Raw genomic sequence first — 55,360 nt, 5'->3', positions numbered from 1 at the left:
GGGAGAAGCAGATCGGGCGGTGGAGGTTCTGCGGGCGGATGAGCGAGCGGTCCACAGGGCGTCCGAACATGTCGTCCGTCTTGAAGTCCCCGATCTGCACGGGGCAGACGAGAGCCGTCACCCCGTTCTGGAAGAGCTGCCTGAGCAGTTTCTTCAGGTTGGCGACCACCGAGGTCAGCACCTGGTCGATGGGCCGGTCGGCCGTCACGGCCAGCAGGTCCATCTTGGTGATCAGCACCACGAAGGAGGGCGGCGGATCGCCCAGGCGCCTCCGGCCGTCCACCGCTTCGCGGATCACCCAGTTGTACGTGGCCAGGTCCATGCCGCCGCTGTCGAAGTTCGCGGACTCGGGCGTGCCCTCCTTGACCCACTTGCCGAGCTCGCCGCCGTCCATCACCAGATAGACGCTGTCGGACCGGGGCAGGTGTTCCCGCCACTGGAGGATGTCCTTGGGGGCGTTCGGCCCGGAGTCCTCCAGAGCGGCCCCGCCCCGGAAGTCGGTCCAGACCATCTGGAGCAGCGGGGTGAAGTTCTTGGCGAACTGGAAGGTGTAGGTCTGGGGTTCCGTGCCGGTGGCCCTCGGCATCTCGCCCTTGTCCTGCAGCATTTTCCAGGTCCGGAGCAGGCGTATCTCCTCGTCCCGGTCGACGCTGTAGAGGAAGTAGTCGCGCAGGCCGGCCGAGAGCCGGTGATACATGCCGTGCATGAACACGGTCTTTCCCGTGTTGTTTCCGCCGGCCAGGGTGACCGTGATCCGCGGGGTTGCCACCGGTGTGCCTCCAGGGAAGACGAGGGTGCGGCGGGCTCGCCGGATGCGCGGCGGGCCCCTTGGTCAGAAGGAGTCGACGTCCTTGAGCAGTCCGTCCAGGCGGTCGGCCGGGGCGAGCAGGGGCAGGAGCCGGGCGCGCTCGCCCCAGGGGTCGGTGAACAGCCCCTCACTGAAGGTCCGCCGGCCCCACGCGTGGAGGATCCTGCTCAGGGCCCAGCTCCACGCCGGGTACCCGACCACCGGCCACGGGTCGGGCGGCGGCGGCGTGGGGGGCGGGTCCGCCGGGCCCCGGAGCCGGCTCGCCTGGCCGACCAGTCCGCTGTGCAGGACCCAGAGGGCGGGTATCTGGACGTTGACCGGCCGGGGGCCGCAGACCAGGGGCACCACGGCGCCCCGGATGTGGGGTTCCGTCGCTGCCGCGCGGATGAGGGGGCCGAAGGGTTCCTTGAGGCGGCGGATGGCCGAAGGCCCCTCCCGCGCGACGAGATCGAACTTGGTGAGGACGATGACCAGCGGGGTGATCCGCTTGTCCCGCTCCGCGAAGGCGCGCAGGACGGAGGTGACCATGTGGCGGATCTCCAGGCCCTGTTCCGGTCCCGGCGCGTGCAGCAGGCGCCAGGAGTCGGCGAACAGCAGGATGCCGTCCGCCTCCGTGAGGTCGCCGCGCAGCTCCCGCGCCTGGGCGCTGGTGGCGCCCTCCTGGGTGAGGACCTCACCCCGGTAGTCCCGCCACCGGAACGGCAGCACGTCGGCGCCCTGGTAGCGGAGGACGAGGTCGTGCACCTCGCGCTGGTGGGTGTTGCGCGGGTAGACCCCGGAGAGCACGCCGCCCCCGGCGGCGTGCAGCGCCTCGTGGACGCGCTGGTCGGCGGCGCGGCAGGAGAAGCCCGCGATCCCGTCACCGAGCCGCCGGTACATCAGCGATACGTACGTCGTCTTGCCCGCGTCGCTGCCGCCGAGCATCACCACGTCCATCCGCGCGTCCTCCCTCCGTGATCACCGGAACAGGTCCTCGTCCTCGGGAAAGGCGTACGGCGCTTCCCCGCCCTCAGCAGCCGGTGCCGGGGGCGCGTCGCGGGCCCGGACCGCGCCGAGGACCGCCGCGTTGACGGGGTCGGGGAGGAGGTCGGGCAGTCGGCCGCCCGCCGCCCGGGCCAGCAGCTCCACGAGCCGAGGCGTCCGCGCCGCACCGCCCGCCAGCAGCACCGCTTCCGGTGGTACGCCGGTGGCGAGCAGCTCCACCAGGGCATCGCCCGCCCAGGTCAGCGGCTCGTCGGCCGCCTCCTCGAACTCCGCTCTCCGCAGCAGGAGTTCGGTACCGAGACCGGGTACGACGAAGGGGACGCCGGTCGTCGCCGCCAGGGCCTCGCGCGCACCCGTCACGTCCTCGCGCAGCTGCGCCCGGGCCCGCAGGCCTTCCGGCCCCTCGGCGTTCAGCAGCCGCTCCCACCCCTCGGGCCCGGCCGTCCGGGCGCGGCCCTCCACCAGCCGGAAGAGCGCCTCGTCGAGATCCGCGCCGCCGCACGCCACCTCGTCCCCGGCTTCGTACGCGAACCGGTCCAGGTCGACCAGGGCGCATCGCAGCCCGGTGGCGCCCGCGTCGCAGACGGCCACCCGTGCACCCTCAGCCGTCCGACGGCGCGCGGCCCAGCCCGCCGCGACGGCCACCGGGGCCGGCAGCCAGGCGGGCTCCGGCAGCCCCGCGGCGACGGCGGCGCGCGCGAGCATGGCGCGTTCCGTCCCGCCCCAGCCGCTCGGCACGATCAGCGTCAGCGCGTCCGGCCGCGCCCGGCCGGACCCCGGTCCGGCGTCCCGGACCACCCGGGTGAGCAGGGCCGTCACCAGCTCCGCCGGGGCGGCCGGCTCTCCGCCCAGCAGCAGGCCGTCCTGGCCGGCCAGGGCGCGGGCGGGCATCGCCTCGGCCCGGTCGGGAGCGGTCCGGGCGAGCCGGACGGCCTCCGGTCCCGTCAGCAGCCGCCCGTCCAGATCCCGGTGGACCGTCGCCGGAAGCACCGGCAGCGTGCCGACCTCGCCGTGCCCGTCCCAGTAGGCCGCCTTGACGAAGGCCCCGCCGATGTCCACGGCCAGCCCCCACCCGTCCGTACGCCGCATCGCCCCCGCCTCCTTCGCCGCCGGCTGCCCGTGGCGGACGTCCCGCGACCCCCGCACGTTCTTGGACGACGCCGGTGAGGCATTCGTGTCGGCGCCACTCCCGCGCGTTCCGGACGGCCACCCCGCCGCATGGTGGGAAACGTTTGATTATTGGTTGTTCCTGAGCGATTCCGTTTGAGTATGCCTCGTGTTACGTTCCCCGTGCCCCAGCCCCAACTCCCCTCCGAGGGACCGGACATGGGCGTCCTCTTCCCCGCGTTTCCCCGCTCGTCCGACCCCTCACGTCCAACCCCGCACGGAATGCCGCACGCTGTCACGGCTCACTCCGCCGGGGCGTCGCGCCTCACTCCGCGCGCCGTCCTGCCTGGAGGAGATCGATGCGATGCATCGTGGCTTGTCTGGTGGCCCTGCTGGTGATGGCGGGAGGCCCGCTGTTCACCGGGACCGCCGCTGCCGCCGTCGTACCCAAACCGCCCCCGCTGACCACGCCGTGGACCGGTCAGGTGTCCCCCACCAACCCGCTGCCGGACTATCCGAGACCGCAGTTGACGCGGCAGGCCTGGCAGTCGCTCAACGGTGAGTGGGAGTTCCTCAACCCGCCGGTCGACGGCGCCGGGAACGTCAACCGGAACGCCGGGCCGGCTCCAACGAGCTGATCGTGCGCGTCTACGACCCGACCGACGGGCGCGGTGAGAAGCAGCCGGTCGGCAAGCAGACCAACAACCCGACCGGGATCTTCTATACGCCCAACTCCGGTATCTGGCAGACCGTCTGGCTGGAGCCGACCCCCTCCTCCTCCCTCTACTCCGTCGACATCCGGCCCGACCTGGCGACCAGCACCGCCCGGGTGCGGGTCTTCACCCGCGGCAACGTCAGCGGCCACACCGTCCGCGCCGAGGCGCTGTCCGGTGCCACCGTGGTCGGCGAGGCCACCGGCGGCTTCACCGAGTTCTCCGTACCCGTGCCGAACGCCCGGCACTGGTCGCCCGACGACCCGTTCCTGTACGACCTGCGGGTGACGCTGCGCAACGCCTCCGGCGCCGCCGTCGACAGCGTGACCAGCTACTTCGGGATGCGCGAGGTCGGCAAGAAGATGGTCGACGGGGTCCTGCGGCCCACGCTGAACGGCGAGTTCGTCTTCCAGATCGGCACGCTCGACCAGGGCTACTGGCCCGACGGCCTGTACACCGCGCCCACCGATGCGGCCCTCGCCTTCGACCTCCAGAAGCACAAGGAGCTCGGCTTCAACATGGTGCGCAAGCACATCAAGGTGGAGCCGGCCCGCTGGTACTACCACGCCGACCGACTCGGGCTGCTGGTGTGGCAGGACATCCCCTCCACTCCCGCCTTCGACCAGAACCGCACCCCGGCCCAGATCTCCCAACTGGAGACCGAGGCCCGCGAGATCATCGACGAGCACCGGTTCTCCCCGGCGGTCATCTCCTACGTCCCGTTCAACGAGGGCTGGGGCGAGTGGGACCTGAACGCCACCCGGCGCATCGCCGACGAGCTGAAGGCCTACGACCCGTCCCGGCTGATGAACGCCCACAGCGGCTACAACTGCTGTGTCTCCAAGGGCGATCCGGGCAACGGCGACATGCTCGACTGGCACGTCTACACCGGCCCGGACGCACCGCGCCCCACCGCCACCCGCTTCTCCGTACTCGGCGAGTTCGGCGGCGTCGGACTCCGTACGCCGGGTCATGAGTACAGCCCCGACAACAGGTTCTTCGCCTACGAACAGGTCTTCAGCAACGCCCAGCTCAACGACCGCTACACCGGCATGGTCCGCGATGTGCAGCAGCTGATGACCACCAAGGGCGTCTCGGCGTACGTCTACACGGAGATCACCGACGTCGAAGGCGAGTACAACGGGCTGCTCACCTACGACCGGCGCGTCCAGAAGGTCGACACCAACCAACTACGGGCGGCGCACGGGGCGTTGATCGGCGCCTCCCGCAACCTCAACGCCACGCCGCAGCACACCCTCGGCCACGTCCGTTCCTTCCGGGTCACCACACCCGGCTTCACCGACCGCTATCTGCGGCACGCCGACTCGGCGGCCCGTACCGACGTCCTCTCGCCCGCCTCCTCCGACACCGCCCGCCAGGACGCCTCGTACCGCACTGTTGCCGGTCTCGCCGACGCGCGCTGCGTCTCCTTCGAGTCGGTCAACCAGCCCGGTCGCTACCTGCGCCACGCGGGCAGCCGGGTGCGGGTCGACGCCGACACCGGCGGCCCGTTCGCAGCCGACGCCACGTGGTGCGCACGGGCCGGCCTCGCCGCCGGCGGCACCTCGTACGAGTCGTACAACTTCCGCGGCTCCTATCTGCGGCACCTTGCCGACAACGTGTACCTGGCCCGCAGCGGCGGCCCCAACTCCTGGGACAGCGCTGCCGGTTTCGCTGCCGACGCCACCTGGAACACCACCGAGCCGGCCCTGTGGCGCAGCTCCGTCGTGCTCCCGACCGACGTACGCCGCTCGCTGCGGGTCACCACGTGGGGCCACACCGACCGGTATCTGCGGCACGCCGACAGCCTCGCGTACACCGAGGTCGTGAGCGCGGGCAGCAGCGCCACACTCAAGCAGGACGCGACGTACACCGTGCGGCGCGGACTGGCCGACTCCTCCTGCTACTCGTTCGAGTCGGTGAACTTCCCCGGCCGGTTCCTGCGCCACGCCGCCGGCCGGGTACGCAACGCGCCGAACGAGAACACGGCGCTCTACCGCCAGGACGCCACCTTCTGCGCCCGGCCCGGGGTCGGCGGGACCGGCGTCACCTTCGAGTCGATCAACCTTCCGGGCTCGTACCTCCGCCACTTCGACTCGGCGGTGTACATCGCCTCCGGTACGGCGGGCGACGGCTTCAACCGGCCGCAGACCCTGACGGCGGACAGCAGCTGGACGCTCGCCGCTCCCTGGGCGCCCTGACCCGGTGACGATATGAGCCCCGCTGCCGCCGACACCGCTCCGCTCCCCGGGCCACTCGCGCGCGAGCGCCGTCCGCAGCACACTTGAGTCCGGCGCCGGTCCTCTGACGACCGGTGCCGGACGCCGCTGACGGAGGGGAACACACATGCGGGACAGCCATCGGGCGGAAGCGAAAAGGCTGTTGGTGCGGGCCGTGGAGGAGGAGGCGCGGCGCACGGGTGGCCGGACCGATTCCGGGGTGCTGATGGCGCGGGCCACGGCGGCGCTCGACACCATCGCGGCGGGAGCGCGCGAGGAGTACGCGGCGTACACGCAGGCGCTCGACGCGACGGCGGCCGGTGAGCGGCCGCTGGCGGAGCGGCTGACGAAGGAGACGCTCGGAACGCCGTTGCTGGTGACGGGAGTTGCCGCCGTCGCCGCGTTCGGCGCGGACCTGGCGTTCGGTACGGCCGCCGGTCCCGCGCTCGGCGCCGGCGCGGTCGTCGCGGTGGCCGGTGCCGCGACGACGGTGGCGAGGGCGACCGCCTCGCACTGGCCCGCCGCCCACCGCCGCGCCGGAGCGGCCGGACAGCCGGGCGGGGCCGAGCAGTTGCGGCTCCAGTGGCTGACGGCCCTGGAGGTACGGGGCATCCGCCCGTACCTCGACCAGCAGCGGATGCTGACCCCCGCCACCCGCGCCGCCAAGGCCCGGAAGGCCCCGGTGGTACGGCAGTTGCGTGGCGGAGACCGCAGCGCCGCCGCCCGTACCCGGGTCGTGCTGGAGCAGTCCTTCGGCCATCTGCCCAGTGCCGACGGGCCGTTCACCGGCCGCCGGGCCGAACTCGCGCAGATCGCCCAGTGGGTGCACGCCGCCCGCGCCTCCACCCGGACCCGGCCCACCGTCGTCGTGCTGCACGGCGATCCGGGCTCCGGCCGCACCGCGCTCGCGGTGCGGGCGGCGCACGCGCTCAAGGACCAGTTCCGCGGCGCCTGCGTGGTCGATCTGCGGGGCCAGGTCGACGGCGAGAGCCCGCTGCCGACCCGGGACGCGCTGCTCCACCTGCTCAACCGGCTCGGCGCACCGCGTGAGCAGCTCCTGTTCCGGGACGGCACCACACCGGGAGCCTCCGGCGCCACGCAGCCGTACGGGAGGTCCGCCGCCGAGCAGCACGTACGGCGCCTCGGCGAGCTGTACCACCAGCACCTGACCGGCACGCCGGTCACCATCGTGCTCGACGACGCGACCGACGCCGGACAGGTCCGCACCCTGATCCCGGAGCGCTCCGACAGCCTCGTCATCGTCACGGCCCGCGAGCCGCTGGAACTGCCGGAGGACCTTCCGGCCTGGGTCCACCACCTGCCGGTCGGCCCGCTGGACGCGGGAGGCGCCGAGGAGCTGCTGCGCGAGGTGGCCGGCGGCGAGGAGGCGGGGCCGTACGACTATCCGGCCACCGAGGCCGTCGTGGAGCTGTGCGGGGGGCTGCCGCTGGCGCTGCGGGTGGCCGCATCCGCGCTCGGAGCCCGTACCCGCAGCGCGCTCGCGGAGGACCTGCGCGCGTACGGTCCGGTCTCGCCGGTGGATCGGGCCCTCTGGCTGCGCTACACCGACCAGCGCGAGGCGGCCCGCCGGCTGCTGCGGCGGCTCGCGCTGGCGGGCCGGGCCAGCCTCGGCGCCGCTGCCGCCGCCGCACTGCTGGCCGCCGACGAGCAGGAGGCCGAGCGGCGGCTGGCCGAGCTGACCCGGGCCGGGCTGCTCACCCACGTACGCGGATCGCGCTACCGGCTCCACGACCTCGTCCGCAGCTTCGCGCTGGCCCGGCTGCTCGACGAGGAGGAGCCCGCCGAGCGCGCCGCCGCGCACGAGCGGCTGCTGACCAACTACGCGGAGCTGGCGAACGCCGTGATCCGCATGGTCGACGGGAAGATGTCGACGCGGGCCGGACAGTTCGGCGCGCACGGCTTCGGCTCGCTGGACTCGGCGCTGCGCTGGCTGGACGACGAGTCGAGCTTCATCACCTCCGCGCTGCGCCACAGTGAGGGCGTCGACCAGTCCACCGTGCTGAACCTGCTGGGCGCGCTCTGCGACTACTGCCTGCTGCGCGGCGACCTCTACCGCCTGGGCGAGATCAGCGAGCTGACCCGCTCCGTCGACCACGGGCTGCTGGAGCGGTCGGTGCAGTGGCGTACGGGCATCGCGGCCCGGCAGCTCGGTGAGCTGGACAAGGCCCGCACCACGCTCTCCTCGGTGGTCGGCCTCTACCGCGAGGCGCACAACGACGCGGGCGAGGCCCTCGCACTCTGCTCGCTCGGCATCACCCTGCACCACCAGGGCAACCTCACCGAGGCCGCCGCCCGGCTCGGCGAGGCGCTGGAGCTCCAGGCCTCCGACGCGCAGGCCGAGGACCGCGCCTGGACCCTGCACGCCCTGGCGGCGGTCGAGCGCGACCGGGGCAACCTGGCCCGCGCGCTGACGCTGCTGGACACCGCGCTCACGCTGCACCGCGAAGGCGAGTCGCTGCACGGGGAGGCGTGGACGCGCTTCCAGCTCGGCCAGGTCCGGCTGCGTACGGGAGAGGTCGCGGCCGCCGAGGAGGCCCTGTCCACCGCCCTGGAGCTGTACGGCCGCACCCGCGACGGCCGCGGCGAGGCCTGGGCCATCACCCAGCTCGCCCGCGCCCGGCTGCTGGACGGCGACCCGGGCGCAGCCCTGGAGCAGCTCCGCGACGCGCTGGCCCGCCACCGGGACAACGAGGACGCGCGCGGCGAGGCGTGGACGCTGTACTACCTGGGCCAGGCGCTGGAGGAGGACGGCGACGCGGTGGAGGCCGTACGGGAGCTGGAGCGGGCCCGGACGATGTTCTCCCGGATGCGGGACGTGTACGGGCTCGCCTGCGCCCGCCACCACTCGGGCCGGGTCACCCGCGACCAGCGGGCCGCGCAGACCGGGAACCTGCGCAACTCCGGCTTCGCCCGGCAGCTCCTGATGGACGCGCGGGCCGACTTCCGGCGGATCGGGGTCGCGCACGGCGAGGCGTGGGCGTGCCTAGAGCTGGCGCTGATCGACGCGGGCAACGGCCGGGCACCGCAGGCGCTGGAGCTGTGCGGCGAGGCGGTGGAGCTGTTCGCGTCGTACGGGGACGAGCGCGGGCGCGACTGGGCCCGGTTCCTGCGGTGCACGCTGCTGCCGTACGCCTCGCCGGGCGGCAGCGAGGTGGGCACGGTGGTGGCGCAGCAGGAGCTGGCGGAGCTGGCCGCCGAGCACCACCCGGCCCGGGACAGCGGGCTGGAGCGGTGCACGGAGGCCTTCGCGGTGGCCCTGGCGCGCGGCGTGGACCTGGAGGACGGCTGGCAGGCCTGGCGCCTGGGCCTGACCCCGACCCGCCACTCCCGAGAGGTGATGGGCGTCCCGGCCCCGACCAGCCCGTGACCGGTCACCCCAGCCCGCCCGGCGACCGACCCAGCCCGTCCGGCGTTTGAGGACGGAAGCCCGCGCCCCGGGGCCCCGGGCTACTTCTTGGCCGGAGCCCCGGGGGCGCCTTCGGCGGCCTCGGAGGCGGCCGGGTCCGGCGCCTCCTCGAAGTTCACCCGCCCCATGTGCCGGTTCATCGACTTCATCAGCTGCCACACGCCGACGGCGAGGGCCGCGAAGACGAGGAAGCCGAGAACGCCGGGGGTGACCTTGTTCTTGTCGAGCTCGGCGGCGAGCGGGACGACGTGCGTCAGTGCCTGGGTCGCGTACATATCAGGCATTGTCGCGGATGCCCGCGAAGAGGTCGCTCTCGGGGAGGGAAGTATCGACCAGAGACTTCGCCAGCTCGTACTCCTCGGTCGGCCAGACCTCCCGCTGGACCTCCATCGGAACCCGGAACCAGCCGCCCTCCGGATCGATCTGCGTGGCGTGCGCGATCAGCGCCTTGTCACGGATCTCGAAGAACTCGTCGCAGGGAACGTGCGTGGTCAGCGTGCGCTCGACCCGCTCGAACTCCTTCCACCGCTCCAGCCACTCCCCGTACGGCGACTCCAGGCCGCGCGCGAGCAGCGCCTCGTGCAGCGCGACGGTGCGCGGCCGGTTGAAGCCCTGGTTGTAGTAGAGCTTCTTCGGCTCCCAGACCGGCCCGAACTCGTCCTCCGGGAAGGCCTCCGCGTCGGCGGCGCCGTCGAACGCGATCATCGAGATCGTGTGCGTCATGATGTGGTCGGGGTGCGGGTAGCCGCCGTTCTCGTCGTACGTGGTGATGACCTGCGGCCGGAACGCGCGGATCTTCGCCACCAGCCGCCCGGCCGCGACCGTGGGGTCCTCCAGCGCGAAGCAGCCCTCGGGCAGCGGCGGCAGCGGGTCGCCCTCGGGGAGGCCGGAGTCGACGAAGCCGAGCCACTCCTGCTGGACGCCCAGGATCTCCCGGGCCTCGTCCATCTCCTTCTTGCGCACCTCGTGGATGTTCTTCTCGATGTACGCGTCACCCTGGAGCTTCGGGTTGAGGATGGAGCCGCGCTCGCCTCCCGTGCAGGTCACGACCAGCACGTCCACCCCCTCGGACACGTACTTGGCCATGGTGGCCGCGCCCTTGCTCGACTCGTCGTCGGGGTGGGCGTGAACGGCCATCAGTCGCAGCTGCTCAGTCAAAGCTCGATCCTCGGTGTCGTAGATCCTGCTGTGTCGGTGTCGGGGCGCGGTCGGGTGACGAACGGGCGACTTCTATAGTGACCGAACGGGAAGGTGGAAAATTCCTCGTTGCCCGGACCGGAGGGAAAGATCATGACGGCGGTTCGCGAAGCCACGCCCCAGGGGCGGTACGGCCGGAGCGACGATCAGCGCGCGGACCGCAAGCTGAAGATCATCGGTTCGGTGCTGGGCGTCGCGCTGCTCGGCCTGGTCGGCTGGATCGGCTGGGGATACATCACCGGCCAGGGCATCAACGCCGAGCTGATCAAGTTCGACATCGTCTCCGACACGCGGACCGAGGCCCACCTCGAAGTGCGCAAGGGCAGCGAGACCGACGGCTACTGCACCGTACGGGCGCTGAGCAAGGACGGCAGCGAGGTCGGCCGCAAGGAGACCCGCTTCGCCCCGGGCGCGAGCCGGATCGACGAGCTGGTGGTGATGAAGACCCGGGCCCGGGCCACCGCCGTCGAGCTCACGGGCTGCACGGCCGGCGACTCTCCCACCGGCTGACGTCTTTCCGCGTCTCTCCGCCTCCGCACCCACTCCGACCTGCGCTCCTACGGCGCCGACGCGGCCCACCCGGACGTGTGACGGTTTACCTTCTCCCCCTTTTCCTGGGGAATTGTTAGGCTCGTGGTTTCGCCCACCCGAAGAAGCACATGCTTCCGGGTAGGGCGATGCTTTGTATTCCCAGTACCGACGAGGAGCACCTGTGACCCAGACCAGCGAAAACGTCACCTGGCTCACGCAGGAGGCGTACAACCAGCTCAAGGCCGAGCTGGAGCACCTGTCTGGTCCCGCGCGCACGGAGATCGCCGTCAAGATCGCGGCGGCCCGTGAGGAGGGTGACCTCCGGGAGAACGGCGGGTACCACGCGGCCAAGGAGGAGCAGGGCAAGATGGAGCTGCGCGTGCGCCAGCTCACCCAGCTCCTGGAGCACGCGAAGGTCGGCGAGGCGCCGGCCGACGACGGCGTGGTCGAGCCCGGCATGGTCGTGACGATCGCCTTCGACGGCGACGAGGACGACACGACGACGTTCCTGCTCGCCTCCCGCGAGTACGCCAGCGGGGACATCGAGACGTACTCCCCGCAGTCCCCGCTCGGTATCGGCGTGAACGGCAAGCGGACCGGCGACGACGCGGAGTACGAGCTGCCGAACGGCAGGACGGCCACGGTGAAGATCCTGGCGGCGAAGCCGTACACGGGCTGACGCCCGGCCCACCACGACGGAGCGACATACAAGAGCCCCGGCCTTCTCGATGAAGGCCGGGGCTCTTGTGGTGTCGTCGGTGCCTCAGGCGGTCGCCGAGCGGTACTTGCGGACCGCGAGCGTCCGGAAGACCACGATGATCAGGATCGACCAGATGACCGAGGCGAGGATGGGATGCTCCATCGGCCAGGCGCCGGTGACGGACTTCGGCATGCCCGGCATCGTGTTGCCGAAGAGCTCGCGGGCGCCCGCCACCGTGGCGCTGAACGGGTTCCACTCGGCGACGTGCTGGAGGAACGTCGGCATGCCGGTGACCGGCACGAAGGCGTTCGAGATGAACGTCAGCGGGAAGAGCCAGATCAGCCCGCCCGAGGTGGCCGCCTCCGGAGTACGTACGGAGAGCCCGATCAGCGCGCCGATCCAGGAGAACGCGTAGCCGAGCAGGAGCAGCAGCAGGAAGCCGCAGAGCACCTTGCCGAGGTTCTCGTGGGTCCGCCAGCCGACGAGCAGCGCGACGCCCGCGAGGACGACGAGCGTGAGCGTGGTCTGGACGAGGTCGGCGAGGGTCCGTCCGGTGAGGACGGCGCCCCGGGCCATCGGCAGCGACCGGAAGCGGTCGATGAGCCCCTTGTGCATGTCGTCGGCGATACCAGCTCCAGCGCCCGCGGTGGCGAAGGTGACGGTCTGGGCGAAGATGCCCGCCATCAGGAATTCCTTGTAGAGCTGCGGGTCGGTGGAGCCGCCGATGCTGATGGAGCCGCCGAAGACGTAGGTGAACAGCACCACGAACATAACGGGCTGAATAAGCCCGAAAATGACCATTTCCGGAATCCTGGTCATCCTGATCAGGTTCCGCTTGGCGACGACGAGTGAGTCCTTGACCGACTGGACCATGCCGCCGGAGGGTCGGGGGGTCAGGGCGGGGGCGTCCTTGGTGGTGGTGGTGCTCACCGGGTCTCCTCCTTCTCATCGTGCTCGTCCGCCTCGGCCGCGTGGCCGGTGAGCGAGAGGAAGACGTCGTCCAGGGTCGGGCGGCGCAGCGCGATGTCGTCGATCTCCACGCCGCCGGCGTCCAGCTCGCGGATGATCTCGGCGAGCAGCTTGGCCCCGCCGCTCACCGGGACGGTCAGCTTGCGGGAGAGCCGTACGACGGTGACCTCTCCCTTGCCGAGGGTGGCCAGCACGGACCGGGCGCGATCGATCTCGTCCGGGCGGTGCACGACGACCTCGACGCGCTCGCCGCCGGTGCGGGCCTTGAGCTCGTCGGAGGTGCCGCGGGCGATGACCTTGCCGTGGTCGATGACGCAGATGTCGTTGGCGAGGCGGTCGGCCTCCTCCAGGTACTGCGTGGTCAGCAGCAGCGTCGTACCGCCGGCCACCAGGTCCTCGATGACGTCCCACAGCTGCTGCCGGTTGCGCGGGTCGAGCCCGGTCGTCGGCTCGTCCATGAACATCACGGGCGGCGAGACGACCAGGGCGGCCGCGAGGTCGAGGCGGCGGCGCATCCCGCCGGAGTACGTCTTGGCCGTACGGTCCGCGGCGTCGGCGAGGTTGAACCGGTCCAGCAGGACACCGGCCCGGGCCTTCGCGTCGCGGGCGCTCATCTGGTAGAGCTGCCCGACCATCTGGAGGTTCTCGCGGCCGGTCAGATACTCGTCGACCGCGGCGAACTGCCCGGAGAGCCCGATCGAGCGGCGTACCTCGTTGGGCTTCTTCAGTACGTCGATCCCGGCCACGAAAGCGCTGCCGCTGTCGGGCTGCAGGAGGGTGGTGAGGACCCGGACGGCGGTCGTCTTGCCCGCGCCGTTGGGTCCGAGCAGCCCGAGGACGGTGCCCTCGGGCACATTGAGGTCGACTCCGTCCAAGGCTCGTACGTCGCCGAAGGTCTTGACCAGACCTTCGGCATGGATGGCTCCTGGCATAGAGGGACTCCCCCGTCGCTCGCTCGCGGTATGTGCTCGGTACGTGTGTTTCCGGTACGTGCGTTCTCGGTACGCCGTTCCGGGAGCGATCCTAGGATTCGCGGGGCCTCACCGCGCGGTGAATAACGCGTTTCGGCCATCCGGCAGGAACCGGACGGTCAGCCGATGACCCGGTATCCCTCCGCGCGCAGCGCCGCCTCGACCTCTTCGCAGTGGCGGGGGCCCTTGGTCTCCAGGTGGAGGTCGACCTCCACCTCGGTCAGGCCGAGGCGCGGGTCGGTGCGCACATGGCCGATATCGAGCACATTGGCGTCGGCGACGGTCAGGGTGGCCAGCAGGGTGGCCAGCGCGCCGGGCCGGTCGGTGAGCCGCAGCCGCAGGCTGAGGTAGCGGCCGGCGGCGGACATGCCGTGGCGCAGGACGCGCTGCATCAGCAGCGGGTCCACGTTGCCGCCGGAGAGCACCGCCACCACCGGGCCGCGGAACGCCTCCGGGTCGCTGAGCAGCGCGGCCACCGGGCTCGCCCCGGCCGGCTCCACCACCAGCTTGGCCCGCTCCAGGCAGAGCAGCAGCGCGCTGGAGAGCTCGTCCTCGGTGACGGTGCGGACCTCGTCGACCAGCTCCTCGATGAACGTGAACGGGACGTCGCCGGGGCGGCCGACCTTGATGCCGTCGGCCATGGTGGCCGGGTTGTCCAGGGAGACCGGGTGGCCGGCGGCGAGCGAGGGCGGATAGGCGGCGGCGCCCTCGGCCTGCACGCCGACGATCCGGATGTCCGGGCGCAGCGCCTTCACCGCGACGGCGATCCCGGCCGCGAGGCCTCCGCCGCCGATGCCGACGACGATGGTGCGGACCTCCGGGCACTGCTCCAGGATCTCCAGGCCGACCGTGCCCTGGCCCGCGATGATGTCCGGGTGGTCGAAGGGGTGGATGAAGACCGCGCCGGTCTCTTCCGCGTACCGCTGCGCGGCGGCCAGCGTCTCGTCGACGACCTGGCCGTGCAGCCGCACCTCGGCGCCGTAACTCTGGGTGGCGGCGACCTTCGGGAGCGGTGCGCCGACGGGCATGAAGACGGTGGAGCGGACGCCGAGGAGCGAGGAGGCGAGCGCGACGCCCTGGGCGTGGTTCCCGGCGCTGGCGGCGACGACCCCGGCGGCCCGCTCCACCGGGGTGAGGCCGGAGATGCGGACGTACGCGCCGCGCAGTTTGAAGGATCCGGTGCGCTGGAGGTTCTCGCACTTGAGGTGGACCGGGGCGCCGACCAGCTCGCTCAGGTGCCGGCTGCCCTCCAGGGCGGTCACTCTGGCCACCCCGGACAGCATTTTCTGCGCGCCCCGGACATCGTCGAGGATCAGGGCCGGGTGCCGGGAGGTCGCGCGGAACATCATGTCCGCAAGTCTTGCAGCTCCGGGCGGTCGCGGCAGACTTGTCTCATGGCGGCCTGCGGTGGTGTCCGCAGGTTTGTGCGGCACTGGTACGCGTTGCCCCGGGGCCGCGTACTCTGTCCCCCACCCATCCGACACCGCACGAAGAGAGCTTCCAGCCATGCCCCCTCAGGACATGACGACTGCTGCGTCTCCTTCCGGGGGCGCCGCCCCCGAACACCCGGGTCCCGACCGCCTGCTGGACTCCCTCCAGCACCAGGTGGCGGTCTTCGCCCGCCGTGCCGAGCAGACCCGCCTCGGCGGTGTCGGCCAGGTCCGCAACTCGATGGACCGGGCGGCGTACCTGCTGCTCAACCGCCTGGACAAGGAAGGCCCGATGGGCGTCAAGGCGTTGGCGGCCGGGATGGGGATCGACTCCTCGACCGTGACCCGGCAGGTCGCGCCGCTCGTCGACACCGGGCTGGTCAAGCGCACGTCGCACCCGGAGGACGGCCGGGCCGTCGTCCTCCAGCTCTCGCCGCGCGGCCAGGCCCGCCTGGAGGAGGTCCGCGCCTCACGGCGTGAGCTGATGTCCCAGGTGACGGACGGCTGGACGCAGGAGGAGCGGGACACCTTCTGTGCGCTGCTCACCCGGTTCAACGGTTCGCTGGCCGCCCGCCAGGCCGCGCACCAGCCGCCGCAGAGCGACTGAGCCCTCATCCGTACGCCTCTCCTCGGGCCCCTGTCCCCCGCCGGGCGGCAGGGGCCTTGCCGTACGCTTCGCAAAGACTTGCCAGAGGGATACTTTTTATCTTTGAGGGGCGTGGACGATGGCCAAGCAGGACAGCAGGAGCGATCTGGCGGGACTCCTGTCCGCCGACCGCGAGCGGGTCGAGAGAGAGTGGATCGACGGCGTCGCGGGTTCGCTCAAGGGCCGCATCAGCAAGGCCGAGGTCGACCGGGAGCTGCGTGAGCTGTACGCGGCGCTCGCGGACGCGTTCGCCACGGGCGGCGAGGACGCGCGCGGCGACAACTTCTCCGAGCCCCGGGCGCTGCTGACCGAACTGTCGCGCAACCGGGCCCGGCAGGGTTTCACACCCAGCGAGACGGCGATCAGCGTGCTGGCGCTCAAGCGGGCGTTCGAACCGGCACTGGCGGACGGATCCGCCCAGGACACCGCCGGGTACCTGCGGCTGAGCCGCGTCCTCGACGACCTGGCCCTCTTCACCATCGAGACGTACACCCGCACCCGCGAGGAGATCATCAGCTCGCAGGGGGCCCAGCTCATGGAGCTGTCGACGCCCGTGGTGAAGCTCTGGGACGGCGTCATCGCCGTGCCGCTGGTGGGCACCCTGGACTCGGCCCGCACCCAGGTCGTGATGGAGAAGCTCCTCCAGGCGCTGGTGGACACCGGCTCCGAGCAGGCCATCATCGACATCACCGGCGTCCCCGCCGTCGACACGCAGGTCGCGCAGCACCTGCTCAAGACGGTCGTCGCGGCCCGGCTGATGGGCGCGGAGTGCACGGTCTCCGGTATCCGTCCGCAGATCGCGCAGACCATCGTGGCCCTGGGCATCGAGTTCGGTGACATCGTCACCAAGGCGAGCCTCGCCGACGCCCTCCAGCACGCGCTGAAGAAGTCCGGCGTCGAACTCGTCGCGCGCCAGGGCGGCGGACGATGACCGAGCGGGTTCCGGTCCTGCGGATCGGCGACATCCTCCTCGTCTCGATCCAGGTGGACCTGGAGGACCAGACGGTGCTGGACCTCCAGGAGGACCTGGCCGGGCAGATCGTCGCGCGGGCGGCCCGCGGGGTCGTCATCGACATCACCGCAGTCGAGATCGTCGACTCGTTCGTCGGCCGCATGCTGGCCACGATCGCCTCCATATCCCGGCTCCTCGACGCCGAGACGGTGGTCGTGGGCATGCGGCCCGCCGTGGCCATCACCCTCGTCGAGCTGGGACTGTCGCTCGGCGGCGTCCGTACCGCACTCGACCTGGAGAAGGGACTCGCGCTGCTGCGCCGGTCTGCGACCGGTGCGGAACTGCTGTGACCGTGCCCTGGGCGGTGGAGGCACCACCGCAGACGCAGCCGATCACGCAGAACGACGACGTCGTCCGCTCCCGCCAGCAGGTCCGCACGTTCGCGCAGGCGTGCCGGCTCTCCCTGGTCGACCAGACGAAGTTCATCACCGCCGCCAGCGAACTCGCCCGCAACACCCTGGTGTACGGCGGCGGCGGCGAGATGCGGGCCGGACCGGTGGAACGGAACGGGCAGCGCGGGGTAGGGGCCGTCTTCGAGGACTCCGGGCCCGGCATTCCCGACACCGAACTGGCCCTCACCGACGGCTGGACCTCCGGCGGCGGGCTCGGCCTCGGGCTGAGCGGGGCGCGGCGGCTGGTCGACGAGTTCTTCCTCGACACCGAGGTGGGCCGCGGCACCATCGTCACCATCATCAAGTGGGCGCGATGACGGCGTTGGGCGTGCTGGACCACGAGGACGTGGAGTGGTTCCGCGCCGCCGCCGAGATGCCCTCGGCGGCTCGCGGTGCCGCCGCCACCCTGGCCCGGCGCATCGGCATGGACGCCTACCGGTCCTCCGAGGTCGCCCTCGCGGTCACCGAGGCCGCGACCAACCTGGAGCGCCACGCGAGCGACGGCGCGCTGCTGCTCCGCGTCCTGCGCACCCCGGAGCAGGCAGGCGTCGAGTTCGTCACCGTGGACACCGGCCCCGGCATGGCCGATGTGGAGGCGGCGCTCGCAGACGGCGAGTCCTCCGCCGGGACGCTGGGCATCGGGCTCGGCGCGGTGGCCCGGCTCGCCGACGCCTTCGACATCCACTCCCTGCCGGGCCGGGGCACCGTCATGGCCGCGCAGTTCTGGGCGCGCGAGGCGGGAGCGGCGCCCACCGGCGGTGTGCCGTCGGTCGCCTCGGGGCTGACCCGGCCCATCAGCGGGGAGACGAGCTGCGGCGACGCCTGGGCCGTACGCGTGGACGTAGGCGGTACGGAGGGGTCCCGCCCGTCCGCCGGCGGCTCCGCGCCCTCCGCGGAGCCGGCCATCCTGGCCATGCTCTGCGACGGGCTGGGCCACGGACCGCTCGCCGCGCTCGCCTCCGAGGCGGCGGTGACGGCGTTCCGGCGGAGCACCGCCCGCCACCCGGAGGGCCTGCTGCGCGACATCCACGCGGCGCTGCGCGGCACCCGGGGCGGCGCGGTGGCGGTGGCCCGGATCGAGCCGGGCCGTGGGCGGCTCCTCTACTGCGGCATCGGCAACGTCAGCGGCGTCCTGCTCGGCCCCGAATCCCGCAACGGCCTGCTCTCGGCGCCGGGCATCGTCGGGCAGCAGATGCGGAGCCTGCGCACCTTCGAGCTGCCGCTGAAGCCGGGCGGCGCGCTGGTCATGCACTCCGACGGGCTGACCGAGCGGTGGAAGGCCGACGACCTGCCCGGTCTGCTCCGGCACACCCCGGCCGTGATGGCGGGCCAGCTGCTGCGCGAGGCCGGGGTCCGCCGCGACGACGCGGGGATCCTGGTCGTCAAGGGGGCCTGGTGAGCGGGGGCGCACCGGACCCGGACACCCTCGCGGCGTACGAACTCACCACCGCGCAGGACGTCTTCGCCCTGCGCCGCACCGGTCAGAGCGCGGCGGCGGCGCTGGGCATGGACCGCCAGGACCAGGTGCGCATCGCCACCGCGCTGAGCGAGCTGGGCCGCGACCGGCTCGGCTGCATGGGCCTGACCGTGTCCTTCGCCGTGCCGGCGGGCCGGGAGGCGGTGCTGTCGGTCGTCTTCGCGTGGACGGGCGGTACGAAGGCGGATCCCGATCTCGAACCGGCCGCCCGGCTCCTGCACCGCGTCCGCCACGAGCCCGCCGCTCCCGGCGGGCGGATCGTCGCCGAGCACCCGCTGCCCGCGAGCTGGGCGGACGGCCCGGACGCGCGGCGCGGGGTGCGGGAGGCGCTGAGCCGGCACGCCTCGCCGACCCTCGCCGACGACCTGCGCTCCCAGACCCGCGACCTGATCGCCACCCTGGAGGAGACCCGGGCCCAGCGCGAGGAGATGCGCCGGCTCAACGAGGAGCTGGAGGAGACCAACCGCGGCGTCCTGGCCCTCTACACCGAGCTGTCGCAGGAGCTGGAGGAGACGAACAGCGGGGTCGTGGCCCTCCACGCCGAGCTGGAGGAGAAGTCCGCGCGGCTGCGCGAGACCAACGAGGCCAAGACGCGGTTCTGGCGGAACATCAGCCATGAGCTGCGCACCCCGGTGAACGCGGTGGTGGCCCTCACCCGGCTGCTTCTGGCCCCCGGCTCCGCCCCGCTCACCGACGAGCAGCGCCGGCAGCTCTCCCTCATCGACGCCTCCGGGCAGTCCCTGCTCTCGCTGGTCGGCGATCTGCTGGACGTGGCGAAGGCGGAGGCGGGCCAGCTGGAGATCACCGCGGCGCCGACCGATCTGCGGGCGCTGCTGGCCCAGCTGGGTGCCGTGATGCGCGGTACGGGGGCGCCCGGCGTCGCCCTGCTGATGCCCGAGCCCGCCGCCTTCCCGGTGGCGGTCACCGACGAGGCCCTGCTGACGCGGATCCTGCGCAACCTGCTCTCCAACGCCCTGAAGTTCACCGAGCGGGGCGAGGTCCGGCTGGAGTTCCGGGTGGACCCGCCGTGGATGGCCTTCACCGTCACCGATACCGGGGTCGGTATCCCGGAGGACGAACTGGCCCGGGTGTTCGAGGAGTTCTACCAGGTACGCGGACCGCTCCAGCGGGTCCACCGGGGCACCGGCCTCGGACTCCCGTACGCCCGGACCCTCACCGAACTCCTCGGCGGCACCCTCCGGTTGTCGAGCACCCCCGGAGCGGGTACCCGGGTGGAGGTCGAGCTGCCCTTCGTGCCCGCACCCCTGCCGTCCGCACCCGCCCCGGAGACCGACCCGTGACCGAGACCGCCCGCGTCGACAGTGCGCCAGGAACCGTCCTGGTGATCGACGACGACGAGACCAACCGCTACATCCTCACGAGCTGGCTCACCCGGGCCGGGCACACGGTCGTCGGCGCGGCCGACGGCACCGAGGGGCTGGCCCTGCTCGCGTCGGCCGGCTGCCCGCTGCCGGAAGCGGCCGTCATCGACGTACAGCTGCCGGACATGAGCGGCTTCGAGGTCTGCGAGCGGATCAAGGCCGACGCGCGCACCGCCTATCTGCCGGTCATCCACGTCTCGGCCGTCGCCGTCAACGCGGAGGACCACACGGAGGGGCTCAGCCGGGGCGCGGACGCCTATCTGGACCAGCCCATCGACCCGGACGAGTTCCTGGCCACCGTGACGGCCGCGCTGCGGTACGCGCGGGCCCGGCGCCGGGCGGAGCTGCTGACCCTGCGGCTGGCCGCGCTGAACCGGGCGACCCTGGACGTCTACCGGGCCGTCGGCTTCCACTCCTTCAGCGCCGCGGCGACCGGTGGCGCCGCGAGCCTGATGTCCGCGCCGGCCACCGCGGTCTTCCTGAGCCCGCAGGGACAGCCGGTGCACAGCCACGCCGCAGGACCTGACGCGGTCCCGCTCTCCGGGCCGGCGGGCGCCGAGCTGCTGGACCGGCTGGCCGCCTTCTCGCTCGGCGGCGACCCCGGCATCGAGGTCACGGCGATACCGCACAGCCGCTGGAAGGCGCTGCTGCCGCTCGACCCGATCGACGGGGACGTCGTGCTGGTGGTGGCCCGGACCAAGCGCGACCGGCCGCCCGTCTGCGTCGCCGTACCCGCCGGCGCGGCCCGCACCACCGACGAGCGCGAACTCCTCCAGCAGCTCGTCAACGCCTGCGCGCTGGCCCTGGAGGCGCTGCGCACCTTCAACGAGGAGCACGCCCTCGCACTCGCGCTCCAGCGCACCTTCCTGCCGGACCGGCTGCCGTCCGTGCCGGGCGTCTCGCTCGCCGTGCGCTACCTCCCGGCCTCCGACCACGCGGAGATCGGCGGCGACTTCTACGAGGCCCTGGAGACGCCGGACGGGCTGCTTCTGGCCATCGGGGACGTGGCCGGGCACTCGCTGGTGGCCGCGACGGTCATGGGCGAGATCCGGCACGCGCTGCGCGCCTACGCCCTGGAGGGCCACCCGCCGCACCACGTCCTGGAGCGGCTCGACGCCCTCCTCGCCCACACCCGGCCCGGTCTCACCGTGACGCTCTGCCTCGTCCTGGTCGACCCGGACGGCAGCCGGATCCACGTCGCCAACGCCGGTCACATCCCGCCCCTGCTGCTCGCCCCCGACGGCGCCGCCGCCTACCTCCACGAGCACGGCCCGCTGCTGGGCCTCCGCCTGCCGCACCCGCCGGCCCGCGTCCACCAGGTCGCGCCGGGCACCCGGGTCCTGCTGATCACCGACGGCCTGGTGGAGGTGCGCACCCAGGATCTCGACGACAGCCTGGCGGCGTTCCGCTCCGCGACGCTGGAGGGCCCACGGGAGCTGGAGGCCCTCTGCGACGCCCTCCTCGGCGCGTTCGGCGCGGACAAGGACGACGACATCGCGCTGCTCGCCCTCCAGCTGGACGACGCCCCGGACCCGTCACGTCGGCCCTCTTGACCGCACCCGGGTGCCAGGGCTCGGATGTGCTGCATGCGAGAGCGGCAGACCCACCGGGACCGGCTCCGCGCCCAGGAGTTCGAGGCCTTCGTGGCGGGCGCGGGCGGCCGGCTGCTGCACACGGCGACGCTGCTCACCGCCGAGCCGGCCGCACCGGCGGCCACCGGCGTACGGGCGGAGCGGCTGCTCTGCGCGGCGCTGGCACGTACGTACGCGGAGTGGGACCGGCTGCGCGGCGAGGACCCGTACGACCGCACCCGCCAGGAGCTGGCGGTCCGCTTCGCGCGGGAGGCCTGGCGCCACCGGCGGCCGCTCGGCGGGGTGCTGGACCGGCTCGCGCCGCTGGAGCGGCTGGTGCTGGTGCTGCGCTTGTACGAGGAGGTCGGCGAGGACCAGGCGGCGGCGCTGCTGGGGCTTCCGCCGGACCGGATCCGGGCCGTCTGCGACCGCTCGGTCGCGGCGATGCGCTCGGGCGCGCGGGGGGCCTTCGGGGTGGCGCGGTGACCGGGGGCCGGGACCGCAGGGCGGAGGAGGTCCGGCGGATGCTGGAGGGCCCGCATCCGGCGGTGCCGGCCGCGCTGGCCGCCCGGGCCGCGCGGCGCGGGACCCGGCTGCTGCGGGTGCGGCGCGCGGTGCGGCGTACGGCCTGGTGGCTGGCGGCGGCGGTGTTCGCCGCGTTCCTGGTGTGGGCCGGGGTGGAGCAGCCGTGGCTGCCGGACCCGGCGGAGGTGACCCCGCCGCTGGAGGGGTGGTGAAGAAGGTGCCGGGGGCCCGCCCTGCGCCGGACGGGCCCCCGGGGCTCTGTTCCCCGGTCAGCCCAGGGCCTGGGTGAGGTCGGCGGCCAGGTCGTCGCCGTTCTCGATGCCGACGGAGAGGCGGACCAGGTCGGCGGGGACCTCCAGGAGGGAGCCCGCGACGGAGGCGTGCGTCATCCGGCCGGGGTGCTCGATCAGCGACTCGACGCCGCCGAGGGACTCGCCGAGCGTGAAGAGCTCGGCCCGTTCGCAGACCTTGAGCGCCTCCGCCTCGCCGCCCGCGACCCGGAAGGAGACCATGCCGCCGAAGTCCTTCATCTGCTTGGCGGCGATGTCGTGGCCGGCGTGCTCGGGCAGGCCCGGGTAGTAGACCTGGGAGACCTTGGGGTGGCGGGTCAGCAGGTCGGCGAGCTTGGTGGCGTTCTCGGAGTGGCGGTCCATGCGGACGGCGAGCGTCTTGGTGCCGCGCAGCACCAGCCAGGCGTCGAACGGGCCGGAGACCGCGCCCATGGCGTTCTGGTGGAAGGCCAGCTCGTCGGCGAGCTCCTGGTCGCCGACGACGAGCGCGCCGCCGACGACGTCGGAGTGGCCGCCCATGTACTTGGTGGTGGAGTGCACGACGACGTCCGCGCCGAGCGCCAGCGGCTGCTGGAGGTAGGGCGAGGCGAAGGTGTTGTCGACGACGAGGCGGGCCCCGGCGTCGTGCGCGACCTGCGCGACGGCCGCGATGTCGGTGATGTTGAGCAGCGGGTTGGAGGGCGTCTCGACCCAGACCGCCTTGGTACGCGGCGTGATCGCGGCCCGGACCGCCGCCACGTCCGAGGTGTCGGCCACCGAGAACTCCACGCCCCAGCGCGCGGCGACCTTGGCGAAGAGCCGGAAGGTGCCGCCGTAGGCGTCGTTCGGGATGACCACGTGGTCGCCCGGGGTCAGCAGCGTACGGAGGAGGGTGTCCTCGGCGGCGAGGCCGGAGGCGAAGGCGAGCCCGCGGCGGCCGCCTTCCAGGGCCGCCAGGTTCTCCTCCAGGGCGGTCCGGGTCGGGTTGCCGCTGCGGCTGTACTCGTAGCCGCCGCGCAGTCCGCCCACGCCGTCCTGCTTGTACGTGGACACCTGGTAGATCGGCGGGACCACGGCACCGGTGAGGGGGTCGGCGGTGTTCCCCGCGTGGATGGCGAGGGTCTCGAAGCTGTGCTGGTCGCTCATGGGCCCGAGCGTAGTTCGTCACGAGGGTCCGTACCGGCCACTCGCGGGCTCCGGGGACAATGGGTCCATGGAGATTCTGTTGTTCCTGCTCGCGATGTGCATGCTCGCCGCGATCGTCGGCCCCTGGGTGATGCGCCGGCGGGGCGGTATCCGCCAGGTCGCGCCGGGCTCGCCGGACGCCGCCGACCCCGACACGTACGGCTTCGCACGCCAGGAGGAGCTGGACGTCCGGATGCCGGGCCCCGACCAGGACCTCCTGGACGTCCTCGATGTCGTCCAGGCCACCCAGGAGTGGCGGGCCGCCTCGCAGCTCCTCGCCGGTACGCCGAAGGAGGGCGAGGTCCGCTGGCAGCGGGTGCAGGCCTTCGCGGGCGCGGCCTCGCTGGAGCTGGCCCAGCAGCCGGGCAAGGGCGGCTCCTGGCTGCGGGCCTGGCGGGCGGAGGCGCCGAAGGACGCGGGCGGGGCGGCGGTGCACGCGGAGTTCCTGGTGCAGCAGGCGTGGCGCTCCTCGTCGGCCGGGACCGACGACTTCCGGATCATCCTGGAGGAGGCCCGTACGGTCTGCGGCGAGGCGGCGCTGCTCGCCCCCGGCGACCCGGTGCCGTACGTCGTGGAGCTGGCCGTGGCCCGGGGCCTGGGCTACACACCCGAGCAGTTCGACCAGCTCTGGGCGAAGATCATCGACCGGGCTCCGGCCCACATGGGCGCGCACATCGCGGCGCTGCACTTCCACTCCGAGCGGTGGCACGGCTCCCGCAAGGACGCCGAGGCCTTCGCCACGGCCGCCGCCGCCCGCGCCCCGCAGGGTTCGCTGCTGGCCGCGCTGCCGCTGTTCGCGGTGTACGAGCACCTGCCGGAGGTCAACCTCGTGCAGGGCTTCTACCGCAGCCAGGTGGTGACCAAGGCGGTGGAGGGCGCGATGTTCGCGGTCCACGCGGCCCGCCCCGACGACCCGATGCTCGCCCACGTACGCCACCTGCTGGTCCTCTTCCTGGTCCACATGGAGCGGTGGTCGGAGGCGATGCACCAGCTGGTCCTGATCGACGGCCATGTCGGCGCGCTGCCCTGGACGGCGGAGGCGGACCCGGCCGCGCAGTACACGGTGTACCGGGCGCTGGCGGTGGCCGGCTACGAGGCGAACGGCGGGTCTCCGGCGACGCTGCCGCGCTGAGGCGGGGCACCGTCCGGCGGCCCGCGCGGTCAGGCTCCGACGGCCGGCGCGGGAGACCGGCCGACCGTCGTGGTCACCAGCGCGCCCACCGCGAGCGCTCCGCCCACCCACATCACCGCCGTGATGCCGATGCCGTCCGCCGCAAGCCCGCCGATCAGCACGCCGAGCGCGATGGCTCCGTTGAACACCCCGACGAACAGCGAGGATGCCGCCTCGCGGGCGTCCGGCGAGGCGAGCAGGATCCAGGTCTGCGTGCTGACCGAGACACCTCCGTAGCTCAGGCCCCAGACCACCATCAGCACGGCGGCGAGAGCCACCGACCCGCCCAGCCACGGCAGCGCGATCACGGTGGCCGCCATGACCGCGCTGATCACCAGCAACGTTCTGCGCGGCGAGCGGGCCGCTCCGGCACCGGCCAGGAAGTTCCCGGCCACACCGGCGACCCCGTACACCAGGAGCAGCGTGCCGATCATTCCCGCGCCGACGCCGGAGACGTCCTCCAGCACCGGCCTGACGTAGGTGTACGCGGCGAAGTGGCCGGTCACCACGAAGCCGACGACGACAAGGCCCGTACGCACCTGGGCGTTGCCGAACAGCCTCATCACCCCGCCGAGCGGAATCGCGCGCTCCGCGGGCAGCCGGGGCAGCAGGACCGCCGCCGCGACCAGCACCACCAGTCCGAGCCCGGCGGCGGCGAGGAACGCGGACCGCCAGCCGGCCGCCGCTCCCAGGTATGTGCCGGCCGGAACACCCAGTACGGACGCCACGGCGATGCCGCTGAAGACCAGCGAGGTGGCCGGGCCGACCGATTTCGCCGGCACCGGCCGCACGGCGAGGCCGGCCGCGAGGGCCCAGACGCCGCCCATGCCGATGCCGACCAGGATGCGGGCCACCACCATGACCCCGAAGTTCGGAGCCCAGGCCGCGCCCAGGTTGCCGATCACCAGCACGGCGACCAGCGCACAGAGCGCCACCCGGCGGTCGGTCCTGCCCAGCATCGAGACGAGCACCGGGGACGAGACCGCCGCGACCAGGCCGGTGATCGTCAGCGTGAGGCCCGCCACCCCTTCCGAGACCCTCAGCGACTCACCCAGCGGGGTCAGCAGCCCGACGGGCAGCATTTCGGACGTGACCACCGTGAACGTGCCCAGCGCCAGGGCCACCACGCCCAGCCAGCCACTGAGCGGCGGCCTCTGCCGGGTGGGTGGTGTGCCTGGGGATTCCTCAACCTGCGTCATGCGTCCAGCCAACAGACCACGCGGCGAGGGAACAACGGCCAACCTCTCATCCTTCTATGAGTGCGGCTCATCGATGGACCGGCGATCCGCGACACCGGTGCCGCGACAGGGGGAGAGACCGCTGTGAGCAGTCTGGACGCCCGCGAGTTGGAGGCCTTCCTCGCGCTGGCCGACGAACTTCACTTCGGACGGGCGGGAGAACGCCTGTACGTCTCGCAGAGCCGGATCAGCCAGCTACTGCGGTCCCTGGAGAACAAGATCGGTGCCCGGCTCGTCGAGCGCACCAGCCGCCGCGTCCGGCTCACGCCGCTCGGCGAGCAATTCCTGGCGGGGCTGCGCCCGGCCTTCGACTCCGTCCTGAAGACGATCGACGAGGCCCGGGACATAGCGCGCGGGGTCGGCGGGCTGCTCCGCATCGGCTTCCAGGGCACGGCCGACGACCAGGTCATGAACGCCGTCGCACTCTTCCAGAGCCGGTACCCGGAGTGCGCCACGGAGATCGTGGAGATCCCGTTCTCCGATCCCTTCGGCCCGGTGCACCGGCGGGAGGTCGACACGGCGGTGGTGCTGATGCCGGTCCAGGAGAGCGAGCTGGTGGTGGGCCAGGTCTTCTCCAAGCAGCCGCAGTCCCTCGCCGTGTCCACCCGGCACCCCTTCGCGAAGCGCACCGCCCTCGATGCCGAGGACCTCGCGGTCTGTCCGATCATCGGCGTCCACGGCGCGGCCCCGGAGTACTGGCGCCGCGCCCAGGCCCCGGCCGCCACCCCCGGAGGCCTCCCCATCCCCACCGGCCCCTCGGTGAGCACGCTCCAGGAGGGCCTGGCGCTGGTACAGGCGGGCCGCGGCGCGATGCTGCTCTGCCACCCCACCGCCGACTACTACGGTCGCCGCGCGATCACCTTCGTCCCCCTCACCGGCCTCCAGGACTCCTTTCTCGCCCTCGTGTGGCACCGCAACCACGAGACCGCCCGCACCCGCGCCTTCTCCCAGGCCCTCGCGGCCGTGGCCGACGCCGGATGAGCGGCCCGGCGGGGACCCGGCCCACGGTCGCCCGCTGCGGAATCCTGGTGGCCGCTCCCTTGTTGTAAGGGGACGACCCCGACCCCGGAGGAGCCCCCGCATGTTCCTGAACCGCCGCACCCCCGAGCTCCCCACCCCGGAGCAGGCCCTCCGCGGCCGCCCCGTCCCCGAATTCACCGTCCCCTCCCGCCACACGGTGCTCGGCAACCCGCTGGTGGGCCCGTACCCGGAGGGCCTGGAGGTGGCGGACTTCGCGCTCGGCTGCTTCTGGGGCGCTGAGCGGAAGTTCTGGCAGACGGAGGGCGTCTGGACGACGCTGGTCGGCTACCAGGGCGGCTACACGGAGAACCCGACGTACGAGGAGGCCTGCTCGGGCCTGACCGGCCACACGGAGGCCGTCCGCGTCGTCTTCGACCCGGCCGTCGTGTCGTACGAGGAGCTGCTGAAGCTCTTCTGGGAGTCCCACAACCCGACCCAGGGCTTCCGCCAGGGCAACGACGTGGGCACCCAGTACCGCTCGGCGGTCTACACCCACTCCCCCGCCCAGGCAGCGGCGGCCGACGCCTCCCGCGAGGCGTACCAGAAGGTCCTGACGGCCTCGGGCCACAAGGAGATCACCACGGAGATCCTCCCGGCCGACGGCCGCCCGTTCTGGCCGGCGGAGGCGTACCACCAGCAGTACCTGGACAAGAACCCGGGCGGTTACTGCGGGATCGGCGGTACGGGAGTCTCCTGCCCGATCGGGGTGGCACCGGTCGAGGGCTGAGGGCGCCTTCCCCTCGGGCCGGCGGCCTACCTCTCGGGGCGGCGGCCTACCGTACGCCTCGGGGCGGCGGCCGGCCGGCGCGCGGACGTCAGCCGAGCATCGCGGGCAGCAGCCGGCGCAGCAGCCGTTCGAACAGGGCGGCCCGCTCGGCCGGGCCCGCCGGGGGCGGCGGGCCCGCCGCCGTGAGGGCGGCCAGCAGGTGCGGGTGGCGGCCCTCAGCGGCGACGGCGGCCAGGTGGGCCGCCTGGGCGGGCGGGTCACCGGCTCCGGTGGCTCCGCCGGCGGCCGTCGCGGCCTCGCGGCGGGCGAAGAGCGTGGCCAGGCCGCCCAGGAGGCCGATCGCCTCCAGCTTCTGCCGGCTCGTACCGGGTGCGGGGGCCAGCACCGCCAGGGCGTGGTCCAGGTAGTCGACCGCGTGCGGGCCGAGCACCTCGCCCCGGCGGTCGTTCAGCTCCGGGAGCCAGGGGTGGCGGGTGTGGGCGGCCCTGGACTGGAAAGCCAGGGCGACGAGATCGCCGAGCCAGTCGCCGCTGGGGGCGGCGGAGAGGTCCAGCTCGCCCGCGACCGCGTCGGCCATGAGGTCCAGCAGCTCGTCGCGGCTCCCCACATAGCGGTAGAGCGAGGCGGGCCCGGTGCCCAGCCGCTGCGCGAGTGCGCGCATCGACACGGCCGCCAGTCCTTCGGCGTCCGCCAGGGCGACGGCGGCGGCGGTGATCTCGTACCGGCTCCGCTCGGGCGCGGGTCCGCGCGCGCCCCGCTCGGGGCGTGACCACACGGTCGCCGGCCGGGTCTCGCGGTCGGCCACGGTCCGCCACCTTCCGTTCCGTCTCAGCTCCTCGGACGACTGTAGTCTAATACTGCGAACACCGATCGCAGTAAATCGTCGCTGAAGTCGTCGAAGGAGCCCGCCATGACCTGGACCGAACGCCGCTTCGCCCGCAACGGCCCGGTCGAGCTGGCCCATGACCGCCTCCAGGAGGGCCGGGACGGCGAGCCGCTGCTGCTGGTCATGGGACTGGCCGTCTCCCGGCACTGGTGGCCGCGCGAGCTGTGCGCCGCCTTCGCGGAGGCCGGGTTCGCCGTGGCCCGGTACGACCAGCGGGACGCGGGCGAGTCCACCCGGCTGCCGAGGACCGCCCTGGGCTCCAACCCGTTCGCCGCCCTGGCCGCCCGGCGCTCCGCCGCGTACACCGCCGAGGACATGGCCGACGACGCCGTCGCCGTCCTGGACACGCTCGGCTGGGAGTCGGCGCACCTCTTCGGGCACTCGCTCGGCGGGGTCGTCGCGCAGCGGGTCGCGCTGCGCCACCCGGACCGGGTGCGCACGCTCACCTCGTCCGCCGCACTGCCGAGTGATGTCGGCGGGCTCGGCGCCTTCCGCCACCTGCGCCTGCCCACCCTCGCGAAGTTCGCCCGCATCAAGCCCGCCGGGGACCGGGAGGGCCGGATCGCGGCGGGGCTCGCGGTGGCGCGGCTCTGCGCGTCGCCGGGCTACCCGTTCGACGAGGCGGAGGCCCTGGAGCGGATCACCGCCGACGTGGACACCGGGATCGCCGACCCGGACGCCCAGTCCCGCCAGATCGGCGCCCGCTGGAGCGGCCCGCCCCTGGCCGAACTGCGCGTCCCCGCACTGGTGTTGCACGGTACGGACGACCCGCTGCTCAAGCCCTCCGCCGGACGGGCCACCGCCGCCGCGATCCCCGGCGCCCGCCTCGTACTCCAGCCGGGCGTCGGCCACGACATCCCGCGCGAGCGCAACGCGGCGGTCGCGGCGGAGGTACGGGCACTCGCGGACCGGGCGAGGGTGGGCGGACGCCCGTAGAGGTGAGGGTGGGCGGACGCCCGTAGTGGTACGGGTATTCGCGGACCGGGCGAGCGTGGGCCCGGCGACCGTCGGACGGGAAACCCGGATGCCGCAGGACGGCACGCGCCACTACGCTGCCCGGATGGCAACGCTCAGAAAAGTCCAGGTCACCTTCGACTGCGCGCAGCCCGAGCGCCTCGCCCGGTTCTGGTGCGAGGTGCTGGGGTACGAAGTTCCGCCGGTGCCGGAGGGGTTCGCGACCTGGGACGACTACACCAGCTCACTGCCGCCGGAGGAGCGGGACGCGTGGTTCGCCTGCTCCGATCCGTCGGGGGTCGGTCCGCGCCTGTACTTCCAGCGCGTTCCCGAAGGCAAGGTCGTCAAGAACCGGGTCCATCTCTGTGTGCGGGCCGGCACCGGGCTGGTGGGTGCGGAGCGACTCGCCACGCTGGAGGCCGAGCGCGACCGGCTGATGGCGCTCGGCGCGGTGTGTGAGCGCGTGATGCTCGCCGACGAGGAGAACGAGTCGTGCATCGTGATGCAGGACATCGAGGGCAACGAGTTCTGCCTCGACTGAGGCGGAGGCACGTGCCGTCGACGCAGGGCCTGCCGGGCCCTGCGCCCACGGCCGGTGTCACTCCTACGGCGCCCAGGGGCCAAGCATGTCGTTCATCGCGTCCGTCAACGCCATCTGCAGCAGCGGGCCGTAGGTGATGCGGCCGACGCCGAGACGGCGGAAGCGATCGAGGTCGTGCTTGACCGGGTGGGCCGTGGAGTTGACGGGTACGGAGACGGCGGCGGTCACCGCCGCGAGCAGCTCGTCGTTGTCCTGGATCTTCACCGGGTAGACGCTGTCCGCGCCGGCCTGCTCCAGGGCCAGCAGCCGTTCGATCGCCTCGTCGAGGACGGCGGCGGCGTCCTCCGCGTGTGCGAAGAGGTCGGTGCGTCCGTTGATCCAGACCGGGACGCCCGCGTCGTCGGCCGCCGCGCGCAGGCCCGCGATGTAGCTCGCGTGCTCCTGCGTGGTGCGGACCCGGCCGCCCTCCGAGTGGACGGTGTCCTCGATGTTGAGGCCGACACCGCCGACCTCGACCAGTCCGGCGACGAGATCCGCGGGCTTCTGCCCGTACCCGGCCTCCAGGTCCACGGAGACGGGGATGTCGACGGCCGCGATGATCGGCCGGACTGCGGCGAGCACCTCCTCGAAGGTCTGTCCCTCCTGGTCCTCGGCCCCGCGCGAGTCGGCGAGCGGATGGCTGCCGACCGTCAGCGCGGAGAACCCGGCGGCGGCCGCCGTCCGCGCGGACCAGGCGTCCCAGACGGTCGGCAGCACGAGCGGCTGGTGGTCGGCGTGCAGCTGCTTGAGGCGCTGAGCGCGTTCAACTGTGGTGCGAAAGTCCATGCCGGGACCGTACCCCCGGATCGGCCCGGCCATCCGCTCAAGCGGCGAGCCGTACGGTGCCCATCGGAGGGCCGGCGCGGCGGGCGCTGAGGCTGGCGGTCCGGGACCGTGCCCCGGAAAGCCTGATCAGCTCCCCCTGGGCCAGCGCGAGGACATCGGCGAGGCTCAGCCCGAGCGCCTGCGCGGCGGCGGCCAGCACCTCGGACGAGGCCTCCTTGCGGCCGCGCTCCACCTCGGAGAGGTAGGCCATCGATATCCGGGCAGCGTCGGCCACGTCCTTCAACGTCCGCTCCTGGGACAGCCGTTCTCTCCGGAGTACGTCCCCGACGAGGTCACGCCAGAGCGGCTCCCGGGCCGGAGTGGGCCCGGGCATCGCCGGGAACGGGCGCAGCGGGACGATTCGGGCCTGGTTCGTCGCTCGGATGGTCACCGCTTCAGCCTAGGAGCCGTACGCCCGGCAGGCACCGCTCAGGCGTTGCGCTCCGGGCGGATCTGCTGAGGGCGAAGTGACGTGACAGAGCGGCCGCGCAGGAGAGGCACCGGCGGGCGTTCCCACGCGGGCCGGTGCCTCTCGCACGTGCTGCGTCAGATCAGCCCCTGCGCCAGCATCGCGTCCGCCACCAGCTCGAAGCCGGCGATGTTCGCGCCGACCACGTAGTTGCCGGGGCTTCCGTACCGCTCGGCGGTCGTGTAGCAGGAGTCGTGGATGTGCCGCATGATCTCGGCGAGGCGCTCCTCGGTGTGGGCGAAGGTCCACGAGTCCCGCGACGCGTTCTGCTGCATCTCCAGGGCGCTCGTCGCGACCCCGCCCGCGTTGGCCGCCTTGCCCGGGGCGAAGGCGACGCCCGCCCGCTGGAAGACGTCGACCGCTTCCGGCGTGGTGGGCATGTTGGCGCCCTCCGCGACGGCTTTGACCCCGTTGCGTACGAGTTCCAGCGCGTCGGCCTCGTGGAGTTCGTTCTGCGTGGCGCAGGGCAGGGCCACGTCCACGGGGACGGACCACACGCCCGTACCGGGAACGAACCGGGCGTGGGCGCCGCGGCGCTCGGCGTACTCGGAGACCCGGCCCCGGCCCGCCTCCTTGATCTCCTTGAGGAGGGCGAGGTCGATGCCCTTCTCGTCGACGACGTACCCGCCGGAGTCCGAGCAGGTGATGACGGTCGCGCCGAGCTGCTGGGCCTTCTCGACGGCGTAGATGGCCACGTTGCCGGAGCCGGAGACCGCGACGGTCTGGCCCTCCAGCGACTCGCCGCGGCTGCGGAGCATCTCGGCGGTGAACAGGACCGTGCCGTAGCCGGTGGCCTCCGTACGGGCCTGGGCGCCGCCCCAGCCGAGGCCCTTACCGGTGAGGACGCCGGACTCGTACCGGTTGGTGATCCGCTTGTACTGGCCGAAGAGGTAGCCGATCTCGCGGCCGCCGACGCCGATGTCACCGGCGGGGACGTCGGTGTACTCGCCGAGGTGGCGGTGGAGCTCGGTCATGAAGGACTGGCAGAACCGCATGATCTCGGCGTCCGAGCGGCCCTTGGGGTCGAAGTCCGCGCCGCCCTTGCCGCCGCCGATGGGCATGCCGGTGAGGGCGTTCTTGAAGATCTGCTCGAAGCCGAGGAACTTCACGATGCCGAGGTTGACGGAGGGGTGGAAGCGCAGGCCGCCCTTGTAGGGGCCGAGCGAGCTGGAGAACTCGACCCGGAAGCCGCGGTTGACGTGGATGTCGCCGGAGTCGTCGGCCCACGGCACCCGGAAGATCAGCTGGCGCTCCGGCTCGCATATGCGTTCGATGATGCGGGCGTCCACGAACTCGGGGCGCTGCGTCAGCACGGGGCCGAGCGTCTCCAGGACCTCGCGGACCGCCTGGTGGAACTCCTTCTCGCCCTGGTTGCGCCGCAGGATCTCGGCGTAGAGCGGCTCGATGACCCGGTGGGCGGATGCGGACAGGGGAGCGGGGTCAGGGGTGAGCGGCATCTGATCAAGACCTTCCGTGGGTCGGCTCGTGCGCGTCGGCGCCTCCGTCCCGGGAGGCGCCACCGTCGTACGTCCCGATTGTCCCGCGTCGCCCGATGATCTTCGACACCCATCCACATGCTGGCCGTCCGGGCCCCTACCGCCCCTCCTCGGAGAACGGCGTGTCGCTCCACCGGAACCAGGCCCGGTCGCCCTGGACGTGCAGCAGGAACTCGGCAACGGCCTCGCCTTCCGGACCGGCCAGTGCGAGCGTGCTGTTCATCTCGCAGCAGACCCGCTCCCAGGCCTCCGCGCTCTCGTCGGTCTCGTCCTCGTCCAGCCGTTCCATGAGGGCCAGTTCGCGGTCGAAGAGCTCGCGTACGGTGGTGTCGAAGGCCGGGCCGGGGATGAACCGGCCGCGCAGCCAAGGGAAGTCGGGGTCGTCCACCGCGATCTCCCCGACGAGTTCCGTGCCGCGCCGCAGCCTCCATATGGTGCCGTTGAATCCCATGGTCGCCCCCGTACGTACTCGTGCATCTGTTCCCGTCACCGTAAGGGATTGGTGAAAGCCGGCAGGGGCAGGGGAGTTACCCGTCAGGAACCACGACACCTCGCCTGACGATCAGTCATGATGCTCCCCATGACGAAGCCGCGGGGGCGTCGGAGAACGCAATCTCCTTATCAGCCAAGGTTGTTGTACGGAACCGGCCGCACTCCTGGGGAGGCGCGGCAGCCCCGCCTCCCCCGGGGCACGGGCGAGACGCGCCGCTATCTGGCGGTCGGGCTCGACTGCTACCTGTGCCTGCTGGTCGTCGGCCTGCTGGTGCACTCCTGCCTGGGCGCGCCGGGCGCGGGGGCGGGCCGGACGGCGGCGGTGCTCGTCGGCCAGCTGACCGTGCTGTCCTTCGCCAACCAGGTGCTGCTCACGATGGCGGTACGGGCGAGCGCGGGAAAGCTGATCATGGGCGTACGGGTGATCCGGCTGCCGGACGCGGGCCGTCCGGAGTTCCGCCGCCTGGTCCTGCGCTGGCTCTACGGCCTGCTCTGGCTCCCGCTCCAGCCCTGGCACCACCTCCGCCGGACAGCTGCCGCACCACCGCCCCGGGAACGCCTCGGCGGCTGCCCCCGGGCCGCGGCCCAGCACACGGACCTGGCGGGAGTACGCCAGGTCCACCGCAGCGACCTGCGGTACTACCGGGAGGCGGTGGCGGGGCGTACGGACTGAGCCTCATCCGCGCGGTCCCGCGCGGCACGCATCGCCGCAGCGGTGGCCGACGCGTCGTACTCCGGCCCGACGCCCGGGAGGATCACCACGTCACCGTCGATGTGCCGGGTGCGCAGCGGCAGGATCTCCTGGTAGGCCGGAGACGCGTACCAGGCACGGACCTCCTCGACCCCGGGAAACGCCACCAGAACCACCGCCCCCGGCCACTCCCCCTCCACCACCTCCACCTCGGCCCCATGGACCAGGAAGCGGCCGCCGTACGGCTCCATGGTGGCCTGGATGCGCTCGAGGTAGCTCAGCACCTCGTCCGGGACGGGGCCGTCGGCGGGGCGCAGGTGGGCGATGGCGTACGCGGTCATGGTCCGCTCCTCCGGGGTGGGCGTGGCGTGGTCCTTCGGTACGCCTCCGATGCTGCCGGGCGGGGCGGAGGGCGTCGATTACCTCGGAGGTCATGGCGGTGGTCCGTGCGCCGGGCCGTGCTGGTTCTGCACTGCTTCTGTGACCACGGCTGCGGCTTCTTCGGCGGGTACGCCGAAGGCGGCAGCCCCCGGATGCGTTCCGAGGTGCCGCCGCCTTCAGATGGGGACGGGGGGGTGAAGCGGGGGTCAGCGGATCAGGCGGCGGAGCCGGCCTTCCACTGGGACCAGTCCATGTTCCAGCCGTTGAGGCCGTTGTCCGGCTTGATGGTCTTGTCCGGGGAGTTCTTGACGATGACCACGTCGCCGACCATGGAGTTGTCGTAGAACCAGGCACCCGGCGCGTTCGGGTCGTTGGCGCCCTTCACGTCCGCCAGGCCCACGCAGCCGTGGCTGGTGTTGGCCTGGCCGAAGATGCCCTTGCCCCAGTAGTTGCCGTGGATGAAGGTGCCCGAGGTGGACAGGCGCATCGCGTGCGGCACGTCCTTGATGTCGTACTCGCCCTTGCCGTCGTCATCGGTGAAGCCGACGGTGGCGCCGTTCATCCGGGTCTCCTTGTGCTTCTCGGAGATCACCATCTCACCGTTGTACGTGGGGTTCTCCGGCGAGCCCGCGGAGATCGGGATGGTCTTGATCGTCTTGCCGTCGCGGGTGACCGTCATCATCTTGGTCTTCGCGTCGACGGTGGAGACCTGGTTGCGGCCGACCTTGAAGGTCACGGTCTTCTGCTGGACGCCGACGACGCCGTCCGCGCCCTCGACGCCGTCCAGCGCCAGCTTCAGCGTGACGGTGGAACCGCCCTGCCAGTAGTCCTCCGGGCGGAAGTCCAGGCGCTGGCCGTTGAACCAGTGGCCCACGACCTCCTGGCCGCTGCTGGAGGTCACGGTGATGCCGTCCTGGACGGCCTTCTTGTCCGTGATCTCCTTGTTGAAGTTGATCGAGACGGGCATCCCGACGCCGACGGTGGAGCCGTCCTCGGGCGTGAAGTTCCCGATGAAGCTGTTGTCGGGCGAGACGGTGGTGAAGGAGCTGTTCTCGTGGGCCTTGCGGCCCTTCGCGTCCTCCGCCGTGGCGTCGATCTTGTACGTGGTGGAGCGTTCGAGCTGGCCCGCGGGCTTCCAGCTGGAGCCGTCGGCGGCCAGCGTGCCCTCGACCGCCTTGCCCTCCGCCGTGGTCATGACGACCTCGGTGAGCTTGCCCTTGGTGACGGAGACCTGGGCGGCGTTGTTGATGCTGGCGTTGGTGGCGCCGTTCTCCGGCTTGATCGCTATCTGCGCCTCGGACGCGTCCTCGGCGGCGGCCTTGTCGACCTCCTGCGCCTGTGACGACTCCGAACTCGCGGCGCCCGTCTTCTTCTCGCCGCCGTCGTCGGTACAGGCCGAAAGCACCAGCACGCCGCCGAGCAGTGCGGACGCGGCCGCGAGGCCCTTGCGCCGCTTGCTGTCCGTCATCACACGCTTCTCCATCGTTGCCGATTCCCCAAAATCCCCGAACGGGGCTGCCAGGCGGCGATTCCCCGTCAATGTTCCAAGAACACCTGGAACGAACGCTCCGTTCCACATCCGCCGGGGATGTGGGGAACACCACTCATCGACGCGGCCGCGGCAGCGGTGGTTCCCGCTGTCGGACCCGGATACGGATCCGCCGCACAGCACGGCCCCGGTCCGCGGTGAAGCAGGGCCGGGGCCGGTGTTCTCACACGTCAGACCCGCTGCGCGAGGTCACCGTCCTCGCCGTCGTTCCTCCCATTGTGCGCGACCGCGCCGCCGTACCCCTCCTCCTCGTCCCCGGTCCCGGCCAGGAACGGACCGTCCTCGTCGTCCTCGTCCTCGTCCCAGCCCTCTTCGTCGGGGTCGTACTCGACGCTCTCGCTGCTCCAGGAGGCCTGGGCGAGCTCGACCCCGGGCACCTCGCTGACCAGGTCGAACGGGTCGATCAGCGAGGCGAGGGCCTCTGCTCCGTCTGCCCGGACGGTGGCCTCGGCATGCATCCGCTCCTCGGCGCTGTCGCTCTCGGTGATACCCGATACCGGTTCCCCGTACTCGGCGGCGATGGATTCGAGCGCGGTGCCGGTGAGGGCGTCGAGGTCGGTGATCTCCAGCACCATCTCCACGCGAACGCGAACAAATCTGGATGTCTCTTCAGTGCTCATACTCCGGAGCGTATGGCTCCTGGCAGCCACGACTTTCCTCCGACCCGCTGCTTTGCTTAGCATCGGCCCACGGGGCTAACTCATGGTTGTCGCAAGGGGATCGAAACTGTGTCCGTCACTCGCCGCACACTCCTGACCGCCACCGCCGCGGGCACGCTGCTGGCCGCACTCTGGTTCGTCCCGTCGGCCAACGCGACCGCCGAAACCGCCGCCGACCCGGCGACCCGGAGCGCGCAGCCGGCCGCCGCCGAGGACACCGGCGCGGGGCTGCAACTCGCCGAGACCGGACCGGGCGTGGACACCACTCCGTATCTGATCGGCGGCACAGCGCTGCTCGGCATGGGCGCGGGCTTCGTCACCTACTCGGTACGCCGCTCGGGGACGCGCCCGGCGGCCTGAACCGCCCGTACGCGAAAGGGCTGCCACACCCCCCGGTGCGGCAGCCCTTTCGTACGCGTACGGGACCGGCTCCTCAGGCGTACGCGTACGGGACCGGCTTCTCAGGCCAGCGGCCCCGTGACCGGCTCCACCGCCGCCACCAGAGCCCCTTCCCGTACGAACGTGTCCGCGGCGGCGAGGTCCGGCGCCAGGAAGCGGTCCGGGCCCGGGCCCTGCGCACCGGCCGCCCGCAGCGCGGCCACGGCGGCCTGTGAGGCGGCGGCCGGGACCAGGCCTTCGGCGGCCCGGATCTCCACCGCGCGGGTCGCCGCGTACAGCTCGACGGCGACGATCCGGGCGAGGTTGTCCACGGCCGTACGGAGCTTCCGCGCGGCCGACCAGCCCATGGAGACGTGGTCCTCCTGCATCGCGGAGGACGGGATCGAGTCGGCGGAGGCGGGGACGGCCAGCCGCTTCATCTCGCTGACCAGGGCGGCCTGCGTGTACTGGGCGATCATCAGCCCCGAGTCGACCCCGGCGTCGTCCGCGAGGAACGGCGGCAGGCCGTGCGAGCGGTTCTTGTCGAGGAGGCGGTCGGTGCGGCGCTCGCAGATCGAGCCGAGGTCGGCGGCGACGATGGCGAGGAAGTCCAGGACGTACGCGACGGGCGCGCCGTGGAAGTTGCCGTTGGACTCGACCCGGCCGTCGGGCAGCACCACCGGGTTGTCCACGGACGAGGCCAGCTCGCGGCCGGCGACCACGGCCGCGTAGTCCAGGGTGTCGCGGCCGGCGCCGTTGACCTGGGGGGCGCAGCGTACGGAGTAGGCGTCCTGGACCCGCGGCGCGTCGTCCTGGTGGTGGCCCGTCAGGCCCGAACCGGCCAGCACCCGCAGCATGTTGTCCGCGCTGGCGCCCTGGCCGGGGTGCGGGCGGATGGCGTGCAGCTCGGGCGCGAGGACCCTGTCCGTGCCGAGCAGCGCCTCCAGCGAGAGGGCGGCGGTGATGTCGGCGGAGGTGTAGAGGGTACGCAGGTCGGCGAGGGCCATGACCAGCATGCCGAGCATCCCGTCGGTGCCGTTGAGGAGGGCCAGGCCCTCCTTCTCGCGCAGCTCGACCGGGGTGATGCCGTGCGCGGCGAGCAGCTCGCCCGCCGGGCCGACCGTGCCGTCGGGACCCTCCGCCTCGCCCTCGCCCATCAGGGTGAGCGCGCAGTGCGAGAGCGGCGCGAGGTCGCCGGAGCAGCCGAGCGAACCGTACTCGTGGACGACCGGCGTGATGCCCGCGTTCAGCACGTCCGCCATGGTCTGCGCGACCTCCGGGCGTACGCCGGTGTGACCGGAGGCGACCGTCTTGAGCCGGAGGAACATCAGCGCGCGCACGACCTCGCGCTCCACGCGGGGGCCCATGCCCGCCGCGTGCGAGCGGACGATGTTGCGCTGGAGCTGGGCGCGCAGCTCGGTGCTGATGTGGCGGCTGGCGAGGGCGCCGAAGCCGGTGGAGACGCCGTAGACCGGCTCCGGCTTGGCGGCGAGCGCGTCCACGATGAGGCGGGAGGCGGCCAGCGCGTCCACGGCGGCGGTGGAGAGCTCCACCCGGGCGCCGTGGCGGGCCACGGCGACGACGTCCTCGGCGGTGGTTCCGGACGTCCCCACCACGACAGTGTGCATATCCATATTCAGCAGCGTACGGATTGAAACCCGCTATGTCACTAGTGGTTCTCCGCAGAGACCCTTACCGGCCCCTGCCGACCCGTCCGTACGGTCACGGGCGGTTGCCGCGCAGCCTGCGGCGGTCGTGCGCCGACTTCGGCGGCGAGTCCGCGAGCCGGATGACCTCGCCGTCCCGCCCGGCCACCACCGGCCGCAGCGAGCGGGCCGCCTTGGCGCGGTACTGCGCGGCGTCCGCCAGCCGGAACAGCCGGCGGGCGGAGCGCACCGGGCCGATCGGGTCGCCGGTCGACGCGACCCCGCAGGCGACCCCGTCGCCGAGCTCGATCACCGCCGCCCGGTCGCACAGCGCGGTGGCGACTCCCACCACGTCGTCCGCCGGAGGCCCGTCCGCCACCAGGCAGAACTCGTCGCCGCCGAGCCGGGCGGCCAGCGCGTCCGGGAGCATCGCACCGCAGAGCGAGAGCACCGAGCCGAAACGTTCCAGCAGACGGTCACCGACCGCGTGGCCATGGGTGTCGTTCACCGCTTTGAGGCCGTTGAGGTCGCAGACGACGAGGCTGACGACGACCCCGGCGGTGCGGTGCGCCTCGATCGCCTCGTCGAGCCGGATGTCGACGGCCCGGCGGTTGGCGAGGCCGGTCAGCGGGTCGGTGAAGGCCAGCTTGCGGACCTCCTCCAGCCGTTCCGTCTGGGCGATCCCGGAGGCCACGACGGCGGCGAGCACGGTCGCGAAGTTGGCGTCGTCCCGGTCGAAGACCGGCTTTCCGGCCTGCCGCGCCACATACAGCTCGCCCCAGGCCCGCCCGTGCAGCACGATCGGCGCGACCACGCAGCAGCCGCGGCCGCGCCGACGCAGCGCCGCCACCCGCTGGTGGCAGTACGGGCGCGCGCCGCGCGCCGGGCCGCCGGCGCCGGGCAGGCCGTCGGCGGTCTCGACCCAGGCGTCGGGCTCACCGCCGCCGGCCCACCGCTCGTGCAGGAACTCGGTGATCTCCGGGAACTCGTGGACCGGGTAGGCCTCCTCCTCCGGGAACTCCTCCTCCCCGTCGGCCCGCTGCCCCGCGTTGACCAGGACCCGCAGCCTGCCCCGGTCCCGCTCCCACACCGAGAGCGCGGCGAAGCTGCCGCCCAGCGCCTCGCAGGCCCCCAGCGCGGCCGCCCGCCACGATTCGCGCGGCGTGTAGGCCGCGGCCATCGTCTGCGCCAGCGAAACCACGGCCCGCAGCCGAGCATCGTCTTCACCCATTTATCCAGCTTATGTATATTTGTTCCCTTTTGATCAGTTTGATGCGCAACTAATTTCCGGCGTCATCCAGCAGTGACCGGGTGGGTCACTCACCCGGCCACTGCGGGCTCCGCTTCTCGTTGAAGGCGGCCACGCCCTCCGCCCGGTCACCGGAGAAGGCCACCGACCGCCAGGCCGCGTCCTCCACCTCCAGGCCCGCCCGCAGGTCGAGCCCGTGCCCGAGCCGGAGCGCCTTCTTGGCCGCCCGCAGCCCGACCGGCGAGTTGGCGGCCATCCGGGCCCCGAGCGCGAGCGCCTCCGCCCGGTCCCGCCCCGCCGCCACCAACTCGTCCACCAGGCCCAGCTCCCGCGCCTCGGCCGCCTCCACCCGCCGCGCGGTGAAGACCAGCTCGGCGGCGCGCGGCGCCCCGACCCGGCGCGGCAGCAGCTGCGTACCGCCGCCGCCCGGGATGACGCCCACCGAGACCTCGGGCAGCCCGACCACGGCGGTCGCGTCGGCCACGATCACGTCGCAGGCGAGGGCCAGCTCGAAGCCGCCGCCGAGGGCGAAGCCGTGCACGGCGGCGATCGTCGGCATCGGCAGCTCCAGGACCCCGGTGTAGGCGGCCCGGGCGGTGGGCCGCTGACGTACCAGCTCGGCGTCGGTGAAGGAGTTCCGCTCCTTGAGGTCGGCGCCCACGCAGAAGGCCCGCTCATGGCTGGAGGTGAGAACGGTGACGCGGACGTCCCGGTCGGCGCCGAGGGCATCGCAGGCGGCGGCGATGGAGCGGGCCATGTCGGTGGATACGGCGTTCATGGCCTTCGGCCGGTCGAGGACCAGCTCGGCCACATGCTCCTGGCCCGCGTGCCGCCGTACGGCGACGAACTCCCCGAACCGCTGCTCGGACGTGACGGTCATGGCTGCACCCCTGTCGCTGGATCCCTGTTAACGAGCGTTATCGACAGGGATCCTAGACAGGGCGTACGGGGAACCGACAGGGCGAGCCGGACCCGACCACGTAAAGGTGCGGCTCAGGAACCGGTCTTGCCGCGCCGGGCCAGCAGCCACGGCTCCACCACCCCGAGCCCGCGCACCGGCCGCTGCCACATCGGCTGGAGTCCGAAGCGGTACGTCGGCAGCGGCGGCTCCTCGACCACCTCGCGGCCCTCCTTCTCGGCCAGCCGCGCCCGCTCGGCGGCGGCCGCGACCTCCTCGGCGGCCTGGGCCTCCGACTCCGGGGCGTCCCCGTGCCGGACCAGCTCCTTGGCGAACGCCCCGTCCACCAGGACGGCGTCCTTCGGAGCTATCGAGGTGAGCCGGCTGGCGAGGTTCACCGTGGTGCCGAAGACATCGCCCATGCGGGTGGTGACCGTGCCGAAGGCGATCCCGACACGCAGCGAGGGCATCGCCTCGTCCTGGGACATCGCCTCGATCAGCCGGAGCGCTATCTCGGACGCCGTACCCGCGTCGTCGGCGGCGAAGAGCACCTCGTCGCCGAGGGTCTTGATGAGCCGGCCGCCGTGCGCGGCGACCAGGTCGGCGGCGGTCGTCTCGAAGGACTCGACCAGCTCGCCGAGCTCCTCCTCCTCCAGCCGCCGGGTCAGCCGGGTGAAGCCGACGAGGTCCGCGAAGCCGACGGCCAGGCGCCGGTCGACCATCTCGTCGTCGTCCGCCGCCTGCACGACCCGGCCGGTCGCGGCGGCCAGCTGGCGCCGCCACACGTAGACCAGGAACTCCTGGAGCTCCGGCAGCAACAGCTCGACCAGCGGATACGTGACTTCCGTACGGGTCATCCCCGGCTCGGGCGGCTCGGTGAGCCCCTCCAGGAACGAGTCGATCTGCCACTCCGCCAGCCGCGCGGTGGTCTGCCCGGTCGAACGGGCCACCTGGATCGCCATCGGCTCGCTGAGCAGCCCCGCCTCCACCAGACCGGCGAGCCGGCGCAGGGCCAGCACGTCGGCCTCGGTGAGCGCCTTGGCCTGGCCGATGTCGGCGAAGCCCATGGCCCGCCAGAACCGGGAGGCCAGGTCCATGGAGACACCGGCGGTACGGGCGGCCTGGAAGGGCGTGTAGCGGCGGTCGGCCCCGAGGATCAGGGCTTCGAGGCGGATCGCGAGCGGGTCGTCGGTCGGCTCGGCCGTGTGGTCGACCTCGTGATGCGGCGTGGCATGGACCGAGGAGTCCGACGGGGGCTCCTCGCCCGCGCCGGACGTCGTGTCGCCGACGGTCACCAGCCGCCTCCTGCCCGTTCCCTGCGCACTGCCTGCCGATCTGTCGCTGATCGTCTCGGCACCGATCTGTAATGATCTGTCGCCGGATCGCCTCAACAATACGGCAGATGTGCCCTAGCTCACGTCGTTGGTTGCCCGATACGGGTGCGTCGCGCGTGACATCTACCGGTTACGCGGTATCCACCCCGTCTCACGCCCTCCGCAGGCTCCTCCCAGGCGAGCCCGCCCGGCCCGCCTCAGTGAGCCCGCACGGCCCCTCAGGTGAGCCCGCCCGGCCCTCTCAGGTGAGCCCGCCCGGCCTTCCTCAGGTGAGCCCGCCCGCCGCGCCGCGCAGGTGCACGATGTCGCCGGCCGACACCGGCTGCTGGAGCCCGTCCTCGGTGGAGAGCACCAGCCGGCCGTCGCCGTCGATCGCGACGGCCTGTCCGACCAGCGCGTCACCGCCCGGCAGCTCGGCCCGCACGGTCCGGTCGAGCGTCGCGCACCCGGCCGCGTACGCCGCCTGGAGCCCGCTCGCCGCCGCGTCACCGCCTGCTGCCTTCCACTCCCCGTACCAGTGCTCCAGCGAACGCAGCACGGACCTCAGCAGGGTCTCCCGGTCGGTGGAGACGGCTCCGGCGAGCGCCAGCGAACCGGCGGTGGGGGCGGGCAGCTCATCCGCGCGGAGTGAGACGTTGATGCCGAGGCCGACCACGATGCCGTCACCGGCGAACTCGCCGAGGATGCCGCCGGCCTTGCGCTCGGCGCCTTCCACCGTGACCAGCAGGTCGTTGGGCCACTTGAGTGCCGTGTCGACGCCCGCCGACTTCGCGAGGCCGGTCGCGGCGGCCACTCCGGCGAGCAGCGGCACCCACCCCCACCGCTCCACCGGCACGCCCTCGCCGGGCTCCAGGTAGACCGAGAAGAACAGCCCGGAACGCGGCGGCGCGGTCCAGCTCCGCTCCAGCCGGCCGCGCCCGGCGGTCTGCTCCTCCGCGACCAGGACCGTGCCTTCGGCCAGGCCGCCGGAACGGGCCCGTCCGGCGAGGTCGGAGTTGGTCGATCCGGTGGTCTCCACGACCTCCAGCTCGCTCCAGAGCGACTCCGGCCGCAGCAGCCCGCGGCGCAGGGCGGTCACGTTCAGAGGCGGCCGGTCCAGGTCCGACCAGCGATTGTGTGGCGCATCCGGTGGTGTCATGCAAGCCACCCTAGGTGTGGCAAAGGACGCACTGCCTTTCCGCAGACGCGCCGATACGCTACGAGTCAGTAGCCGAGGAGTGACGGACCAGAGTTGCCTGACCCGTTACGTATCAGCGTTGCGCAACCACAAGTTACGAGCCAGTAGCCGCAGAGCCGGACAGACGACCGCCCGTCCCCCCGTGACCGTTCACCGGTCGTCGTCCCCGTGACCAGGCAGGGAGCCGCCCCCCGATGTCCGAGCCGCAGAGCGACATCCACACCACCGCGGGCAAGCTCGCGGACCTGAGGCGCCGCATTGACGAAGCGACGCACGCGGGTTCGGCCCGCGCGGTCGAGAAGCAGCACGCCAAGGGCAAGCTGACGGCCCGTGAGCGGGTCGAGCTGCTGCTCGACGAGGGCTCCTTCGTGGAGCTCGACGAGTTCGCCCGGCACCGCTCCACCAACTTCGGCATCGAGAAGAACCGCCCGTACGGTGACGGGGTCGTCACCGGGTACGGCACGGTCGACGGCCGCCCGGTCTGCGTGTACTCGCAGGACTTCACCATCTTCGGCGGATCGCTCGGCGAGGTCTACGGCGAGAAGATCGTCAAGGTCATGGACTTCGCGCTGAAGACCGGCTGCCCGGTCATCGGCATCAACGACGGCGGCGGCGCGCGCATCCAGGAGGGTGTGGCGGCGCTCGGCCTGTTCGCCGAGATCTTCCGCCGCAACGTGCACGCCTCCGGCGTGATCCCGCAGATCTCGCTGATCGTCGGCCCGTGCGCGGGCGGCGCGGTCTACTCCCCCGCCATCACCGACTTCACGGTGATGGTCGACCAGACCTCGCACATGTTCATCACCGGACCCGACGTCATCAAGACGGTGACCGGTGAGGACGTCGGCTTCGAGGAGCTGGGCGGAGCCCGTACGCACAACACCACCTCCGGGGTGGCGCACCACATGGCGGGCGACGAGAAGGACGCCATCGAGTACGTCAAGTCCCTGCTCTCCTACCTCCCTTCGAACAACCTCTCCGAGGCGCCGGCCTTCCCGGAGGAGGCAGACCTCGCCACCACGGACGAGGACCGGGAGCTGGACACGCTGATCCCGGACTCGGCGAACCAGCCGTACGACATGCACACCGTGATCGAGCACGTCCTGGACGACGCCGAATTCCTGGAGACCCAGGCCCTGTTCGCGCCGAACATCATCACCGGCTTCGGGCGGGTGGAGGGCCACCCGGTCGGGATCGTCGCCAACCAGCCGATGCAGTTCGCCGGCTGCCTGGACATCGACGCGAGCGAGAAGGCGGCCCGCTTCGTCCGGACCTGCGACGCGTTCAACGTGCCGGTCATCACCTTCGTGGACGTGCCGGGCTTCCTGCCGGGCGTGGACCAGGAGTACGGCGGCATCATCCGGCGCGGTGCCAAGCTGATCTACGCCTACGCGGAGGCCACGGTCCCGCTGATCACCGTCATCACGCGCAAGGCGTTCGGCGGCGCGTACGACGTGATGGGCTCCAAGCACCTGGGCGCCGACCTGAACGTGGCCTGGCCGACCGCGCAGATCGCCGTCATGGGCGCGCAGGGCGCGGTGAACATCCTGCACCGCCGCACCATCGCGGCCGCCGAGGACCCGGACGCGACGCGCGCCGAGCTGATGGCGGACTACGAGGACGCGCTGCTCAACCCGTACGTGGCGGCCGAGCGCGGCTACGTCGACGCGGTGGTCATGCCGTCCGAGACCCGGGCCCACATCGTGAAGGGGCTGCGTCAGCTCCGTACGAAGCGGGAATCACTGCCTCCGAAGAAGCACGGCAACATCCCGCTGTAGCCGCCCGGCCCGTCACAGAGAGGTCTGCCCATGATCAGAGTCGTACGGGGCAACCCGACCCCCGAGGAGCTGGCCGCCGCCCTGGCGGTGGTCCAGGCCCGCGCCGCGGCGAGCGCCGCCGTCTCGTCCGGCGCGCCCGTCCCGCCCGAGCAGTGGTCCGACCCGGGCCGCATCGCCCGTACGGGCCGCCCGCAGCCGGGCCCGCGGGCCTGGGCCCGGACGTACTGGCCGGCCTGAACCGGACCGGGCGCCGCCGCTTCTTGAGTACCCGTACTCAGGCGCGGCGGCGCCCGGCGCGGGCAGGATCGGAAGCATGCTGTGGTCCGACCCCGAGAACAAGCCGCCGAAGGACCTGCGCGACGCCCAGGACATGATGCGCCGCGCGGGTTTCGTGCTCGCGCTGGCGATGGTGGTGGCGATGTTCGTACTCGGCACCCGCTGAGAACCGGCAGCGTCCACACCGGGGGCGCCCGTACCGGGGGCGTCCACACCAAGGGCGTCCACGCCGGGGCCAAGCCCCTTCTACGATGGCCGGTATGACTGATCAGCGCCGCCTCGTGCTCGCCTCCGCCTCCCCCGCCCGTCTCGGCCTGCTGCGCCAGGCGGGTTTCGCCCCCGAGGTGATCGTCAGCGGGGTCGACGAGGACGCCCTGTCCGCCCCGACCCCCGCCGAGCTGGCCCTGGTGCTGGCCCGGGCCAAGGCGTCGGCGGTCGCGGAGCGCCCCGAGGCGGCCGGGGCCCTGGTCATCGGCTGCGACTCGGTCCTCGAACTGGACGGCGAGGCGCTCGGCAAGCCGGCCGACGCCGAGGAGGCCACCGCCCGCTGGAAGGCGATGCGCGGCCGGTCCGGCATCCTGCAGACCGGCCACAGCGTGATCGACACCGCCTCGGGCCGCCACGCCTCGGCGACGGCGTCCACCGTCGTACGGTTCGGCGAGCCGAGCGACGCCGAGGTCGCCGCGTACGTCGCGTCCGGCGAGCCGCTGCACGTGGCCGGGGCCTTCACCCTGGACGGCCGCTCGGCACCGTTCGTCGACTCGATCGAGGGTGACCACGGCAATGTGATCGGCCTCTCGCTGCCGCTGCTGCGCCGCCTGCTCGGCGAACTGGACATCTTGGTCACGGAGTTGTGGACCTGAGACGGGCTTGCGGGCGTCCCGGTCGTTCCGGGCGGCGGCTCAGGCGGCCGCCGGGGCCGCCTCGTCGCTCACCCGGTCCTCGCCACGGCCCTCGGGCCCGTACGCGAGCAGGGTGAAGACCAGCAGGGCCAGCACCACCATCATGAAGGCGAACGCGGCCCACCCGACCAGTCCCACGGTCACCGCGCCGAGCACGCCGTGCACCACCGCGCAGCCGATCAGCACGATCCGCCCGAACCGTCCCGGCACCCGGTCCCGGACCCCGGCCAGCAGCGCGATCAGCCCGCATCCGATGAGCAGCACGGCGGAGACCCCGCCCAGCACCCAGGTCCCGGCGGTCATGGCCTTCGGGTCCATGCCGGCCAGCGACATGTTCTGGTTCTCGGTGACCGTGGCGAGGACGGCGTTGATCACGAAGATGCCCACCGCCTCCCCAAACAGCACGAGCGCGGTCACGATCGCCACCGTTCTGCGCAGCAAGGCGCCACCCCCTGTTACTCGCGGTACGTGTGTGGGGCGGACCCTACTCACCGGTATTCCTCCGGACAGGGGGTCGGGCCGTTCCGCACGTCCGGCAAAGAATCCGTCGGCCGTTCGTAGGGACTCCACAAAGAAACGCCGTGAGGCGTTGACCCCTCAGACAGAGACCTGCACCACACCGGATGGTTACTGTGCGGTTGTAGAACCCGGCGTACCGTGGTGCCACAAGGGATTTCCCTACTGAGGCAAGCCTCGAATCACACTCCGTGTGGGCAAGCTCACCATTGGGGACGGGTCGTAGCGCCGTGTCGGTAGTCCCTAAACTCAGCTTGTTTCCAGGAGGGAGTCATCGTGCGCAAGGTGCTCATCGCCAACCGTGGCGAAATCGCTGTCCGCGTTGCTCGGGCGTGCCGGGATGCGGGGATCGCGAGCGTGGCGGTCTACGCCGACCCGGACCGGGACGCGTTGCACGTCCGGGCCGCCGACGAGGCGTTCGCGTTGGGCGGTGACACCCCGGCCGCCAGCTATCTGGACATGGCCAAGGTGCTGCAGGCCGCCGCGGACTCCGGGGCGGACGCGATCCACCCGGGTTACGGGTTCCTGTCGGAGAACGCCGAGTTCGCCCAGGCCGTCCTCGACGCGGGGCTCACCTGGATCGGCCCGCCCCCGCACGCGATCCGGGACCTGGGTGACAAGGTCGCCGCCCGGCACATCGCGCAGCGCGCCGGCGCCCCGCTGGTGGCCGGCACCCCCGACCCGGTCGCCGGATCCGACGAGGTCGTCGCGTTCGCGCAGGCCAACGGGCTCCCCATCGCGATCAAGGCCGCCTTCGGTGGCGGCGGGCGCGGGCTGAAGGTGGCCCGGACGCTGGAGGAGATCCCGGAGCTGTACGACTCCGCCGTCCGCGAGGCCGTCGCCGCCTTCGGGCGCGGCGAATGCTTCGTCGAGCGCTACCTCGACAAGCCCCGCCACGTGGAGACGCAGTGCCTGGCCGACACCCACGGCAACGTGGTCGTCGTCTCGACGCGTGACTGCTCGCTCCAGCGCCGCCATCAGAAGCTGGTGGAGGAGGCCCCGGCCCCCTTCCTGTCCGAGGCGCAGAACGCGGAGCTGTACGCGGCGTCCAAGGCGATCCTGAAGGAAGCCGGCTACGTCGGCGCCGGCACGGTGGAGTTCCTCGTCGGCGCGGACGGCACGATCTCCTTCCTGGAGGTCAACACCCGCCTCCAGGTCGAACACCCCGTCACCGAAGAGGTCACCGGCATCGACCTCGTACGCGAAATGTTCCGCATCGCCGACGGCGAGGAACTCGGCTACGGCGACCCGGCGGTGCGCGGGCACTCCTTCGAGTTCCGCATCAACGGCGAAGACCCCGGCCGCGGCTTCCTCCCCGCCCCCGGCACCGTGACGACGTTCGCCCCGCCGACCGGCCCGGGTGTCCGCCTGGACGCCGGTGTCGAGTCCGGGTCCGTGATCGGCCCGGCCTGGGACTCCCTCCTCGCCAAGCTGATCATCACCGGCGCCACGCGTGAGCAGGCACTGCAGCGCGCGGCCCGTGCGCTGGCGGAGTTCCAGGTCGAGGGCATGGCCACCGCCATCCCCTTCCACCGCGCCGTCGTCACCGACCCCGCCTTCACCGCGAACCCCTTCACCGTCCACACCCGCTGGATCGAGACGGAATTCGTCAACGAGATCAAGCCATTCGCCGCGCCTGTCGGTGCGGACGAGGAGGACGAGGCCGGTCGCGAGACCGTCGTCGTCGAGGTCGGCGGTAAGCGCCTGGAGGTCTCGCTGCCGTCGTCGCTGGGCATGAGCCTGGCCCGTACGGGCCTCGCGGCCGGCGCCAAGCCGAAGCGCCGCGCGGCGAAGAAGGCCGGTTCGGCCGCCTCCGGCGACTCCCTCGCCTCGCCCATGCAGGGCACGATCGTCAAGGTCGCGGTCGAGGAGGGCCAGGAGGTCAAGGAGGGCGACCTCGTCGTCGTCCTGGAGGCCATGAAGATGGAGCAGCCGCTGAACGCGCACCGCTCCGGCACGGTCAAGGGGCTCACGGCGGAGGTCGGCGGTTCCGTCTCGTCCGGCGCCCTGATCTGCGAGATCAAGGACTGACCGCTCACGTCTATACGGAGGGGCCCGGCCGGCGTCGTCAGGACGCGGCCGGGCCCCTTCGCGTACGGGTTCTGGGCCCCTCCGCGTACGAGGTCCTGGCCCCTTCGCGTACGGGGTCCGGGGCCCTTCCCGTGCAGTGGCATCCTGGATCCCGACAGCCCTATAGGACACCGAGGGAGGGCGGGAGCCATGGCAGGGCCGATCTCGATGGAGCCGGGCACGGCACGGGCGCCGGAGCGGCAGATGCGCGCGGACGCCCGCCGAAACCACGAACGCCTCGTCGGCGTGGCCCGTACGGCCTTCGCCGAGCACGGTACGGATGCCTCGCTGGAGGACATCGCGCGGCAGGCGGGCGTGGGCATCGGCACCCTCTACCGGCACTTCCCCCACCGGCACGCCCTGATGAACGCGGTCTTCCAGGACGCCCTGCGCTCGCTCCTGGACCGCTCCCGGGAGCTGGCGGGCGCGGAGGTGCCGTGCCGGGCGCTGGTGGACTGGCTGGGTGCGATCGTCGCGCACGCGGGTGAGTACCGCGGGCTGTCGCGCGCGCTCATGTCGGCCTCGCAGGACGAGACTTCGGCGCTCTCCCCGTGCCATCTGCCGTTGCGGGAGGCGGGGGCGGGGCTGTTGCGGCGGGCGCAGGAGAGTGGGGCGGTGCGGGGGGATGTGTCGATCGACGACCTGTTGCAGTTGACCCATGCGATTGCGCTGGCCGCTGAGCAGTCGCCGGGGGATCCGGAGTTGGCGGGGCGGTTGCTGCGGCTGACATTGCGGGGGCTGAAGTAGAGGCCACCCGGCCCCGGGGTCCGCTGCGCGGAGCCTCACCCCACCCCACCCCGCCCCTTCCCGAAACCGGGGCGCTGCCCCGGGCCCCCTTGTCCTCAAGCGCCGGAGAGGCTGAGGCTTTCGGGGCTCCGCCCCGGACCCCGCTCCTCAAACGCCGGAGGGGCTGAACACCGCGGCCCCGCTCCTCGTACGCTGAAGGGGTTGTGAGAGCCCTCAAGCGGGGGTTCGGGGGCAGCGCCCCCGACAAGGGTCCGGCCCTACCGCCGCCGCAGGTCCGCCACCCGGGCCCGTTCGCCCGACGACGCCGACGTCTGGTCGGACAGCGGCGACGCGCTCCGCAGCTGCGGCCCCAGCCCACCGTTCCGCCCCGTCGTCGTCCGCCGCTGACCCGGCAACGGCATGTCGCGGCGCGGGCGGCGCTCGCCGGGAGGGCCGTCGGGCGCGTCCGCGTCGGGGCCGGCCACCGTGACCTCCACGCCCTGGTCCGCCAGCGCCTGGAGCTCGGCGGCCGCGCGCTCGTCGTGGAGCGGGGGCTCGTCCGTGACCAGGCGGGTGATCAGTTCCGTGGGCACCGTCTGGAACATCGTGTCGGCGCCCAGCTTCGTGTGGTCCGCCAGGACGACCACCTCCGCGGCGGCCTGCACGAGGGCCCGGTCCACGCTGGCCGAGAGCATGTTGGAGGTGGACAGGCCACGCTCCGCCGTGAGGCCGCTCCCGGAGAGAAAGGCGCGGGAGACCCGCAGCCCCTGGAGGGACTGCTCGGCCCCGCTGCCCACCAGCGCGTAGTTGGTGCCGCGCAGGGTGCCGCCGGTCATGACGACCTCCACCCGGTTGGCATGGGCCAACGCCTGGGCGACCAGCAGCGAGTTGGTGACCACGGTCAGACCGGGGACCCGCGCGAGCCGGCGGGCCAGCTCCTGCGCGGTCGTACCGGCGCCGACCACGATGGCCTCGCCCTCACCGACCAGCGAGGCCGCCAGATCGGCGATGGCCGTCTTCTCCGCGGTGGAGAGATGGGATTTCTGCGGAAAGCCGGACTCCCGCGCAAAACCGCCCGGCAAGACCGCACCGCCGTGCCGGCGGTCGAGGAGTCCTTCTGCCTCCAGTGCCCGCACGTCACGCCGTACGGTCACTTCGGAGGTCTGGACGACGCGGGCGAGCTCACGGAGCGATACCGCCCCGTTGGCGCGCACCATTTCGAGGATCAACTGACGACGTTCTGCAGCGAACACGAAACTGACAGTAACCTGGCCGCCGGTGAGTTTTCAGCAGTTTGCGCCGAATAACGGAAGTTGTACATCCGGCGGCCACCGAAGTGGTATAGGAACTTTCGTTGTTGTCCGGGTGTGATCGCCGAGCGGTCATCACCCTCGCCCGGACTGGCGGGGGTTGCCGGGGAATGTCGCAATTCCCCGGCAACCGCAAGGCGCCCAGCAGGTCTTGACCCGCCGTCAGCCCTCGTCCGTCAGCTTGCGGGTGTGCAGCTGCCGCGCGACCTCTGCGATCGATCCGGACAGCGACGGGTACACGGTGAACGCCTTTGCGATCTGTTCCACGGTCAGGTTGTTGTCGACCGCGAGCGAGATCGGGTGGATCAGTTCACTGGCGCGCGGCGCGACGACGCAGCCGCCGACCACGATCCCCGTACCGGGACGGCAGAAGATCTTGACGAAGCCGTCGCGGATGCCCTGCATCTTGGCGCGCGGGTTGCGCAGCAGCGGCAGCTTGACCACCCGGGCGTCGATCTTGCCCGCGTCCACGTCGGCCTGGCTGTAGCCGACGGTGGCGATCTCCGGGTCGGTGAAGACGTTGGCGGAGACCGTCTTGAGGTTGAGCGGGGCGACCGCGTCGCCGAGGAAGTGGTACATCGCGATCCGGCCCTGCATCGCGGCGACCGAGGCCAGCGCGAAGATGCCGGTCACGTCACCGGCCGCGTAGACGCCCGGAGCGCTGGTGCGCGAGACCCGGTCGGTCAGGATGTGGCCGGAGTCCTTCAGCCGTACGCCGGCCTCCTCCAGGCCCATGCCCGCGGTGTTCGGGATCGCGCCGACCGCCATCAGGCAGTGCGAGCCGGTGATGACCCGGCCGTCGGCCAGCGTCACCTCGACCCGGTCGCCGACGCGCTTGGCCGACTGGGCGCGGGAGCGGGACATCACGTTCATGCCGCGGCGCCGGAAGACGTCCTCCAGCACGGCGGCCGCGTCCGGGTCCTCGCCCGGCAGCACCCGGTCGCGGGAGGAGACGAGGGTGACGCGGGAGCCGAGCGCCTGGTAGGCCCCGGCGAACTCGGCGCCGGTGACACCGGAGCCGACCACGATGAGCTCCTCGGGCAGCTCGTCGAGGTCGTAGACCTGGGTCCAGTTCAGGATGCGCTCGCCGTCCGGCTGCGCGTCCGGGATCTCGCGCGGGTGGCCGCCGGTCGCTACCAGCACGGCGTCGGCGCTGAGCCGCTCCTCGGTGCCGTCCGCGGCGGTGACCACGACCTGGCGGGAGCCGTCGGCCGCCTGGAGCCCGTCGAGCCGGCCGCGGCCGCGCATCACGCGGGCGCCGGCCCGGGTGACGGAGGCGGTGATGTCGTGGGACTGGGCGAGCGCGAGACGCTTGACGCGGCGGTTGACCTTGCCGAGGTCGACCCCGACCACCCTCGCCGCCTGCTCTATGTGCGGGGTGTCGTCGGCGACGATGATCCCCAGCTCCTCGTAGGAGGAGTCGAAGGTGGTCATCACCTCGGCCGTCGCGATCAGGGTCTTCGATGGCACGCAGTCGGTGAGTACCGAGGCTCCGCCGAGGCCGTCGCAGTCGACGACGGTCACCTCCGCGCCGAGCTGGGCGCCCACCAGAGCCGCCTCGTAGCCGCCGGGGCCGCCGCCGATGATCACGATCCGGGTCACGAAAAGTCCGCCTCGCGTGGGTGTCATCCCCACGGCCGTCTGCCGCCCCGGCCGGGGGTCCGGGGGATCGCCCCGGGGGAATGCAGTACGTACTCCATTGTCCCGCACGCGCCAAACAGATTCGCCCCGGGGCCCTCCATACGGGCGCCGGGGCCCCGGACGTACGAGAGAGGAGGCCCCGGACGTACGGGAAGGGAGGCCCTGGACGTCGGGAGCCGGGGCCGATTCCGTACGGGCGCCGGGGCTCCGGACGTACGAGAGAAGAGACCCCGCCCGTACGGAATCGACCCCGCCCGCACAGCCCTTCGAACCCCGGCCGGCCCTCCCCCGACCGGGGGCTTCGTCACAGGAACCGGCACTCCCGCGCCCCCCTCCCGTACCCTCGGTCCCATGTCGCTCTACGCCGCGTACGCCGGCAACCTCGACGCGCGGCTCATGACCCGCCGCGCCCCGCATTCCCCGATGCGCAGCACCGGCTGGCTGAACGGCTGGCGGCTGACCTTCGGCGGGGAGCAGATGGGCTGGGAAGGGGCGCTGGCCACCGTGGTGGAGGCGCCGCGCTCCCAGGTCTTCGTCGCGCTGTACGACCTGGCGCCGATGGACGAGGACTCCATGGACCGCTGGGAGGGTGTCGGGCTCGACATCTACCGGCGCATGCGCGTCCGCGTGCACACCCTGGACGGTGAGGAGCCGGCCTGGATGTACGTGCTGAACGGGTACGAAGGCGGCCTGCCGTCCGCCCGCTACCTCGGGGAGATCGCGGACGCGGCCGAGTCCGCCGGCGCCCCGCACGACTACGTGATGGGCCTGCGCAAGCGCCCCTGCTGAGCGGGGCCCGGCGGCTCCTCTTCGTGCGAAGCCACAAAGCCACCCGGCGAGTCTTTGCACCAGGACATCTACGCGCGTAGGCATTCAGCGGTTACGCTCTTCCGCGTGAACGCATCAGTTATTCCGGACAACATCCAGGGCGACCCGTACGCAGCCGCTGCCGGGGCCGCCGCCCGCCTGCGCGAGCTGACCGGCGCCGAGACCCACGACGTCGCCCTGGTCATGGGCTCCGGCTGGGCGCCCGCGGGCGAAGCACTCGGCGAGCCGGAGGCCGAGTTCCCCGTCACCGCGCTCCCCGGCTTCCCGGCGCCCGCGGTCGAGGGCCACGGCGGCACGATCCGCTCGTACAAGATCGGCGACAAGCGCGCGCTGGTCTTCCTCGGCCGCACGCACTACTACGAGGGCCGTGGCGTCGCCGCCGTCGCCCACGGAGTCCGTACGGCGGTGGCCGCGGGCTGCAAGACGGTCGTCCTGACCAACGGCTGCGGCGGCCTGCGCGAGGGCATGCGTCCCGGACAGCCGGTGCTGATCAGCGACCACATCAACCTCACGGCTACCTCGCCGATCGTCGGCGCCAACTTCGTCGACCTGACCGACCTGTACTCGCCGCGCCTGCGCGCGCTGTGCAAGGAGATCGACGACACGCTCGAAGAGGGCGTGTACGTCCAGTTCCCCGGCCCGCACTACGAGACCCCGGCCGAGATCAACATGGTCCGGGTCATGGGCGGCGACCTGGTCGGCATGTCCACGGTCCTGGAGGCCATCGCGGCCCGCGAGGCAGGCGCGGAGGTGCTGGGCCTCTCCCTGGTCACCAACCTGGCGGCGGGCCTCTCCGGCGAGCCCCTGAACCACGAGGAGGTCCTCCAGGCGGGCCGCGACTCGGCGACGCGCATGGGCGCGCTGCTGGCGAGGGTGCTGGACCGCATCTAGGACCTGCTCGGGCCAGGACGTGCTCGTCTCCGGCCTGGGCGCGCTCGTCTCCGGCTCGGGCGTGTTCGTCTCCGGCCCGGACGTGCTCCTTCCGGCCAGGGCGCGCTTCTTTCCAGCCCGGACGTGTTCGTCTTCGGCCTGGGCGCGCTCGTCTCCGGCCCGGACGTGTTCGTCTTCGGCCTGGGCGCGCTCCTTCCGGCCCACCCGGTCTCCCCTCCGCCCCACCCCGCCCGCCTCACCTCCAGCCCGCCCCGGCTTCCTTTCCAGCCCGTCCGGCGTTTGAGGACCGGGGTCCGGGGCGGAGCCCCGGTTTCGGGAAGGGGCGGGGAGGGGAACAGCCCGCGCAGCGCCCACCCCCGCCCCACCGCCCCGCACCCGCCCGAGCCCGGCCGACCCCGGGGCCGCACCCCCACCCGCACCCACCCCCGTACGCCCCCACCCGCACACCCCCGAAAGGCGGACCCCGTGCAGCACGACCTCATCGCGCAGGCCAGGACCTGGCTGGCCGAGGACCCCGACCCCGAGACCCGCGACGAGCTGGCCGCGCTGATCGAGGCGGGCGACACGCAGGAGCTCGCCGCACGGTTCGCGGGCACGCTCCAGTTCGGCACCGCCGGACTGCGCGGCGAGCTCGGGGCCGGCCCCATGCGGATGAACCGGTCCGTGGTGATCCGGGCGGCGGCGGGCCTCGCCGCGTACCTCAAGGCCCAGGGCCAGGCCGGCGGCCTCGTCGTCATCGGCTACGACGCCCGCTACAAGTCGGCGGACTTCGCGCGCGACACCGCCGCCGTGATGACCGGCGCCGGACTCCGCGCCGCCGTACTCCCCCGCCCGCTCCCCACCCCCGTACTGGCATACGCCATAAGGCACCTGGGCGCCGTCGCCGGCGTCGAGGTCACCGCCAGCCACAACCCGCCCCGCGACAACGGCTACAAGGTCTACCTCGGCGACGGCTCGCAGATCGTGCCCCCGGCCGACGGCGAGATCGCGGCCGCCATCGCCGCCGTCGGCCCGCTGGCGAACGCCGTACGCCCCGAGGACGGCTGGGAGACCCTCGGCGAGGAGGTCCTGGACGCGTACCTCGCCCGTA

General features: G+C 72.4%; 56 protein-coding genes (2 of these 56 running past the window's edge). 30 read left to right on the top strand and 26 right to left on the bottom strand.

Features of this window, described 5'->3' with window-relative positions; genetic code table 11:
- The 3 genes from ACQP09_RS23145 to ACQP09_RS23135 form a co-directional block, all read right to left on the bottom strand.
- On the bottom strand, window positions 1–769 hold the 5' portion of the coding sequence (locus ACQP09_RS23145; RefSeq protein WP_433402539.1) for a hypothetical protein. It extends 302 nt beyond the left edge of the window; the window shows 769 of its 1,071 coding nt (coding positions 1–769); its start codon is at window positions 767–769; its stop codon lies off the left edge, out of view.
- Window positions 770–832: 63 nt separating this feature from the next.
- On the bottom strand, window positions 833–1,744 hold the full coding sequence (locus ACQP09_RS23140; protein ID WP_433402537.1) for a TRAFAC clade GTPase domain-containing protein: 912 nt from the start codon (window positions 1,742–1,744) through the stop codon (window positions 833–835).
- Between the two features lie 21 nt (window positions 1,745–1,765).
- Window positions 1,766–2,881, bottom strand: a complete 1,116-nt coding sequence (locus ACQP09_RS23135) for a hypothetical protein (RefSeq protein WP_433402534.1) — start codon at window positions 2,879–2,881, stop codon at window positions 1,766–1,768.
- 389 nt (window positions 2,882–3,270) lie between these two features.
- Here ACQP09_RS23135 and ACQP09_RS23130 point away from each other — a divergent pair, with 389 nt between their 5' ends.
- From ACQP09_RS23130 to ACQP09_RS23120, 3 genes are all read left to right on the top strand, one after another.
- Window positions 3,271–3,537: a hypothetical protein gene (locus ACQP09_RS23130; protein WP_433402532.1), complete on the top strand. Its 267-nt coding sequence runs from the start codon at window positions 3,271–3,273 to the stop codon at window positions 3,535–3,537.
- Window positions 3,538–3,539: 2 nt separating this feature from the next.
- Entirely contained in the window at window positions 3,540–5,813 is a 2,274-nt protein-coding gene (locus ACQP09_RS23125) for an AbfB domain-containing protein (protein WP_433402529.1), read from the top strand.
- Between the two features lie 145 nt (window positions 5,814–5,958).
- On the top strand, window positions 5,959–9,219 hold the full coding sequence (locus ACQP09_RS23120; RefSeq protein ID WP_433402526.1) for a tetratricopeptide repeat protein: 3,261 nt from the start codon (window positions 5,959–5,961) through the stop codon (window positions 9,217–9,219).
- An 80-nt stretch (window positions 9,220–9,299) separates the two neighbouring features.
- On the opposite strand, the gene ACQP09_RS23115 is transcribed toward ACQP09_RS23120, so the two are convergent.
- Together ACQP09_RS23115 and mca are read right to left on the bottom strand one after the other, a co-directional pair.
- Window positions 9,300–9,533, bottom strand: a complete 234-nt coding sequence (locus tag ACQP09_RS23115; protein WP_433402523.1) for a hypothetical protein — start codon at window positions 9,531–9,533, stop codon at window positions 9,300–9,302.
- 1 nt (window position 9,534) lies between these two features.
- On the bottom strand, window positions 9,535–10,416 hold the full coding sequence (gene mca / locus ACQP09_RS23110; protein WP_404060533.1) for a mycothiol conjugate amidase Mca: 882 nt from the start codon (window positions 10,414–10,416) through the stop codon (window positions 9,535–9,537).
- Between the two features lie 132 nt (window positions 10,417–10,548).
- On the opposite strand from mca, the gene ACQP09_RS23105 reads away from it, so the two are divergent.
- Entirely contained in the window at window positions 10,549–10,965 is a 417-nt protein-coding gene (locus ACQP09_RS23105) for a DUF4307 domain-containing protein (protein WP_433402520.1), read from the top strand.
- Window positions 10,966–11,167: 202 nt separating this feature from the next.
- Window positions 11,168–11,665, top strand: coding sequence for a transcription elongation factor GreA (gene greA, locus ACQP09_RS23100; RefSeq protein ID WP_433402518.1), 498 nt, complete (start codon window positions 11,168–11,170; stop codon window positions 11,663–11,665).
- An 84-nt stretch (window positions 11,666–11,749) separates the two neighbouring features.
- Here the strand turns inward: greA and ACQP09_RS23095 are convergent, their stop codons facing one another.
- The 3 genes from ACQP09_RS23095 to ilvA form a co-directional block, all read right to left on the bottom strand.
- Window positions 11,750–12,559, bottom strand: a complete 810-nt coding sequence (locus tag ACQP09_RS23095) for an ABC transporter permease (RefSeq protein ID WP_433406730.1) — start codon at window positions 12,557–12,559, stop codon at window positions 11,750–11,752.
- Window positions 12,560–12,612: 53 nt separating this feature from the next.
- Window positions 12,613–13,587, bottom strand: a complete 975-nt coding sequence (locus ACQP09_RS23090; protein ID WP_433402515.1) for an ATP-binding cassette domain-containing protein — start codon at window positions 13,585–13,587, stop codon at window positions 12,613–12,615.
- A 158-nt stretch (window positions 13,588–13,745) separates the two neighbouring features.
- A complete protein-coding gene (ilvA, locus tag ACQP09_RS23085) occupies window positions 13,746–14,975 on the bottom strand; it encodes a threonine ammonia-lyase (RefSeq protein WP_404060541.1) in 1,230 nt (409 codons plus the stop codon).
- Between the two features lie 157 nt (window positions 14,976–15,132).
- On the opposite strand from ilvA, the gene ACQP09_RS23080 reads away from it, so the two are divergent.
- From ACQP09_RS23080 to ACQP09_RS23040, 9 genes are all read left to right on the top strand, one after another.
- On the top strand, window positions 15,133–15,663 hold the full coding sequence (locus ACQP09_RS23080) for a MarR family winged helix-turn-helix transcriptional regulator (protein ID WP_404060544.1): 531 nt from the start codon (window positions 15,133–15,135) through the stop codon (window positions 15,661–15,663).
- 118 nt (window positions 15,664–15,781) lie between these two features.
- Window positions 15,782–16,633, top strand: coding sequence for an STAS domain-containing protein (locus tag ACQP09_RS23075; protein ID WP_433402511.1), 852 nt, complete (start codon window positions 15,782–15,784; stop codon window positions 16,631–16,633).
- Window positions 16,630–17,004, top strand: coding sequence for an STAS domain-containing protein (locus ACQP09_RS23070; RefSeq protein WP_433402509.1), 375 nt, complete (start codon window positions 16,630–16,632; stop codon window positions 17,002–17,004). Before ACQP09_RS23075 ends, ACQP09_RS23070 begins: the two co-directional genes overlap by 4 nt.
- Complete coding sequence (locus ACQP09_RS23065; protein WP_433402506.1) at window positions 17,001–17,423, top strand: ATP-binding protein; 423 nt, start codon at window positions 17,001–17,003, stop codon at window positions 17,421–17,423. The genes ACQP09_RS23070 and ACQP09_RS23065 overlap by 4 nt, the downstream gene beginning before the upstream one ends.
- Entirely contained in the window at window positions 17,420–18,505 is a 1,086-nt protein-coding gene (locus ACQP09_RS23060; protein WP_433406729.1) for an ATP-binding SpoIIE family protein phosphatase, read from the top strand. The genes ACQP09_RS23065 and ACQP09_RS23060 overlap by 4 nt, the downstream gene beginning before the upstream one ends.
- Window positions 18,502–19,884: a sensor histidine kinase gene (locus tag ACQP09_RS23055; protein ID WP_433402504.1), complete on the top strand. Its 1,383-nt coding sequence runs from the start codon at window positions 18,502–18,504 to the stop codon at window positions 19,882–19,884. Before ACQP09_RS23060 ends, ACQP09_RS23055 begins: the two co-directional genes overlap by 4 nt.
- A complete protein-coding gene (locus tag ACQP09_RS23050) occupies window positions 19,881–21,518 on the top strand; it encodes a SpoIIE family protein phosphatase (RefSeq protein WP_433402501.1) in 1,638 nt (545 codons plus the stop codon). Before ACQP09_RS23055 ends, ACQP09_RS23050 begins: the two co-directional genes overlap by 4 nt.
- A 33-nt stretch (window positions 21,519–21,551) precedes the next feature.
- Entirely contained in the window at window positions 21,552–22,022 is a 471-nt protein-coding gene (locus tag ACQP09_RS23045; RefSeq protein WP_433402499.1) for an RNA polymerase, read from the top strand.
- Window positions 22,023–22,060: 38 nt separating this feature from the next.
- Entirely contained in the window at window positions 22,061–22,273 is a 213-nt protein-coding gene (locus ACQP09_RS23040) for a hypothetical protein (protein ID WP_433402496.1), read from the top strand.
- A 57-nt stretch (window positions 22,274–22,330) separates the two neighbouring features.
- Here ACQP09_RS23040 and ACQP09_RS23035 read toward each other — a convergent pair whose 3' ends face one another.
- Window positions 22,331–23,476, bottom strand: coding sequence for a cystathionine gamma-synthase (locus ACQP09_RS23035; RefSeq protein WP_433402494.1), 1,146 nt, complete (start codon window positions 23,474–23,476; stop codon window positions 22,331–22,333).
- A 67-nt stretch (window positions 23,477–23,543) separates the two neighbouring features.
- Here ACQP09_RS23035 and ACQP09_RS23030 point away from each other — a divergent pair, with 67 nt between their 5' ends.
- Window positions 23,544–24,647: a hypothetical protein gene (locus tag ACQP09_RS23030; protein ID WP_433402492.1), complete on the top strand. Its 1,104-nt coding sequence runs from the start codon at window positions 23,544–23,546 to the stop codon at window positions 24,645–24,647.
- 29 nt (window positions 24,648–24,676) lie between these two features.
- Here the strand turns inward: ACQP09_RS23030 and ACQP09_RS23025 are convergent, their stop codons facing one another.
- Window positions 24,677–25,885, bottom strand: a complete 1,209-nt coding sequence (locus ACQP09_RS23025) for an MFS transporter (protein ID WP_433402489.1) — start codon at window positions 25,883–25,885, stop codon at window positions 24,677–24,679.
- A gap of 123 nt (window positions 25,886–26,008) precedes the next feature.
- On the opposite strand from ACQP09_RS23025, the gene ACQP09_RS23020 reads away from it, so the two are divergent.
- Together ACQP09_RS23020 and msrA are read left to right on the top strand one after the other, a co-directional pair.
- Window positions 26,009–26,905 carry a LysR family transcriptional regulator gene (locus ACQP09_RS23020; RefSeq protein ID WP_433402486.1) on the top strand — a complete coding sequence of 299 codons (897 nt, stop codon included), beginning with the start codon at window positions 26,009–26,011 and terminating at the stop codon, window positions 26,903–26,905.
- A gap of 100 nt (window positions 26,906–27,005) precedes the next feature.
- Window positions 27,006–27,671, top strand: coding sequence for a peptide-methionine (S)-S-oxide reductase MsrA (gene msrA / locus ACQP09_RS23015; protein WP_032757642.1), 666 nt, complete (start codon window positions 27,006–27,008; stop codon window positions 27,669–27,671).
- Window positions 27,672–27,759: 88 nt separating this feature from the next.
- Here the strand turns inward: msrA and ACQP09_RS23010 are convergent, their stop codons facing one another.
- Window positions 27,760–28,476: a TetR/AcrR family transcriptional regulator gene (locus ACQP09_RS23010; protein WP_433402484.1), complete on the bottom strand. Its 717-nt coding sequence runs from the start codon at window positions 28,474–28,476 to the stop codon at window positions 27,760–27,762.
- Between the two features lie 105 nt (window positions 28,477–28,581).
- On the opposite strand from ACQP09_RS23010, the gene ACQP09_RS23005 reads away from it, so the two are divergent.
- Both ACQP09_RS23005 and ACQP09_RS23000 read left to right on the top strand, forming a co-directional pair.
- Complete coding sequence (locus tag ACQP09_RS23005) at window positions 28,582–29,493, top strand: alpha/beta fold hydrolase (RefSeq protein ID WP_433402481.1); 912 nt, start codon at window positions 28,582–28,584, stop codon at window positions 29,491–29,493.
- Between the two features lie 124 nt (window positions 29,494–29,617).
- Window positions 29,618–30,052, top strand: a complete 435-nt coding sequence (locus ACQP09_RS23000; protein ID WP_433402479.1) for a VOC family protein — start codon at window positions 29,618–29,620, stop codon at window positions 30,050–30,052.
- A 63-nt stretch (window positions 30,053–30,115) separates the two neighbouring features.
- Here ACQP09_RS23000 and ACQP09_RS22995 read toward each other — a convergent pair whose 3' ends face one another.
- The 4 genes from ACQP09_RS22995 to ACQP09_RS22980 form a co-directional block, all read right to left on the bottom strand.
- Window positions 30,116–30,877 carry an isocitrate lyase/PEP mutase family protein gene (locus ACQP09_RS22995; protein WP_432148961.1) on the bottom strand — a complete coding sequence of 254 codons (762 nt, stop codon included), beginning with the start codon at window positions 30,875–30,877 and terminating at the stop codon, window positions 30,116–30,118.
- Window positions 30,878–30,914: 37 nt separating this feature from the next.
- Window positions 30,915–31,307: a helix-turn-helix domain-containing protein gene (locus tag ACQP09_RS22990; protein WP_433402476.1), complete on the bottom strand. Its 393-nt coding sequence runs from the start codon at window positions 31,305–31,307 to the stop codon at window positions 30,915–30,917.
- Window positions 31,308–31,462: 155 nt separating this feature from the next.
- Window positions 31,463–32,842 (bottom strand): NADP-specific glutamate dehydrogenase, encoded by a 1,380-nt coding sequence (gdhA, locus tag ACQP09_RS22985; RefSeq protein WP_433402474.1) that lies wholly within the window; start codon window positions 32,840–32,842, stop codon window positions 31,463–31,465.
- A 136-nt stretch (window positions 32,843–32,978) separates the two neighbouring features.
- Window positions 32,979–33,332: a hypothetical protein gene (locus tag ACQP09_RS22980; RefSeq protein ID WP_433402471.1), complete on the bottom strand. Its 354-nt coding sequence runs from the start codon at window positions 33,330–33,332 to the stop codon at window positions 32,979–32,981.
- Between the two features lie 183 nt (window positions 33,333–33,515).
- Between ACQP09_RS22980 and ACQP09_RS22975 the strand changes: the two genes are divergently transcribed.
- On the top strand, window positions 33,516–34,046 hold the full coding sequence (locus ACQP09_RS22975) for an RDD family protein (protein ID WP_433406728.1): 531 nt from the start codon (window positions 33,516–33,518) through the stop codon (window positions 34,044–34,046).
- Here ACQP09_RS22975 and ACQP09_RS22970 read toward each other — a convergent pair.
- The 3 genes from ACQP09_RS22970 to ACQP09_RS22960 form a co-directional block, all read right to left on the bottom strand.
- Window positions 34,013–34,405, bottom strand: coding sequence for a DUF1330 domain-containing protein (locus ACQP09_RS22970; RefSeq protein WP_433402469.1), 393 nt, complete (start codon window positions 34,403–34,405; stop codon window positions 34,013–34,015). The two genes, ACQP09_RS22975 and ACQP09_RS22970, sit on opposite strands and share 34 nt — an antisense overlap.
- 254 nt (window positions 34,406–34,659) lie before the next feature.
- Complete coding sequence (locus ACQP09_RS22965) at window positions 34,660–35,928, bottom strand: L,D-transpeptidase (protein ID WP_433402466.1); 1,269 nt, start codon at window positions 35,926–35,928, stop codon at window positions 34,660–34,662.
- 236 nt (window positions 35,929–36,164) lie between these two features.
- Entirely contained in the window at window positions 36,165–36,569 is a 405-nt protein-coding gene (locus tag ACQP09_RS22960; RefSeq protein WP_433406727.1) for a hypothetical protein, read from the bottom strand.
- A 153-nt stretch (window positions 36,570–36,722) separates the two neighbouring features.
- Between ACQP09_RS22960 and ACQP09_RS22955 the strand changes: the two genes are divergently transcribed.
- The gene (locus tag ACQP09_RS22955) at window positions 36,723–37,013 is read left to right on the top strand and encodes a hypothetical protein (RefSeq protein WP_433402463.1); all 291 of its coding nucleotides are present in this window, start codon (window positions 36,723–36,725) and stop codon (window positions 37,011–37,013) included.
- Window positions 37,014–37,114: 101 nt separating this feature from the next.
- Here ACQP09_RS22955 and hutH read toward each other — a convergent pair whose 3' ends face one another.
- The 5 genes from hutH to ACQP09_RS22930 all read right to left on the bottom strand — a co-directional run bounded on the left by hutH (window position 37,115) and on the right by ACQP09_RS22930 (window position 43,296).
- A complete protein-coding gene (gene hutH / locus ACQP09_RS22950; RefSeq protein WP_433402460.1) occupies window positions 37,115–38,665 on the bottom strand; it encodes a histidine ammonia-lyase in 1,551 nt (516 codons plus the stop codon).
- 88 nt (window positions 38,666–38,753) lie between these two features.
- On the bottom strand, window positions 38,754–39,908 hold the full coding sequence (locus tag ACQP09_RS22945; protein ID WP_433402458.1) for a diguanylate cyclase domain-containing protein: 1,155 nt from the start codon (window positions 39,906–39,908) through the stop codon (window positions 38,754–38,756).
- An 85-nt stretch (window positions 39,909–39,993) separates the two neighbouring features.
- Complete coding sequence (locus ACQP09_RS22940; protein ID WP_433402455.1) at window positions 39,994–40,806, bottom strand: enoyl-CoA hydratase/isomerase family protein; 813 nt, start codon at window positions 40,804–40,806, stop codon at window positions 39,994–39,996.
- 113 nt (window positions 40,807–40,919) lie between these two features.
- Window positions 40,920–42,119, bottom strand: a complete 1,200-nt coding sequence (locus ACQP09_RS22935; protein WP_432148979.1) for an adenylate/guanylate cyclase domain-containing protein — start codon at window positions 42,117–42,119, stop codon at window positions 40,920–40,922.
- A gap of 304 nt (window positions 42,120–42,423) precedes the next feature.
- A complete protein-coding gene (locus ACQP09_RS22930; RefSeq protein ID WP_433402451.1) occupies window positions 42,424–43,296 on the bottom strand; it encodes a biotin--[acetyl-CoA-carboxylase] ligase in 873 nt (290 codons plus the stop codon).
- Window positions 43,297–43,529: 233 nt separating this feature from the next.
- On the opposite strand from ACQP09_RS22930, the gene ACQP09_RS22925 reads away from it, so the two are divergent.
- From ACQP09_RS22925 to ACQP09_RS22910, 4 genes are all read left to right on the top strand, one after another.
- Window positions 43,530–45,110: an acyl-CoA carboxylase subunit beta gene (locus tag ACQP09_RS22925; RefSeq protein ID WP_433402448.1), complete on the top strand. Its 1,581-nt coding sequence runs from the start codon at window positions 43,530–43,532 to the stop codon at window positions 45,108–45,110.
- 30 nt (window positions 45,111–45,140) lie between these two features.
- On the top strand, window positions 45,141–45,347 hold the full coding sequence (locus ACQP09_RS22920) for an acyl-CoA carboxylase epsilon subunit (RefSeq protein ID WP_015610948.1): 207 nt from the start codon (window positions 45,141–45,143) through the stop codon (window positions 45,345–45,347).
- A gap of 76 nt (window positions 45,348–45,423) precedes the next feature.
- Window positions 45,424–45,552, top strand: coding sequence for a morphogenic membrane protein MmpB (gene mmpB / locus ACQP09_RS22915; protein WP_404060622.1), 129 nt, complete (start codon window positions 45,424–45,426; stop codon window positions 45,550–45,552).
- A gap of 85 nt (window positions 45,553–45,637) precedes the next feature.
- Window positions 45,638–46,249, top strand: a complete 612-nt coding sequence (locus ACQP09_RS22910) for a Maf family protein (RefSeq protein WP_433402444.1) — start codon at window positions 45,638–45,640, stop codon at window positions 46,247–46,249.
- A gap of 39 nt (window positions 46,250–46,288) precedes the next feature.
- On the opposite strand, the gene ACQP09_RS22905 is transcribed toward ACQP09_RS22910, so the two are convergent.
- Window positions 46,289–46,726, bottom strand: coding sequence for a hypothetical protein (locus ACQP09_RS22905; protein WP_433406725.1), 438 nt, complete (start codon window positions 46,724–46,726; stop codon window positions 46,289–46,291).
- A 354-nt stretch (window positions 46,727–47,080) separates the two neighbouring features.
- On the opposite strand from ACQP09_RS22905, the gene ACQP09_RS22900 reads away from it, so the two are divergent.
- Entirely contained in the window at window positions 47,081–48,835 is a 1,755-nt protein-coding gene (locus ACQP09_RS22900) for an acetyl/propionyl/methylcrotonyl-CoA carboxylase subunit alpha (RefSeq protein WP_433402442.1), read from the top strand.
- Window positions 48,836–49,024: 189 nt separating this feature from the next.
- On the top strand, window positions 49,025–49,621 hold the full coding sequence (locus ACQP09_RS22895) for a TetR/AcrR family transcriptional regulator (protein ID WP_433402440.1): 597 nt from the start codon (window positions 49,025–49,027) through the stop codon (window positions 49,619–49,621).
- A 257-nt stretch (window positions 49,622–49,878) separates the two neighbouring features.
- Here ACQP09_RS22895 and ACQP09_RS22890 read toward each other — a convergent pair whose 3' ends face one another.
- Window positions 49,879–50,853, bottom strand: a complete 975-nt coding sequence (locus ACQP09_RS22890) for a DeoR/GlpR family DNA-binding transcription regulator (RefSeq protein WP_433402437.1) — start codon at window positions 50,851–50,853, stop codon at window positions 49,879–49,881.
- 219 nt (window positions 50,854–51,072) lie between these two features.
- Window positions 51,073–52,512, bottom strand: coding sequence for an NAD(P)H-quinone dehydrogenase (locus ACQP09_RS22885; protein ID WP_433402435.1), 1,440 nt, complete (start codon window positions 52,510–52,512; stop codon window positions 51,073–51,075).
- Window positions 52,513–52,902: 390 nt separating this feature from the next.
- Here ACQP09_RS22885 and ACQP09_RS22880 point away from each other — a divergent pair, with 390 nt between their 5' ends.
- The 3 genes from ACQP09_RS22880 to ACQP09_RS22870 form a co-directional block, all read left to right on the top strand.
- A complete protein-coding gene (locus ACQP09_RS22880; protein ID WP_015610940.1) occupies window positions 52,903–53,340 on the top strand; it encodes a gamma-glutamylcyclotransferase in 438 nt (145 codons plus the stop codon).
- A gap of 105 nt (window positions 53,341–53,445) precedes the next feature.
- Window positions 53,446–54,270, top strand: coding sequence for a purine-nucleoside phosphorylase (locus tag ACQP09_RS22875; protein WP_109979279.1), 825 nt, complete (start codon window positions 53,446–53,448; stop codon window positions 54,268–54,270).
- 465 nt (window positions 54,271–54,735) lie between these two features.
- Window positions 54,736–55,360 carry the start of a phospho-sugar mutase gene (locus ACQP09_RS22870; RefSeq protein WP_433402431.1) on the top strand. It continues 1,016 nt past the right edge of the window, so 625 of the gene's 1,641 nt are visible here — the first part of the coding sequence; its start codon is at window positions 54,736–54,738; its stop codon lies off the right edge, out of view.

It is taken from the genome of Streptomyces sp. CA-146814 (assembly GCF_050942385.1).
Lineage (GTDB): Bacteria > Actinomycetota > Actinomycetes > Streptomycetales > Streptomycetaceae > Streptomyces.
This window is presented reverse-complemented; position numbering and strand designations above follow the sequence as displayed.

Bases quoted from the DNA above. Each gene is read 5' to 3' on its own strand.
- ACQP09_RS22980 (WP_433402471.1), bottom strand. From the start codon at position 33,332: ATGGGATTCAACGGCACCATATGGAGGCTGCGGCGCGGCACGGAACTC.
- ACQP09_RS22965 (WP_433402466.1), bottom strand. From the start codon at position 35,928: ATGGAGAAGCGTGTGATGACGGACAGCAAGCGGCGCAAGGGCCTCGCG.
- ACQP09_RS23095 (WP_433406730.1), bottom strand. From the start codon at position 12,559: ATGGTCCAGTCGGTCAAGGACTCACTCGTCGTCGCCAAGCGGAACCTG.
- ACQP09_RS23115 (WP_433402523.1), bottom strand. From the start codon at position 9,533: ATGTACGCGACCCAGGCACTGACGCACGTCGTCCCGCTCGCCGCCGAG.
- ACQP09_RS23135 (WP_433402534.1), bottom strand. From the start codon at position 2,881: ATGCGGCGTACGGACGGGTGGGGGCTGGCCGTGGACATCGGCGGGGCC.
- ACQP09_RS23040 (WP_433402496.1), top strand. From the start codon at position 22,061: ATGCTGGAGGGCCCGCATCCGGCGGTGCCGGCCGCGCTGGCCGCCCGG.
- ACQP09_RS23070 (WP_433402509.1), top strand. From the start codon at position 16,630: ATGACCGAGCGGGTTCCGGTCCTGCGGATCGGCGACATCCTCCTCGTC.
- ACQP09_RS23080 (WP_404060544.1), top strand. From the start codon at position 15,133: ATGCCCCCTCAGGACATGACGACTGCTGCGTCTCCTTCCGGGGGCGCC.
- ACQP09_RS23090 (WP_433402515.1), bottom strand. From the start codon at position 13,587: ATGCCAGGAGCCATCCATGCCGAAGGTCTGGTCAAGACCTTCGGCGAC.
- ACQP09_RS22960 (WP_433406727.1), bottom strand. From the start codon at position 36,569: ATGGTGCTGGAGATCACCGACCTCGACGCCCTCACCGGCACCGCGCTC.
- ACQP09_RS23120 (WP_433402526.1), top strand. From the start codon at position 5,959: ATGCGGGACAGCCATCGGGCGGAAGCGAAAAGGCTGTTGGTGCGGGCC.
- ACQP09_RS23030 (WP_433402492.1), top strand. From the start codon at position 23,544: ATGGAGATTCTGTTGTTCCTGCTCGCGATGTGCATGCTCGCCGCGATC.
- ACQP09_RS22995 (WP_432148961.1), bottom strand. From the start codon at position 30,877: ATGGACTTTCGCACCACAGTTGAACGCGCTCAGCGCCTCAAGCAGCTG.
- ACQP09_RS23000 (WP_433402479.1), top strand. From the start codon at position 29,618: ATGGCAACGCTCAGAAAAGTCCAGGTCACCTTCGACTGCGCGCAGCCC.
- ACQP09_RS22940 (WP_433402455.1), bottom strand. From the start codon at position 40,806: ATGACCGTCACGTCCGAGCAGCGGTTCGGGGAGTTCGTCGCCGTACGG.
- ACQP09_RS23060 (WP_433406729.1), top strand. From the start codon at position 17,420: ATGACGGCGTTGGGCGTGCTGGACCACGAGGACGTGGAGTGGTTCCGC.
- ACQP09_RS22930 (WP_433402451.1), bottom strand. From the start codon at position 43,296: ATGACACCACCGGATGCGCCACACAATCGCTGGTCGGACCTGGACCGG.
- ACQP09_RS23105 (WP_433402520.1), top strand. From the start codon at position 10,549: ATGACGGCGGTTCGCGAAGCCACGCCCCAGGGGCGGTACGGCCGGAGC.
- ACQP09_RS22945 (WP_433402458.1), bottom strand. From the start codon at position 39,908: ATGGGTGAAGACGATGCTCGGCTGCGGGCCGTGGTTTCGCTGGCGCAG.
- ACQP09_RS23075 (WP_433402511.1), top strand. From the start codon at position 15,782: ATGGCCAAGCAGGACAGCAGGAGCGATCTGGCGGGACTCCTGTCCGCC.
- ACQP09_RS22925 (WP_433402448.1), top strand. From the start codon at position 43,530: ATGTCCGAGCCGCAGAGCGACATCCACACCACCGCGGGCAAGCTCGCG.
- ACQP09_RS22880 (WP_015610940.1), top strand. From the start codon at position 52,903: ATGTCGCTCTACGCCGCGTACGCCGGCAACCTCGACGCGCGGCTCATG.
- ilvA (WP_404060541.1), bottom strand. From the start codon at position 14,975: ATGATGTTCCGCGCGACCTCCCGGCACCCGGCCCTGATCCTCGACGAT.
- ACQP09_RS22895 (WP_433402440.1), top strand. From the start codon at position 49,025: ATGGCAGGGCCGATCTCGATGGAGCCGGGCACGGCACGGGCGCCGGAG.
- ACQP09_RS23140 (WP_433402537.1), bottom strand. From the start codon at position 1,744: ATGGACGTGGTGATGCTCGGCGGCAGCGACGCGGGCAAGACGACGTAC.
- ACQP09_RS22970 (WP_433402469.1), bottom strand. From the start codon at position 34,405: ATGACCGCGTACGCCATCGCCCACCTGCGCCCCGCCGACGGCCCCGTC.
- ACQP09_RS23035 (WP_433402494.1), bottom strand. From the start codon at position 23,476: ATGAGCGACCAGCACAGCTTCGAGACCCTCGCCATCCACGCGGGGAAC.
- mmpB (WP_404060622.1), top strand. From the start codon at position 45,424: ATGCTGTGGTCCGACCCCGAGAACAAGCCGCCGAAGGACCTGCGCGAC.
- ACQP09_RS23045 (WP_433402499.1), top strand. From the start codon at position 21,552: ATGCGAGAGCGGCAGACCCACCGGGACCGGCTCCGCGCCCAGGAGTTC.
- hutH (WP_433402460.1), bottom strand. From the start codon at position 38,665: ATGGATATGCACACTGTCGTGGTGGGGACGTCCGGAACCACCGCCGAG.
- ACQP09_RS22910 (WP_433402444.1), top strand. From the start codon at position 45,638: ATGGCCGGTATGACTGATCAGCGCCGCCTCGTGCTCGCCTCCGCCTCC.
- ACQP09_RS23005 (WP_433402481.1), top strand. From the start codon at position 28,582: ATGACCTGGACCGAACGCCGCTTCGCCCGCAACGGCCCGGTCGAGCTG.
- gdhA (WP_433402474.1), bottom strand. From the start codon at position 32,842: ATGCCGCTCACCCCTGACCCCGCTCCCCTGTCCGCATCCGCCCACCGG.
- ACQP09_RS22920 (WP_015610948.1), top strand. From the start codon at position 45,141: ATGATCAGAGTCGTACGGGGCAACCCGACCCCCGAGGAGCTGGCCGCC.
- ACQP09_RS23025 (WP_433402489.1), bottom strand. From the start codon at position 25,885: ATGACGCAGGTTGAGGAATCCCCAGGCACACCACCCACCCGGCAGAGG.
- msrA (WP_032757642.1), top strand. From the start codon at position 27,006: ATGTTCCTGAACCGCCGCACCCCCGAGCTCCCCACCCCGGAGCAGGCC.